Genomic DNA, 57,671 nt, shown 5'->3' with positions numbered 1-57,671 from the left:
GGCCGGAGGTGCCGCGCTCCTCCCTCCTCGACCGCCTCAACCGGATCGCGATGCGCGTGTACGGGCCGGGGGACCGGGCGCCCCAGGACGCCGCCGGCGCCCCGATCAGCCCCGCCGCCGAGCAGTGGTACCGCGAGGTCTGCGAGCACTTCCAGATCGAGCGGGACGAGCACGGCAACGAGTACCTCTTCCACCGGGACGACTCCGCCGAGCAGCCCCGGACCGGTTCCGAGCGCAACTGAGCACCCGCCCCGGCCGCAGCCGCCGGGCGCCGGCACGGGGCGCCGCCCGAACGGGCGGCGCCCCGTCGTCGTTCGCGAGCCCCGCAGCGGGCTCCGCACGGGCCGCCGCCGTGCGAGCCTCCCGCGCCCCACAACGGCGTCGTGACGGGGACCCTCCGGGGTGGGAGGATTGGGACACCACACGGGAGCGGGGGCGTCATGGGCGAGGTCGGTCGGCAGGTCCGGAGGGCGGCGGGCGCCGCCGAGGACGCGGGGGACTCGCGCGGGCTGCGGCTGGCCGCGCGCGTGGGCTACGCGGCCTCGGGGCTGCTGCACCTGATGATCGGCGTCATCGCCCTGCGCGTGGCCGGCGGCGGCTCCGGCTCCGCGGACCAGAGCGGCGCCGTCGCCCAGCTCGCCGCGAGCCCCGGCGGGGCGGTGCTGCTGTGGGTGTGCTTCCTCGGCTCGGTGGCGCTGGCGGTGTTCCTGCTCAGCGAGGCGCTCGTCGGCGCCCGCCGGCTCGACGGCAAGGAGCGCGCCCAGCACCTGCTCAAGCACCTCGGCCAGGCGGTGGTCTACGGGGCGATCGGGGCGACCTTCGGCGCCGCCGCGCTCGGCGGGGGCGGTGACTCCAGCGCCGCGAGCCAGTCCTGGAGCGCCCGGCTCATGGCCCACCCGGCCGGCACGGTGCTGCTCTACCTCGTCGGCGCCGGCATCGCCGTGGCCGGGATCTGGTTCGTCCACCGCGGGGTGACCCGCGGGTTCCTCAAGCACTTCGGCGAGCTGCCCCCGGGACGCGCCGGGGATGCCGTCACGTGGCTCGGCACGGTCGGGTATGCGGCCAAGGGCGTGGCCCTGGCCGTGCTCGGCGGCATCGTCGTGCTCGCCACCGCCCGTCACGATCCCGAGGACTCCAGCGGCCTCGACGGTGCCCTCAAGACCCTCGCCGCCCAGCCCTACGGCATGTGGCTGCTCGGGGCCGTGGCCGTGGGCCTGATCTGCTACGGCGTCTTCATGGGCGTGCGCGCCCGCTACCAGCGGATGTGACCGCGTCCCGACCCCACGGCGGGACGGGCCCGGCGACGCCCGCCGTGCCGGGCCACCTCGCCCCGGCGGGCGTCGGTCGCCCGGGGCGCCTCCCGCGCCCCGTAGGGTCGGGGGATGAGCACCGCACCGCAGGGCCGGACCGAGGGGCCCGGCAAGGGACCGTTCCTGACCGCCCTCCTGCTGGGCGGTCTCTACCCCGCGCTCTCCCGGCTGGTCGACAGTTCCGTGGTGGCCCTCGTCTGCTCGGTGGCCCTGGGCTTCGTGGTCTCCGGGCTGCTGCGCCAGCGGGCGCAGGCCCGCGACGCACCGACGTCGTCCCACGTGCCAGAAGGCCGTGAAGCGCCTTCGGACAAGGACTGCGACGAAGAACCGTGAACCAGGTCGGGCACCCGTCACGCCACCTTCTCCGCGTCGCGGTCTGCGCCGATCCGCGACGTATGGTGGGCGAAAGCAAACACCCGAGGACCGAGGAGAGGCCCGCCGTGCGCAGCAGCCTGCAGTTCCCCCTGACCGTCGTCTGCGCGGCCGCGCTGCTGACCGGCTGCGCGGGCGGTGCCGGGACGACCACCGCCCCGGAGAGCGCCGGGGCCTCGGCGACGGCGGCCGCCCCGTCGTCGTCGGGCGCGGATCCCGGCACCACGCCCTGGACGGCCGACCACGGGCTGGCCGAGGTCCCCCTCGAGGACGCCCCGCGGGAACCGACCCCGCTGGAGCGGTCCCTGCTGGTCGAGCCCGGGCCCCACGCCGAGGAGGGCACCGACGAGGAGGTCCTCGCCGCGGCCCGCGAGCGGGACCCGCGCACCGCCGAGGAGTGGAGCGCGGCGATCCTCGCCCAGATCCACGGCGACTACGCCGAGGACGTGCGCACGACCGTGCGCTTCGACCCGGGCACCGGCGAGCGCGGCGCGGAGCCCACCGCGACCGCCACCGGACCGGCCGGGGCGCGCAGCGTGGGCACCAACCACTTCGCGCTCGTGCTCGACGCCAGCGACTCCATGGCCCTGGACGCGGGCGGCGGCACGCGCATGGACGCGGCGCGCGCGGCACTGACCGGGTTCGTCGAGGAGCTGCCGGAGGGCAGCACGGTGAGCCTGCGCCTGTACGGGCACGCCGGTGACGCCACCGAGTCCGGCAAGCGGGAGTCGTGCACGACGACCGAGGTCGTCTACTCCGGGCCCGCGGACGCCGAGGAGCTCGAGGCGGCCCTCGACGAGGTCCGCCCGACCGGCTTCACCCCGCTGGCGCGCGGCATCGAGGCGGCCGCCGGGGACTTCCCCGAGGACGCCACGGACGGCATCGTCTACGTGGTCACCGACGGCGTGGAGACCTGCGGCGGGGACCCCGTGGCGGCCGCCGAGCGGCTGAGCGCCTCGGGGATCGAGCCGGTCGTCAACGTCCTGGGCTTCCAGACCGGCGACGCCGACCAGCAGGCGCTGGCGGCCATCGCCGAGGCCGGCCGCGGGCAGTACACCCGCGCGGGCTCGCGCGCGGAGCTCGAGGCCTACTGGCGGAAGCAGAACGCGGCGATGGCCCGGGCCTGGAACGAGTGGCGCGGCACCGAGCTGCGCGAGATCAACGAGGCCGGCAACGCCAACAAGCGCCTGGCCAACGAGGTCGGCAACCGCATCAAACGCACCTCCAACGAGGAGTCCAACCGCGGCAAGCGCCTGGCCAACATGCTCGGCCAGGACGTGGACGAGCAGGTCCGCCAGGAGGTCTGGGACTTCTTCGACGAGCGCGGCAGGACGATCTGGGACTGGGGCGACCGGACACACCTGGCCAACTGGAACGCGGCCGACGACCGGCTCCAGCAGGACTGGCAGGCCGTCTACGACCGCGGCGAGGCCAAGTGGAGCGAGTACTACGAGCGCCTCCAGTAGTCCCGGGCGCCGTGTGCGGGCGGGACGGGTGCGGTAGAACGGGGGCATGAGCTCCCCGGACCTGCCCCCCGACCTGACCGCCGGCCTCGACGTCGAGCGGGCCGTGCCCGTCGGCGGCGGCGACACCGCCGCGGCCTACCGCCTGGAGACCGCCCGGGGCCCGCTGTTCGCCAAGACCGTGGCGGGCGCCCCCGAGGGGATGATGGCCACCGAGGTCGCCGGCCTCGAGGCGCTGCGCGAGCACGCCCCGCCCTCCCTGGGCGTGCCCGAGGTCGTGCGCTGGAGCGCCGGGGGCATCGTGCTCGAGTGGATCGAGGAGGGCGGCAGGCGGGGGAGGGCCACCGAGGAGGAGCTCGGGCGCGGGCTCGCGCAGCTGCACCGCACCCGCGGCCCGCACTACGGGGCCCTGGACCCGGACCTGCCCGGCTGGATCGGGTCCTCGCGCCCGGACATGTCACCGGCCGGGGACTGGGCGCAGTTCCTGCTCGAGCGGCGCATCCGGCCGCTGCTGCACGACGCGCTCGCGGCCGGGCGGATCGACCCGGTGGCGGAGGACCTGCTGGCGGAGCTCGCCCCGCGGGCCCGGGAGCTGGCGGGCCCGGCCGAGCCGCCCACGCTGGTGCACGGCGACCTGTGGGCCGGCAACCGGCTCGTGGACGTCCACGGCCGCAACTGGCTGATCGACCCGTCGTCGTACTGGGGCCACCGCGAGATCGACCTGGCGATGATGCTGCTCTTCGGCGGCTTCGGCGAGGCCTGCTTCGCCGCCTACGCGGCGCAGCACCCGCCGGCGGTGGGCTGGCGGGAGCGGGTGCCGTGGTACCAGCTCCCGCCGCTGCTGCGCCACGCCTACCGCTTCGGCGGCGGCTACGGGGACGCCGCGGTAGAGGCGATGCGCCGCCTGCTGGACTGAGCCGGCCTCAGACCAGCTCGCCGAAGGCCTCCACCGCCCGGGTGGGGCCCGTGACGAGGATCTGGTCGTCCTCGTAGAGCACGGTGCCCGGCTCGGTCGCCTCCCAGCCCTGGCCGGGGCGGCGCACGGCGACGACGGCGACCCCGTGGGCGCGGCGGACGTCGAGCGCGTCGAGCGGGTGCTGCTGCACCGCCTCCGGCGCGGGGCAGCGGATCAGCGCGAACCCCTCGTCGATCGAGAGGAAGTCCAGCACCCGCCCCTGGATGAGGTGGGCGGCGCGCACCCCCATGTCGTGCTCGGGGCTGATCACGTGGTGGACCCCGAGCTGGTCGAGGATCTCGGCGTGCGGGGTGGTGATGGCCTTCGCCCAGATCTCCGGGTGGCCGAACTTCAGCAGCCGGGAGGCGACCAGGATGCTGGCCTGGACGTCGGAGCCGATGCCCACGACGACCTTGTCGAACTCGTCCACGCCCAGCTGGCGCAGGACCTGCTCCTGGGTGGCGTCGGCGCGCACCACGGAGGTGAGCCGGCCGTTGAGCTCCTGCACGACCTCCTCGGCCGTGTCGATGCCGAGGACCTCGGCCCCGTTGCGCATCAGCTCGAGGGCGAGCGCGGCGCCGAAGCGGCCCAGGCCGATCACGGCCACGGTGGCGGGCTCGCGGCGGCGGCGCGGGGAGCGGTGGGCGGCGGAGCCGCCGCGGGCGGGGAACATGCGGGGAGCCTCCGGGGAGTCTCGGGCGGCCGGGTGCGGCCGCGGAGCGAACGGGTCGGGGTGCTTCAGCCGATCAGGGGTCGTTCCTTCGGCAGCTCGTAGAGCGTGCGGCGGGTGCGGGCGGCCAGGGCCGTGGCCACCGTGATGGGCCCCAGCCGGCCCAGGAACATCAGGGCGACGAGCACGAGCTGCGCCGCGGGGGAGAGCTGGGCGGTGATGCCCGTGGACAGTCCCACCGTGGCGAAGGCCGAGACCACCTCGAAGAGGATCCGGTCCAGGCCCAGGTCCTCGTGCAGGAGCATCAGCACCGTCGTGGCCGTGACCACGGCGCCCAGGGCGAGCACGACCACGGTGGTGGCCTGGCGCTGGACCGACCGGGAGAGCCGCTTGCCCAGGACGGTGACGGCACCCTGCCCGGTGATCTCGGCCCAGGCGACGAAGCCCAGCACGGCGACCGTGGTGACCTTCAGCCCGCCGGCGGTGCCGGCGGGCCCGCCGCCGATGAGCATGAGCAGGTCCAGGCCCAGCCAGGAGACGGGGTGCATGGCGGTGACGTCGATGCTGTTGAAGCCGGCGGTGCGGGCGATCACGGACTGGAAGAGCCCGGCGAGCAGCTTCTCGTCCGTCCGCATCGGCCCGAGCGTGGCGGGGTTCGACCACTCGACCGCGCACAGGAAGACGGTGCCGGCCCCGAGCAGGACCGCGGTGGCCATGAGCACGACGCGGGTGTTCATGCTCCACCGCAGCGGCCGGCGCCACTCGCGGCGCAGCTGCTGGAGGACGGGGAAGCCGAGGCCGCCCAGTACGACCGCGACCATGAGCGGCAGGGTGATCCACGGGTCGGCGGCGAAGTCCGTGATCGACAGCGAGTACAGGGCGAAGCCGGCGTTGTTGAACGCCGAGACCGCGTGGAAGACCCCGTGCCACAGGGCGCGGCCGGGCTCGTAGCCGTAGCCGAGGCCGAAGCGCAGCCCCAGGGCGGCGGCCACGGCGGCCTCGATCACCACGGTCGTGGCGAGGATCCGCAGCAGCACCCCGCGCATGTCCCCGTAGCCGGGGCTCTTCGTCTCCGTGGCGCTGGTGATCCGGGCCGAGAGCCCCAGGCGCCGGGACAGCAGGATCCCCAGCACCGTGGCGAAGGACATCACGCCGAAGCCGCCGAGCTGGATCAGGGCCAGGATCACGGCCTGGCCGAACGGGGTCCAGTAGACGGGGGTGTCGACCACGACCAGCCCGGTCACGCAGATCGCGGAGGCCGCCGTGAAGAAGGCCTCCAGCGGCGTGGCCCCGCCGGGGCCGGTGCGGGCGGCGGGGAGCACGAGCAGGACCGTGCCCACGACCAGTGCGGCGGCGAAGGCGCCGACGAGCAGCTGGGCCGTGCGCTTGGGCGTGACCTCGCGCGGGTCGGTGGTGCGGCGGGGACGGGGGGTCCGGGGGCGGGGCCGGGCCCGGCGGGTGAGGCGGCGGACGCGGGCCCGCAGCAGTGCCTCTTCCAACGGCATGCGCACAACCTACACCCGCCGCGGCCTCCCGGCCCGCGACGCCGGCGGGCCTACACGTAGCTGTCGCCGGCGATGGTGCGCAGGGCCTGCTCCAGGGCGGTGGTGGGCCGCCCGATCAGCCGGGACAGGTCCCCGGTGACCAGGTCCAGGGCGCCGTCCTCGATGTTCGCGTCGAGGGCCACGAGGAAGCGCGCGGTGGCCTCGTCCACCCCCGACTCCTCGAGCGCCGCGAGGTGCTGCTCCGGGCTCAGCCGGCGGTGGACCACCTCGCGTCCCAGCACCCGGGTGAGGGTCGCGGCGAGCTCGTCGTGGTCCCACGCGTCGTCCCCGGAGAGCTCGTAGGTCTGCCACGCGTGCCCGTCCTGGGCGAGCACGGCGGCGAGGCCCTCGGCGTAGTCCTCGCGGGTGGCGCTGGTCACCCTCCCGTCGCCCGCGTTGGAGAGCACGAGCCCGGTCTCGGCCGCGTAGTGCACGGCGGGCTCGAAGTTCTCCGTGTACCAGCCGTTGCGCACGATCGTCCACGGCAGCCCGGAGCCGGTGACGAGCTCCTCGGTCGCCAGGTGCTCGTCGGCCAGCAGCAGCTTCCCCCGGTCGGCGCCGAGGGCGCTGGTGTAGACGAGGCGCCCGACCCCGGTGCGCACGGCGGCCTCGACCGCGTTGCGGTGCTGGTCCACCCGGCTGCCGACCTCGCTCGAGGAGATCAGCAGGACGGCGTCGGCGCCGTCGAACGCCGCGTCCAGGCTCGCCGGGTCGCCGTAGTCGATCCGGGCGGTGGTCAGCTCCAGCTCCCGCAGGGAGCGCAGCTTCTCCCGGCTGCGGCCGGCGGCCACGAGCTGCTCACGCGGGACGTCCAGGCGCAGCAGGGCGCTGAGCACGAGCCGGCCCAGCTGCCCGGTCGCGCCGGTGATGGCGATGGTCATGGCGGTCCTTCCCGAGCCGGCCCGCGCCTGCGCGCGGTGGTGCTCCTGTCCTACGGCAGGCGGGGCGGGTTGTCCAGCACCGGGGCCCGATCGCCTCCGGAGGAACCCGCCCCGGGTGTCGGGGGCGGCGCGTAGCCTGGGGACCATGAGCCTCGCGCAGAAGATCAACCGCGTCGTCGCCCCCTTCGAGGTGATCTCCGACTACCGTCCCGCCGGCGACCAGCCGAAGGCGATCGAGGAGCTGGCCACCCGCATCGAGGCCGGCGAGAAGGACGTCGTGCTCCTGGGCGCCACGGGCACCGGCAAGTCCGCCACCGCCGCGTGGCTGATCGAGCGCGTCCAGCGGCCCACCCTGGTGATGGTGCAGAACAAGACGCTCGCCGCGCAGCTCGCGAACGAGCTGCGCGAGCTGCTGCCCAACAACGCCGTCGAGTACTTCGTCTCCTACTACGACTACTACCAGCCCGAGGCCTACGTTCCGCAGACGGACACCTTCATCGAGAAGGACTCCTCGATCAACGAGGAGGTCGAGCGGCTGCGCCACTCCGCGACCAACGCGCTGCTGACCCGCCGCGACGTCGTCGTCGTCGCCACCGTCTCGTGCATCTACGGCCTGGGCACCCCCGAGGAGTACGTCGCCCAGATGGTCACCCTGCGCCGGGGGGAGGAGATGGACCGCGACGAGCTGCTGCGCAAGTTCGTGCACATGCAGTACGCCCGCAACGACGTCGACTTCCACCGCGGCACCTTCCGGGTGCGCGGGGACACGGTGGAGATCATCCCGATGTACGAGGAGCACGCGGTGCGGGTCGAGTTCTTCGGCGACGAGATCGAGTCGATCTACACCCTCCACCCGCTCACCGGGGAGATCATCCGGGAGGAGACCGAGATGTACGTCTTCCCCGCCTCCCACTACGTCGCCGGGGCCGACCGGATGGCCCGGGCCGTGAAGACCATCGAGGCGGAGCTCGCCGAGCGGCTCAAGGAGCTCGAGTCCCAGAACAAGCTCGTCGAGGCCCAGCGGTTGCGCATGCGCACCACCTACGACCTCGAGATGATGGAGCAGATGGGCTACTGCAACGGCATCGAGAACTACTCGCTGCACATCGACGGCCGCCCCCGCGGGTCCGCCCCGCACTGCCTGCTCGACTACTTCCCGGACGACTTCCTGCTCGTGGTCGACGAGTCCCACGTGACGATCCCCCAGATCGGCGGCATGTACGAGGGGGACATGTCCCGCAAGCGCACCCTCGTGGAGCACGGCTTCCGGCTGCCCTCGGCGATGGACAACCGGCCCCTGAAGTGGGACGAGTTCCTCGAGCGGATCGGCCAGACCGTCTACCTCTCCGCGACCCCGGGCAAGTACGAGCTCTCCCAGGCCGACGGCTACGTCGAGCAGATCATCCGCCCCACCGGGCTGGTGGACCCCGAGGTGATCGTCAAGCCCACGAAGGGCCAGATCGACGACCTCCTCGAGGAGATCAACCTGCGGGTCGAGCGCGACGAGCGCGTGCTCGTGACCACGCTGACCAAGCGGATGGCCGAGGACCTCACCGAGTACCTCATGGAGCACGGGGTCAAGGTCCAGTACCTGCACTCGGACGTCGACACCCTGCGCCGCGTCGAGCTGCTGCGCGAGCTGCGGATGGGCAGCTTCGACGTCCTCGTGGGCATCAACCTCCTGCGCGAGGGCCTGGACCTGCCCGAGGTCTCCCTCGTGGCGATTCTCGACGCCGACAAGGAGGGCTTCCTGCGCTCCACGACCTCCCTGATCCAGACCATCGGGCGCGCGGCCCGCAACGTCTCCGGGCAGGTGCACATGTACGCCGACCGGATCACCGACTCGATGGCCACGGCGATCGACGAGACGAACCGGCGCCGGGCGATCCAGGTCGCCTACAACGAGGAGCACGGCATCGACCCGCAGCCGCTGCGCAAGCGGATCGCCGACATCACGGACCAGCTGGCCCGGGAGGAGGAGGACACCCGGGAGCTGCTCGCCCAGCGCGCCGCGGCCGGGAAGAAGACCGCCGCCACCGGGGGCCGGGACGCCGCGGCCGCCGCCGAGGACAAGCTGCGCCACGACGGCCTGGCCGCGGCCCCCGCCGAGGACCTCACCGACCTCATCGCCCAGCTGACCCAGCAGATGCAGGCCGCCGCCGAGGAGCTGCAGTTCGAGCTCGCCGCCCGGATCCGCGACGAGCTCGGGGACCTGAAGAAGGAGCTGCGGCAGATGCAGCAGGCCGGCCACGCCTGAGCCCGCGCCCCGGGAGGCCCCGCCGGGGCGCGCCCGCGGTCGCGGGTCCTCCGGGCGGCTGCGCACGGGGCCCGCCGCGGGGTGGGGTAGAGTGCTCCCCGCGCAGGGGAGTATCCCTCAGCGCTGCGGTCGTCAGCACGCCGGGCAACGGAGCCGGGCCGGTCGCAGCGGTCGCACCCCGGCACGGGCCCCACCCGGCCGGGACCGGCGGAGAGACTTGCGGCCCATCGTGATGCCCCGGCCGGCCCCGCCCCACGGACGACGCCCGACCGCGGGCGCACCCGTCCCCAAGCGAAAGAACTCGCGTGCACACACAACTGCCTGCGTGGTTCGAGATCGGCTCCTTCGTCGTCCTCGGCTGCATCCTGCTCTTCGACCTGGTCCTGGTCGCCAAGCGCCCCCACGAGCCCTCCATGAAGGAGGCCGGCACCTGGGTGGGCGTCTACGTGGCGCTCGCCCTCGTCTTCGCCGGGCTCATGTTCGTCTTCGCCGGCGTCGAGCCCGGCACCCAGTTCGTCGCCGGCTGGATCACCGAGTACAGCCTGAGCATCGACAACCTCTTCGTGTTCATCGTGATCATGGCCCGCTTCTCCGTGCCCCGGAAGTACCAGCAGGAGGTGCTGATGGTGGGCATCATCATCGCGCTCGTCCTGCGCGGGGTGTTCATCCTGCTGGGCGCCACGATCATCGCCAACTTCTCCTGGGTCTTCTACCTCTTCGGCGCGTTCCTGCTGTGGACCGCCTGGCAGCAGGCCAGGGACGACGGCGAGGACGAGGCCGAGGAGAACGGCCTCATCCGCCGCCTGCGCACCGTGGTGCCCATGACCGAGCACTACGACGGCAACCGGCTGCGCACCACCGTGGACGGCAAGCGGGTGTTCACCCCCATGCTCGTGGTCTTCGTCACCATCGGCGTGACCGACCTGATGTTCGCCTTCGACTCGATCCCGGCGATCTTCGGCCTCACCCAGAGCCCGTTCATCGTCTTCACCGCGAACATCTTCGCCCTCATGGGCCTGCGCCAGCTCTACTTCCTGCTGGGCGGGCTCATGGAGCGGCTGATCTACCTCAAGCACGGCCTGTCCCTGATCCTCGCCTTCATCGGCGTGAAGCTGCTGCTGCACGCCATGCACGAGAACGAGGTGCCGTTCATCAACGGCGGCGAGCACATCGGCTGGGCGCCGGAGATCCCCACGTTCGTGTCCCTGGGCGTGATCGTGGCGATCATCGCCGTGGCCACGATCGCCTCGCTGCTCAGCCCCCGCGGCCGCTCCGCCCACGCCGCCGCCGAGCTGCAGCGGGCCATCGACAGCTACCGCTCCCTCGGTCAGGACGCCGCGACCGGGCAGATCCGCCAGGTCCAGGCCGAGCTGGTGCGCACCCACGGCACCGCCGAGACGGCGGCCCGCCGGGCCCCCGTCCAGCTGCCGGACGTGCACGAGCACACGGGCAAGACCCTGGACGAGCACCGCGCCGAGAGCGCGGCGCACCGGCCCGGGCAGCCGGCCGGGCACTGACCGTCGACCCGCCGGGACCGCTGAGGGCCCGCCCCGCCGCACGGCGGGGCGGGCCCCGCCCGTTCCCGGGGCCGACGACGGGGCCCGTATAGACTGGCCGCAGCGTAGGGGAGTATCCCTTCAGCGCTGCGGACGTCAGCACGCCGGGAGCCAACGGGCCCGGCCGGGCGCAGCGGCCGGTCCCGGTGAGCCACAGGCGCCGCGGGCGGCGGAGAGACTTACGGCTGTCCCGTCCCCGACCCCGAAAGCGAAACCATGGAAGTCTCGACCACCGTGTGGGTGCTGACGATCGTCGCGATCGTCGGCCTCCTGCTGTTCGACTACGTGTTCCACGTCCGCAAGGCCCACGAGCCGCAGCTGAAGGAGGCGGCGATCTGGTCGGCGATCTACGTCGGCCTCGCCCTCGTCTTCGGCCTGTTCGTCCTGTGGGAGTGGGGCGGACGCTACGCCGGCGAGTACTACGCGGGCTACATCACCGAGAAGGCCCTGTCGGTCGACAACCTCTTCGTGTTCCTGATCATCATGGCCTCCTTCAAGGTCCCGCGCGCGGACCAGCAGAAGGTCCTGCTCTTCGGCATCACCTTCGCCCTGGTCGCCCGCACCGCCCTGATCTTCGTGGGCGCCGGGCTGATCAACCAGTTCGCCTGGGTCTTCTACCTCTTCGGCCTGATCCTGCTGCTGACGGCCGGGTCGCTGATCAAGGGCGAGCTCTCCGAGGCCGACCACGACGAGGCCGACAACTTCGTGGTGCGCCTGGCCAAGCGCTTCATCCACACCACCGACTACTACGACGGCGACAAGCTGTTCACCGTCCACAACGGCAAGCGGGCGATGACCCCGATGCTGCTGGTGATGGTCGCCATCGGCGGCACCGACGTGCTCTTCGCCCTCGACTCGATCCCCGCGATCTTCGGGCTGACCCAGGAGACCTACCTGGTGTTCACGGCCGTGGCGTTCTCGCTGATGGGCCTGCGCCAGCTCTACTTCCTCATCGACGGGCTGCTGGACCGGCTCATCTACCTCTCGTGGGGCCTGGCGATCATCCTCGGCTTCATCGGCGTGAAGCTCATCCTGCACGCCCTGCACGAGAACACCCTGGGCTTCATCAACAACGGCGAGCACGTGGAGGTCGTCGAGGTCTCCATCGGGCTGTCCCTGACCGTGATCATCGGCGTGCTGGCCGTGACGATCCTGGCCTCCCTGTACAGCCCCAAGGGCCGCGCCCTGCGCACCATCAGCGGCCTGCAGCAGGTCGCCGAGCAGTACGTGACCCTGCCGCAGGACGCCCCGGAGGACCGCCGGCGGGCCCTGGCCACCCGGGCCGGCCGGCTCCAGGAGCAGATGGCGAAGGTCTCCCCGAAGCACCGGGAGGAGCTCATCGAGTCCGAGAAGCACTTCCACGACCTGCTGGACCGGGTCCGCGGCAAGCACCGCGAGTTCGAGGCCACCGGCGTGGCCCCCGAGCCCGACCCCGTCCCGGACCCCGAGGCGGAGTCCGTCGAGGGCGCCCGGGCGGACACCCAGCAGGCCGCCGGGACCACCACCCCGGACGGCCCCCGCGGCGGCAGCTCGGCGGTCTGACCCCGGCGGGGAGCACCCCGCCCCGCAGCGGCGCAGCCCCAGGTGCGCACCGAGCAGGTGCGCACCGGGGGCTGCGCCGTCGTCGGGTTCCCGAGCGCCCCGGTGCCCGGGCCGGTCAGCGGCCGGTCTCGGTCACCGGCCCCACGTTGTCGACGAGCACGGCCGGGAAGCCGTCCTCGTCGGAGGCCCGCAGGTCGATGCGGGCGTTGATCCCCCAGTCGTGGTGGCCCTCCGGGTCGTCGAAGACCTGCAGGACCGTCCAGTACCCGGGCATGCCCTCGGGGTGCTCGTCGATGCGCACCAGCCCGGGTCCGCGCGACTGCGGGTCGGTGTAGAGGTCCTCGTGCTCGTCGAAGTAGGCGTCCATCGCCTCCGCCCACCGGTCGCGGTCCCACCCGTGCTCGCCGTCGAGGGCGCCCAGGACCTTGTCCTTCTCGTCGGCGAACAGCTCCACCCGCTGGAACAGGGCGTTGCGCACCATCACCCGGAACGCCCGGGGGTTGGCGGTGATGGCGGGGGGCTGCTCGTCGATGAGCTCCTCGAGGGAGTCGGCGGTGGTGCCCATGGGCGACTCCTCGCCGGCGGCGAGCTTCTCCCACTCGTCGAGCAGCGAGTTGTCGGTCTGGCGCACGAGCTCCCCGAGCCACTCGATCAGGTCCGAGAGGTCCTCGCGCAGCAGCTCCAGGGGCACCGTCTGGCGCAGGGCCTTGTAGGCGTCGGAGAGGTAGCGCAGCAGGATCCCCTCGGAGCGGGCCAGCCCGTAGAACTGCACGTAGTCGCCGAAGGTCATCGCGCGCTCGTACATGTCCCGGACCACCGACTTCGGGGTCAGCTCGAACTGGGCGACCCACGGGGCCGAGGCGCGGTAGGTCTCGAAGGCCTGGCCCAGCAGCTCCTCGAGGGGCTTCGGGTAGGAGACCTCCTCGAGCTCCTTCATCCGCTCCTCGTAGTCCAGGCCCTCCGCCTTCATCGCCGCGACCGCCTCGCCGCGGGCCTTCTTCTCCTGCAGGTTCAGCACCTGCCGCGGCTTCTCGAGGGTCGCCTCGATCACGGAGACGACGTCCAGGGCGTAGGAGGGGTCCTCCGGGTCGAGCAGGGTCAGGGCCGCGAGCGCGAAGGGGGACAGCGGCTGGTTCAGGGCGAAGTTCTCCTGCAGCTCCACGGTCAGGCGCCAGGTGCGGCCCTCCTCGTCGGGCTCGGCCAGCCGCTCGACGACGCCGGCGGCGCGCAGCTCCTTGAGGATCCCGATGGCCTGCTTGACCAGGGCCCGCTGCCGCTGCGGGGTCTCGTGGTTGTGCGTCAGCAGGTGCCAGGCCGCCAGGACGGTGTCGCCGGGGCGCTGGAGGATGTTGAGCAGCATCGAGTGGGTGACCGTGAAGGAGGAGCTCAGCGGTTCGGGCTCGGCGGCCACGAGGGTCTCGAAGGTCGGCTTCCCCCAGGAGACGAAGCCCTGCGGGGGCTTCTTCCGCGGGACCTGGCGCAGCTTCTTCTGGTCGTCGCCGAACTTGGCGTGGGCCTTCTTCAGCGCCTTGGTGTTCTCGATGACGTGCTCGGGGGCCTGGACGACCACGGTGCCGGCGGTGTCGTAGCCGGCCCGCCCGGCGCGGCCGGCGATCTGGTGGAACTCGCGGGCGTTGAGCCGGCGGGTGCGCTCGCCGTCGAACTTGGACAGGGCGGTGATGAGCACGGTGCGGATGGGCACGTTGATGCCCACCCCGAGGGTGTCGGTGCCGCAGATGACCTTCAGCAGCCCGGTCTGGGCGAGCTGCTCGACGAGGCGGCGGTACTTGGGCAGCATCCCGGCGTGGTGGACGCCGATGCCGTGGCGGACCAGCCGGTTGAGGGTCTTCCCGAAGCCCGCGGCGAAGCGGAAGCCGCCGATCAGCTCCGCGATCCGCTCCTTCTCCTCCTTGGACAGGACGTTGACGGACATCAGGGACTGCGCCTGGTCCATGGCCTGCAGCTGCGAGAAGTGCACCACGTAGACCGGGGCCTGGTTCGTGCTCAGCAGCTCCTCGAGGGTCTCGTGGATGGGGTCCTCGGACCAGTAGTGGTGCAGGGGGATGGGCCGCTCGGCGGAGGAGACCGTGGCGGTCGGGCGGCCGGTGAGCTCGGTGAGGCCCTCCTCGAAGCGGCTGACGTCGCCCAGGGTGGCGCTCATCAGCAGGAACTGCGCCTGGGGCAGCTCGAGCAGCGGCACCTGCCACGCCCAGCCGCGCTGGGGGTCGGCGTAGAAGTGGAACTCGTCCATGACCACGGGCCCGAGATCGGCGTCGCGGCCCTCGCGCAGGGCCACGTTGGCGAGGATCTCGGCGGTGCAGCAGATGATGGGGGCCCCGGCGTTGACGGCGGAGTCGCCGGTGACCATCCCGACGTTCTCCGCGCCGAAGATCTCCACGAGCGCGAAGAACTTCTCGGAGACCAGGGCCTTGATGGGCGCGGTGTAGTAGGAGCGCTGCCCGGCGGCCAGGCCGGCGAAGTGCGCGGCGATCGCCACGGTGGACTTCCCGGAGCCGGTGGGGGTCGCCAGGATCACGTTGGCGCCGCCGGAGAACTCGAGGACGGCCTCGTCCTGGGCCGGGTAGAGCTCCATGTCCCGGGAGGCGATCCAGCCGAGGAAGCCCTCGTAGACCTCGTCGCCGGAGAGGGGGTTGGTGACGAAGTCGCCGCGGTCGTACGGGTGGCCGGGGGTGCCGAGCTCGGGGGAGAGGGCTTCGAGGAGTGTCATCGCCCCCAGCCTATCCGCCGCCGGTGCCCGCGGGACCGGGCCGCAGCTCCTCCTCCGCCGCCCACGGGCGCAGCATCCGCTCCGTGGGGACCCACCACAGCAGCGCGGCCCAGGTCAGCGCACCGGCGGCCGTCACCGCCGGCCCCGGCAGGGGCGCCCAGGCCCACGCGGCGCCGGCGAGCGCGGCGCCGGCAGCCAGCGCCACGGCCGGGGCCGGGCGCAGGAACCCGGTGAGCACGAGCAGCCCGACCGCGGTCAGCGCCAGGGCCGCGGGCGCCCCGGGCGGCAGGACGGGCGGCGGCACGGGGACGAGGGCGGCGGGGACCCACAGGGCCACGGCGGCGAGGACGACGACGCCGGCCCGCACCGGCTCGTCCGGGGCGCCCTCCGGCGGCAGCCGCAGCAGCAGGGCCGCCGCGGTGCGCTCGGCCGCCACGGCCCCGCCCAGCAGCACGAGCACGAGCGTGCCGTGGCCGTGGACCGCGGCGGCGGCGGCCGGCAGCAGCAGGGCCACCGCGGCCGCCGCGAGGACCCCGGCCCGGCGGGCGGCGCGCGACCGGGCCGCCGCCACGACGGCCGGGGGCACGGGGCCGGGCACCGGGCGGGAGTCGGCGGGCCCGCGGGCCCCCGGAGCAGCGGGAGCGCCGCCGGCCCCGCGGGCGCTCGCCGTGCCGGGCGGGCTCCCGGCCGGGGGCACCGTCCCAGGCGGCCGGGGGCCGGCGGCGAGGGCCCCGGCGCGGGCACGGACCCGGGACCACCGGTGCCGGCCCCGGCGCGCGGAGCGCACCAGCGAGACCGCGAGCACGGCGGCGGCGGCCGCGACGAGACCGGTCCACCCCGGGGCGGGCCCGCCCCCGGGGGCGGCCGCGAGCCCGAGCCCGGCGGCACCGGCCACCAGGGCCGCGGCGGCCCGCACGGGGGTCAGCAGCAGCGGGGCGAGCACGAGCAGCGGACCCAGCACGAACAGTCCCGCCTCCCACACGGCCCGGGGCAGGTCCGGGGTGCCGGCGAGGGCGCGCCCGAGCACCCGCAGCCCGCGCGAGGCCAGGCCGGTCCGGTAGCCGGGGGCGAGCCGCCCGAGTCCGTCGGCCCCGCCGGCGGGGAGGCCGCCCGCCCCGCCCGGGGCGCCGCCGTCCCGGGCGGCGACCAGGGCCTCCTGCAGGGCCCGGTGGTCGCGCACGGCGGCGGGGTCCGCGGCGGGCGGGCCGAGCACGGGGCCCTCGGCGCCGTCCGGGCCCCGGGCGCTGAGACGGGCCAGGAACCCCGCGGCCCCGGCGGCGGCGTCGAGGCGGCCCCACCACCAGTCGTCGGCCCGCCAGGCGGCGGCGAGGAAGCCCTGGAAGTTCAGCAGCCCCGTGCCGGCGAGCTTCGCCGCGGCGGGCACGCGCCCGGGGACGGGGCGGAGCAGCCGGTCCAGCTCCTCGTCGGTGGGCTCCGGGGCGTGCAGGGCCTGCTGCAGGCGCTCGCGCCCGGCGGCGCGCTCGAGGCCGGCGGCGGCGGGTCCCGGGGCGGGCGGCTGGTCGCCGCGGACCTCCCCGTAGGCGATGCGGGAGACGGCCCCCGGCACCCCGGCCGCGGCCAGGGCCGGGGGCAGGTCCCGGGCGGCCAGGGGCGCCGGCGGGGCGGGCAGGCGGCTCCACGGCGTGACCGCCCAGGCCTGCGCCCACGCGGGCCGGTCCGCGTCCGGCGGGGCGGGGCGCCAGGTGCGCAGGGCGGCGACGGCGGCGTCGAGCACGTCCCACCCCTCGGCGGGACCGCCCGGGCGCCACCACGCGGCCACGGCCTCGGTCACCGGGGCGCCGGGGGCGGCGGTGGCGGCCAGGACGTCGCGCAGCAGCCGGTCCTGGGCGTGGACGGCCCCGGCCAGGACCGCATAGGCGTCCGCGCGCACGGCCCCCAGGTCGAGCCCGGCGGGCACCGGCGGCGGGTCCTGAGGATCCAGGGCCACGTCCTCGAGCGCGCGCACCCAGGCGAGGACGGCCGCGGCGGCGTCGGCCAGGGCGGCCGGGCCCTCGAGCACGGCCCGGGCCGCGGGGTCGTCCAGGGGTCCGTGCGCGAGCTCCTCCGCCCGCCGCACCAGCGCCGTGCCCAGCGGCTCCAGCTCGGCGGGGGTGCGGGCGCGCACCGCCGAGCGCTCCGGCAGGCTCGAGCGCAGCTGCCACCGGGCCGGGCGGGTCAGGACCCGCACCAGCAGCCGCGCGTCCGTGCGGGCCCGGTGGCGCAGGTGCGCCCGGGCCCGCTCCTCGAGCGCGGCGGGGTCCCAGCGCTCCAGCAGCGGCGCCAGCTGGTGCAGACGGCTGCGGGCCACCCGCTGGCCGGCGAGCCAGTCGGCCAGGGCGAGGACCTCGTCCTGGCCGGTCTCGCGCCGCCGCAGCCGGGTCAGGGTCGCGGCGAGGGTGCGGGCGAGCCGCGGCAGGTCGAGGTCGCGGGCGGGCGGGGCCGGCCGGGCCGGCGGGTCCGGGTCGAGGTAGAGCAGGCAGCGGTCGGCGTGGCGCAGGGACCGGCGGGTGCGGGCGGCCTCGAGGGCCCGGTCGACGGGGACGTTGTCGAAGACCCCGCCGTCGATCACCCGGTAGGCCCCCAGCCGGGGGTCGCGGTGGGCGGAGAACGCGTGGGTGAGGTCGGGGCGGGGCAGCCGGCGCAGCGGGCCCGGCGTCGGCGCCGACCACACCGCGGCCGGCTCGAAGGCGCCCGGGAAGGACGCCGTCGCGCGGGCGGCGTAGGCCAGGCGGGACAGGGCCGCGGCGGGCGCGGCGGCATCGTCGGGCGCGGTCCCCGGGCGGGCCGGGACGGTGCTCCCGGGCGGGGGAGCGGGGGCCCCGGGGGTGGGGGTGGTGAAGCGGAAGCCGGCCCGGCCCTCGGCGGCCGCCCCGGGGGCGGCCGGGTCGCCGTCGAGGACCGTGGCCGAGAGCTCGACCGTGACGTGCTCGGCGACCAGGTCGGGGTGGCCGGGCCCCGTGTGCACCGCGTGCAGGACGGACTCCAGCTCCGGCCACAGGTGCTCGTCGCCGCGCAGCAGCGAGTCCACGGGCCCCCGGCCCAGGGGCCGCAGCAGCCGGGAGAGGCCCGCACCCCGCTCCCACAGCCCGGCGAGGGCGTCGAGGCCGGCCCCGGAGCGCTGGGCGACCGCGTGCACCACGGCGTTGAGCCCTCCGGCGCTGGCCCCGGCCAGGACGTCGAACTCCACCCGGTCGTAGCCGGCCTCCGCCAGCAGTCGCGCGTAGACACCCGCCCGCCGGGTCAGCGACGGGCACGGGTCAGGACCCGGGTGCAGCAGGAACGCGTGCACCTGCCCGTCCGGGTCGCGGTGCAGCCGCAGCCGCCGCAGGACGTCGAGCTCGGCGAGGGCCCCGCCGATCCACACGGCGAGGCTGACCCCGCCGCGCAGGGCCAGGGCCACGCGCAGGGTCCGGCCCGTCGCCGCCGGGCGGCCCGCGACGGCCTCCGCGAGGGACCGGCCCGCGGGCACGACGCTCAGCCGGGGCGCCGCGCTGCCGGGTCCTGCTCCGGGCCCCGGGGCCTCAGCCGGCAAGGGCGGTGAAGGCCCGGTGCGGTCCGGGCCGGTGCGTCAGCTCGTCGCGCAGCTCCCGCAGCCGCCGGCCCCGGGCGGTGCCCGGGTCCAGCAGCGCGGCGACGGCGGTGCGGATCTGCCCGGCGTCCGCGGCGTTGGGGTCCAGCACGAGGCCGAGCCCGGCGTCCTCCACGGCGGCCGCGCCGGCGAACTGGTCCGTGGACAGGGGCAGCAGCAGCAGCGGGACCCCCGCGGTGAGCGCCTCGGTGACGCTGTTGTTGCCGCCGTGGGAGACGGCCGCGACCGCCTGCCGCAGCAGGGTGACCTGCGGCAGGGCCGGGCGCACGAGCCAGCCGTCGGGGACCGGGCCGAGGGCCTCGGGCGGGGTCGCCCCGGCGGCCAGGGCCACCCGGACCTCCAGCCCGCGCAGGGCCTCGGCCACCCGGGCCAGCACGTCCCCGCGCACGGAGAGGAAGCTGCCGAGGCTCACGTAGACGACCGGCGCCCCGGAGGCCGCGAGCCAGGCCTCGACCTCGGGGTCGGGGGCCTCCGCGCGCACGGCGGAGCCCAGGAAGGTGTGCCGCGGCAGGTGCTGCGTGCGGTGGGCGTCGTGCAGCTGCCCGGGGTAGTTGAGCAGGAGGTCCTCGCCGGTCTCGGCGAAGGCGTCCCCGCTCTCGGGCGCACCCGGGGCCAGCTGCTGCAGGGCCTCGTTCCACTGCGCGGTGAACTCGTCGCGCACCGCGCAGCACAGCCGGTGCAGGGCAGCGAGCTCGGCGGGCGCCGGGCGCAGCAGGCCCGGCCAGGCGGGCGGGTGGCCGTAGACCTCGTCCGCCACGGTCAGCGCCGAGGGGTGGCCCAGCACGACGTCGGCGTGGCGCACGCCCGCGGCGGTCAGCGCCAGCCGGGCCCCGAAGGCCAGGTGGTCGACGAGCACCCGGTCCGGGGCGGTCCGCGCCACGACCGCCTGCACCCGGCGGGCGGTGCCCAGCGGGTCCCACAGCAGGTCGTTGCGCCGGGCCCGGGCCTGGAAGGACAGGGTCTCGACCGGGCCGCGGCGGGTCGCCGCGAAGAACCCGCGCAGCAGGTCGTCCTCGCCCGGCGGCTGCTCCTCGGCGCGGATGACCCCCGGGTTCGAGCCGCGCCCCAGGGGCAGCAGCTCGACCTCGTAGCCGAAGCCCCGGGCGATCCCGGCCGTGGCCGGGCCCGTGGCCACGACCACCCGCTCCCCGGCATCGCGCCAGGCGGTGGCCAGGGTCGCGAGCGGGTACAGGTGGGAGGCGTAGTCGGGGCTGATCACGAGCAGGGTCACGGGGCCCTCCTTCCGCGGGCCGCGGCGGCCCGGTCGTAGACGGTCGTCAGGACCGCGGCCATCTCCTCGACGCTGAAGCGCTCGCGGACCGTGGCCGCCGCGGCCGCGGCGGCGCGCCCGGCCGTCGGCGCCGCGGCGAGGTCCAGGACCCGGCCGGCGGCCATGGCCAGGGCGGCGGGGTCCGCGGTGTCGGCGAGCACCCCGGTCACCCCGTCCGCCACGTAGGTCGCCGGCCCGCCGGAGCGCGGGGCCACCACGGGCAGCCCGGCGGCCAGCGCCTCGACGAGGGCGACGCCGAACTCCTCCTTGAGGCTCGCGCACACGTAGGCCCCGCACCCCGCGGCCAGGCCGGGCCGGCCGCGGCGGACCGCGGCCAGCCACACGGCGACCGTCCCGTGCGGGCGGTGCCCGGCGAGCAGCAGCCCGCCCGCGGCCGCCCGGTCCCGGGGCAGCACGGCGTCGATGCGCGCCAGCTGCTCCCGCTCGTCGGCCGAGGGGTCGGCGAGGTCGCCGCCCACGAGCAGGAGGTTGCAGCGGGCGCGCAGGTGCTCGTCCCCGGCCCACGCCTCGACGAGCGCCGCCGAGCCCTTGACCCGGTGCAGCCGCCCGACCGCCACGAGCAGCGGCAGTCCCCGGCGCTGCGGCGGGAGCGTCCCGAGGACCGCGTCGAGCGCCGCGAGCTCGGGGCCGGTGCCGGCCGCGGCCGTCTCGTCCGCCGCCGCGAGGACCGCCAGGTCGATGCCCTCGGGCACGGTGGTGGACCGGGCGGTGTCCGCGGGGCCCAGCCCCAGCAGCTCGCGGGCGTCGCGGGCGAGGTCGGGGCGGGGGAGGAGCACGAGCCGGGCGGCCCCGGCGGCGAGGTCGGCGAGCAGGCGCACCCGGAACCAGAGGTGCTCGGCGTGGTCCGCGGCGCCGAAGTTCTCCCGGTCCAGGGTGGCGGCGGCCTCCCGCGCCGCGATCAGGGCGTGGGGGTCCGGGGCCGCCGTGAGCACGGTGGGCACGCCGAGCTCGGCGGCCGCGGCCGCGGCGGCCAGCGACCCGACGTCGGCCATGCGCAGGTGCACCACGTCCACGGGCCCGGCCGCCCGCAGCAGCCGCCGCAGCCCCCGCTCGGCGGCGACCCGCCGCGGCCAGGCCTCGGCCAGCGCCACGGGCGGGCCGGGGAGGGGCACGGCGGTGAGGACGTGACCGGACCCGTATCCGGCGGCGGGGCGCGGGGCGTCGTGGGTGCCGCGGGAGACGGTCAGCACCCGGGACACGCCGCGGCCGCCGGGGGTGCGGCGTGCCGTGAGGGCGTCGCCGAGCTGGGCGAGCAGCGTCGCGATCCCGCCGTTGTCGCCCCGGCCGGAGAAGGTCAGGTCCCGGTCGATCTCGGCGTGCAGGAACACCTGCAGGACCGTGAGCCCGTCGCCGGGTCCGGGCAGCGCGGGCGGGCCGGCCAGGACCGTGCGCGCCACGGCCGCCGTGGACCCCGTGCCGCGGGCGCAGCGGGCGGCGAGCGCCGGCAGCTCCGGCACCCCCGCGGGGTCGTCCTCGTGCCGGTCGGCGAGGGCGTCCAGGGCGGCGGCGCGCACGGCGTCGTCCTGCGCCGCGTCCCCGGCCAGGCCGAGCAGCAGCTCGGCGGGGGCCCGGCCGGGGACGAGGCCGGCGGTCTCGGTCAGGCGGGCCCGGGCGGCGGACGCCGCCGTCCGGTCCAGCTCCCGGGCGAGGGCGGCGAGCACGGCCTCCGGGGCGGCGGGGGCCCAGGCCTGGAGGGTGCGCTGGGCCAGCATGCCGGGGAAGCCGCCGGCCGCCACGAGCTCCGTCAGCGGGACGAGGGCGGGCTCGAGCGGGTGCCGCTCGGCCAGGCGCCACGCGGTGTGCTCGCGCACCCAGGGGCGGGGGTCGCCGAGCAGGCCGGCCAGGGCGGCGTCCGCCCTGGGGCCGGGGACGGCGGCCAGCCCGTGCACGGCGGCCAGCACGGCGAGCTGGTCCGGTTCCGCCGCGGCGAGCGCCGCGCTCAGCACGGGCAGGGCCTCCCGGGGGTGCCGGCGGGCGAGGGCGACGAGACGGTCGGTGCGGCGGATGCCGGCGAGGAGCGTCGGGGCCGTCCGGACGGCCGCGAGCGCGGACCTGCACCGCGAGCCTGCGTCGGCGTCCGGGGCGCAGGGCGCGGGGGAGGTCATGGGGTCACGCTAGCCGAGGTCGGCGGGGTGCCCGGGCGGGCGGGGCGGATTCCCAGCATCCTGTGAGCCGGTGGCGCGGCGGGCGTCGGCGCGGCGGCACAGCAGGGCGAACACGGCGCCGGAGAGGTTGTGCCACACCGAGAAGACCGCCCCGGGCAGGGCCGCGAGCGGGTTCAGGTACTGGGCGGCCAGCCCGGCGGCGAGCCCCGAGTTCTGCATCCCGACCTCCACGGCCAGGGTGCGCCGGACGGGCACGGACCGGCGGGTGAGCACGCCCACGAGGTGGCCGAGGGCCGTGCCGAGGACGTTGTGCAGGGCCACGGCGGCCAGCACGAGCAGTCCCGCCCCGGCGATCCGGTCGGCGCTGCCGGCGACCACGACCGCCACGATCACCGCGATCGCGGCGACCGAGACCCAGGGCAGGGCGGGCAGCGCCCGGGCGACGAGCCGGGGCAGCAGCAGCCGCACGGCCAGGCCGACGACGACGGGCAGCAGCACGATCCGGGTGATGGACCCGGCCATCGCGGCGCCGTCGACGGGCAGGTACTGCCCGGCCAGCCACAGCGTCAGCAGGGGGGTGAGCACCGGGGCCAGCAGCGTGGAGACCGTGGTCATCGCCACCGACAGCGCCACGTCCCCGCGGGCCAGGTAGGCGACCACGTTGGAGGCCGTGCCCCCGGGGGCGGCACCGACCAGGATCACGCCCGCCGCCAGCTCCGGCGGCAGCCGCAGGGCGAGGGCCACGGCCAGGGCGAGCAGCGGCATGAGGCCGTACTGGGCGGCCACGCCCAGGGCCACGGGCAGGGGGCGCCGGGCCACGAGGGCGAGGTCGGCCGGGCGCAGGGTCAGGCCCATGCCGAACATCACGAGCCCGAGCAGCGGGTTGACCCATCCCGAGAGCCCGGCGGCCCCGGGGGCGAGGAAGCCCGCCAGCCCGCCGGCGAGCACGAGCGCCGGGAAGAGCAGGACCGCGGCGTGGGCGCCCCGCTCGGGCGCCGCCGCCGCGGTCGCGGATCCCCGTCCGGTCACCACCCGCGGGCGCGCCACTCGTCCAGGTGCGGGCGCTCGGCGCCCAGCGTCGTGGGCCGGCCGTGCCCGGGGTGGACCACGGTGTCGTCGTCGAAGCGGTCGAAGATCCGCTCGGTCACGTCGGTGATCAGCTGCCGGAAGTCCTCGGGGCTGTTCGTCTTCCCGACCCCGCCCGGGAACAGGGAGTCGCCGGAGAAGATGTGGGCCGGGCCCTCGGGGTCCCGGTAGACCAGGGCGATGGACCCGGGGGTGTGGCCCCGCAGCCCGATCACCTCGAGGTCGAAGCCGTCGAGCTCGGCGGTGTCGCCGTCCTCGAAGGTGACGTCCATGGGCACGGCGATGTCGGCCTCGTCCTCGGCGCCGCAGGCGGTCATCGCCTCGGACCGGGAGCGGACCTCCTCGAGGGCGCGCACGTGGTCCCAGTGCGAGTGGGTCGTGACGATGAGCTGGAGGTTGCCGTAGGACGCCGAGCAGTCGCCGCAGCCGGCGCCGACCAGACCGGCGATGGCGCGGGCGTCGTCGGCGGCGTCGATGAGGACCTGGGTGCCCTCCTTCTTGGAGGTGAGCAGGTAGACGTTGTTGTCCATCTCCCCGACCGAGATCCTGCGGACGGTGACCTCCGCGAGGTCGATGACCTCCGTCTTGGTTGCGATCATGCGCCCCAGGCTACTCAGGGTCCTCCCAGCGAGCCAGTCGGGCGGTCCCGCCCCGCCGCGGCGCGCCGGGAGGGGGCCGTGCGGGCCGCGGTGGGATCCCTCACACCGGGCCCCGGAGGGCCCCCGCGGCCTTGTGCCCGCCGGACCCGGACCGTAAAGTTGCGTGCAGCAACGAAACATCCGGGCACCCGGACCCACCCCGCCGCGTCGGCGCCGACGCGGGCCCCGCAGTGCGGGGACGTGCGGTCCGGGTGCCCGTCGTCGTCCCCGCCGCCGTCCCGAGGAGGAACCCCGTGCCCGTCTCGCACGAGACCGCCGTCGAGCTGGTGCGCGACCTGCTGGAGCTGCAGCGCGTGATGCGCCGCGTCACCAAGGTCGAGCCCGGCCGCCGCCGGCTGAGCCCGACCTCGGTCGGGCTGCTGTCCTACCTGACCGGCACGGGACCCCGGCGCGCGACCGTCATGGCCGCCGAGACCGGCCTTGGCCCCTCCGGGCTGAGCCGGCAGCTGGCCGGGCTCGAGGAGGCCGGGCTCGTCGAGCGCACCCCCGACCCCGAGGACGGGCGCGCCGCCCTGGTCGCCATCACGGACCACGGCCGCGACGAGGTGCGCGCCGCCGTCGAGCTCGACGCCCAGCGCCTGGCCGAGCGCCTGGCCGGCTGGGACGAGGACCGCGCCCGGTCCAGCCGCGGCGCCATCAACGAGATCACCACCGTGTTCCTCGACTCCCTCGGCGTCGAGCGCACCACCTCCTGCCGCGGCGGCCACGAGCCGCCCGGCGGGGCGGGCCCCGCCGGGGCCCCCGAGGACCGACCGCAGCACGACGAGCACGAGGAGCAGACCGCACGATGACGTCCCAGCACCCGACCACCGCCCCGGGCGGGGGCACCGGCGCCTCGCACCGGGACGTCCTGCGCGCCCTGACGGCGATCCTGTCCGTGTTCTTCATGGCGATGGTCACCCTCACGATCATCGGCACGGCCCTGCCCGTGATCATGGCCGACCTCGACGGCGACCAGACCTCCCTGGCCTGGACGGTCACCGGCACCCTGCTCGCCAACGCCGCGACCACGCCGATCTGGGGCAAGTTCGCCGACCTGTTCGACAAGAAGCGCCTGCTGCAGCTGGCCATCGTGATCTTCGTGCTCGGCTCCGGCATGGCCGGGCTGGCCCCGAACGTCGAGTTCCTCGTCCTGGCCCGCGTGGTCCAGGGCGTGGCCATGGGCGGGATCATGGCCCTGGCCATGACGATCATGGGCACGATCATCCCGCCGCGCGAGCGCGGCCGCTACGCCGGGTACATGGGCGCCGTGATGGCCGTGGCCACCTCCGCGGGCCCGCTGCTGGGCGGGCTGATCGTGGACCTCTTCGGCTGGCGCTGGGTCTTCCTCATCCCCGCGCCCCTGGCCGTGCTGGCCGCCGTGCTCGTCCAGCGCACCCTGCAGCTGCCCCCGCAGCAGAAGCGCCGCCCGCGCATCGACTGGCCGGGCATCGTCCTGCTGCTGGTGGCCTCGACCTCCCTGCTGCTGTGGGTCTCCCTGGCCGGCAAGCCCGGCATGTTCGCCTGGGCCTCGGCGACCTCGGCCGCCCTCGTGGGCACCGGCCTGGCCGCCACCGTGGCCTTCGTGCTCGTCGAGCGCCGGGCGGCCGAGCCGGTCGTGCCCATCCGCGTGGTCACCGAGCGCACCACCGCGCTCGCGATCGTCGCCGCCGTGGCCACCGGCGGGGCGATGTTCGCCTCGACCACCTACCTGGGCCAGTACTTCCAGCTCGGCCAGGGCTACACGCCCACCATGGCCGGGGTGCTCATGCTCCCGCAGGTCCTCGGCTCGCTCGTGGGCGCGACCGTGGCCGGGCAGCTGATCACCCGCTACGGGCGCTGGAAGATCGTGCTCGTGGTGGCCGCGGTGCTGATGTCCGCCGGGCTGTTCCTGGCCGCGACCATCGGCCACGACACCCCCGTGGCGCTCGTCGGCGCCTACATCCTGCTCATCGGCACCGGCATCGGCGCGCTGAACCAGAACCTCGTGCTGGCCGTGCAGAACACCGTGGGGCTGAAGGACATGGGCGCGGCGTCGTCCTCGGTCGCGTTCTTCCGCACGATGGGCGGGGCCGTGGCCGTCTCCGCGTTCGGGGCGCTGCTGAGCTCCCACCTCTCCGGCGCCCTCGCGGCCGAGGCCCGCGCCGGCAGCGCCGCCGCCGCCTCGGCCGACGCCTCGGAGATGGACCTCGCCGCCCTGCCCCCGTCGGTCGCGCGCGTCGTGCAGGAGGCCTACGGCTCGGGCACCGCGCTGATCTTCCTCGTGGCCGCCGTCGCGTCCCTGTTCACGCTGGCCGCCGTGCTGCTCATCAAGGAGGTGCCCCTGCGGCGCACGGTCGACATCGTGGAGGTCGACCCGCACACCGGCCAGGTGCGCGTGGTCACCCGCAGCCTCGACGCCCGGGAGGTGCGCCGGCGCCGGTCCGCGGCGGCCGGGGACGGCACCCGGGCCGGCCACGGCGGCGCCCCGGCCGGCGGACCCGACGGGCGCCCCGCCCGGGAGCGCGAGGACACCTCGACCGGGCCCCTGGACCGCCTGTGAAGCCGCCCACCCGGCAGGCCCGGATGTCCGGGCCCGGTACTACAGTGGACCGCGTGTCCGAACCCATCCCCGCGTCCACCCTGGTCCTGAACGACTCGTCGCCCGAGGAGCGCCCCGCCGCCGGCGAGCTGCCCGCCGTGCCGTCCCCGGCGGCGGCCCCGCGCGCCGGCGGCCGGTCCGACCTGACCGAGATCGTCGTGCAGGGCGCCCGCGAGCACAACCTGCACGACGTCTCGCTGACCGTCCCGCGCGACGCCATGGTCGTGTTCACGGGCCTGTCCGGGTCCGGGAAGTCCTCCCTGGCCTTCGACACCATCTTCGCCGAGGGCCAGCGCCGCTACGTCGAGTCCCTGTCCTCCTACGCCCGGATGTTCCTGGGCCGGGTGGACAAGCCCGACGTCGACTTCATCGAGGGCCTGTCCCCGGCGGTGTCCATCGACCAGAAGTCGACCTCCCGCAACCCCCGCTCGACCGTCGGGACGATCACCGAGATCTACGACTACATGCGCCTGCTGTGGGCGCGCATCGGCCGGCCCCACTGCCCCGAGTGCGGGGAGCCCATCGAGCGCCAGACCCCGCAGCAGATCGTCGACCAGCTGCTGGAGATGCCGGAGCGCACCCGCTTCCAGGTCCTCGCCCCGGTCGTGCGCGAGCGCAAGGGCGAGTTCGCCGACCTCTTCCAGGAGCTCTCCGCCAAGGGCTTCTCCCGGGCCACCGTGGACGGGGAGACCGTCCAGCTCGCCGACCCGCCGAAGCTGAAGAAGCAGTACAAGCACACCATCGAGGTCGTCGTGGACCGCCTCGTGGTCAAGGACGGCATCCGCCAGCGCCTGACCGACTCGGTCGAGACCGCACTGGGCCTCGCCGAGGGCCGCGTCGTCGTCGAGCTCGTCCCGCGCACGGACGAGGAGATCGCCCACCCGCTCGAGCTGCGCCGGCCCTTCTCCGAGAACCTGGCCTGCCCCAACGAGCACCCCCTGCAGGCCGACGAGATCGAGCCCCGCTCCTTCTCCTTCAACGCCCCCTTCGGCGCGTGCCCCGAGTGCGACGGCATCGGCTCCCGGCTGGAGGTCGACGAGCAGCTCGTGGTGCCCGACCCGGACCTGAGCCTCGTCGAGGGCGCGATCGCCCCGTGGTCGCTGGGCAAGGCCACCAGCGACTACTGGAACCGGCTGCTGGCCGGGCTCGGCGAGGAGCTCGGCTTCGACCTCGTCACCCCGTGGCACAGGCTGCCGGCCAAGGCGCGCCGGGCGATCCTCGACGGCAAGGACTACGAGGTCACCGTCGCCTACCGCAACCGCTTCGGCCGCGAGCGCCGCTACACCCAGGGCTTCGAGGGCGTGGTGGGCTACATCAAGCGCAAGCACGCCGAGACCGAGTCGGACTCCGCCAAGGACCGCTACGAGCAGTACATGCGCCAGGTGCCCTGCCCCGCCTGCGACGGCGCCCGGCTGAACCCGACCATGCTCGCCGTGACCGTGGGCGGGAAGAACATCGCCGAGACCACGCGGATGCCCATGCGCGAGGCCCAGGAGTTCTTCCGCGACCTGCGCCTGAGCGCCCGCGACGCGCAGATCGGCGACCAGGTGCTGCGGGAGATCCAGGCGCGCCTGACCTTCCTCGTGGACGTGGGCCTGGACTACCTCAACCTGGAGCGCGCCGCCGCGACGCTCTCCGGCGGCGAGGCCCAGCGCATCCGCCTGGCCACCCAGATCGGCGCCGGGCTGGTCGGGGTGCTCTACGTCCTCGACGAGCCCTCCATCGGCCTGCACCAGCGGGACAACCGCCGGCTGATCGAGACCCTGACCAAGCTGCGGGACATGGGCAACACCCTCATCGTCGTCGAGCACGACGAGGACACGATCCGCGAGGCCGACTGGGTCGTCGACGTCGGCCCCGGCGCCGGCGAGCACGGCGGGCGGATCGTGCACTCGGGCACCTACGAGCAGCTGCTGGCCAACGAGGCCTCGCTGACCGCCGACTACCTCTCGGGGCGGCGCTCCATCGCCGTGCCGGCCGCGCGCCGGCCGGTGGACCGCAAGCGGATGCTCAAGGTCGTGGGCGCGCGCGAGAACAACCTGCGCAACCTCGACGTCTCCTTCCCCCTGGGCGTGCTCACCGCCGTCACGGGGGTCTCCGGGTCGGGGAAGTCCACGCTGGTCAACGACATCCTCTACACCGCCCTGGCCAACAAGCTCAACGGCGCGAAGCAGGTGCCCGGCCGGCACAAGCGCATCGACGGCGTGGACCAGCTCGACAAGGTCGTGCACGTGGACCAGAGCCCCATCGGGCGCACCCCGCGGTCCAACCCCGCGACCTACACCGGGGTCTTCGACCACGTTCGCAAGCTCTTCGCGGAGACCCCCGAGGCGAAGGTGCGCGGCTACCAGCCCGGCCGCTTCTCCTTCAACGTCAAGGGCGGGCGCTGCGAGGCGTGCACCGGCGACGGCACGATCAAGATCGAGATGAACTTCCTGCCCGACGTCTACGTCCCCTGCGAGGTGTGCAAGGGCGCCCGGTACAACCGGGAGACGCTCGAGGTCCACTACAAGGGCCGCACGATCGCCGAGGTCCTGGACATGCCGATCGAGGAGGCCGCGGAGTTCTTCAAGGCCTTCGGCCCGATCGCCCGCCACCTCAACACGCTCGTGGACGTCGGCCTGGGCTACGTGCGGCTGGGCCAGCCGGCCACGACCCTCTCCGGCGGCGAGGCCCAGCGCGTGAAGCTGGCCGCGGAGCTGCAGAAGCGCTCCAACGGCCGGTCGATCTACGTGCTGGACGAGCCGACCACGGGCCTGCACTTCGAGGACATCCGCAAGCTGCTGCTCGTGCTGCAGGGCCTCGTGGACAAGGGCAACACCGTGATGACCATCGAGCACAACCTGGACGTCATCAAGTCCGCCGACTGGATCGTCGACCTCGGTCCCGACGGCGGCTCGGGCGGCGGACAGGTCGTGGCCGAGGGCACCCCGGAGCAGGTCGCCGCCCACCCGGACAGCCACACCGGCCGCTTCCTGGCCGAGATCCTGGGCACGGCCCCCGTCGGGAGCGCCCGGTGAGCGCCCCGGTGGTCCTGTGGGACCTCGACGGCACGCTGCTGGATCCCGCCGGGGCGATCACCGGCGGGATCGCCCGGGCCCTGGCCGAGCACGGCCACGCCGTGCCCGAGGACCTGCGCCGGTTCGTGGGCCCGCCCGTGGGCGTGTCCCTGCGCGCCTTCACCGACGTCCCGGAGGAGCGGATCCCCGAGGTCGTGGCCACCTACCGGGCCCGGTACCGCACGGAGGGCATCGAGCAGACCCGGGTCTACCCCGGGGTGAGCGAGCTGCTCGGGAGCCTCCACGGTGCCGGGGTCCGCATGGCCGTGGCCACCCAGAAGCCCGAGCCCACGGCCGAGCTGCTCGTGGCCCGCTTCGGCCTCGACCGCTGGGTCGAGACGGTCTCCGGGGCCGCCGACGACGCCGCGGCCGTCCCGCGCGAGGGCCTGGCCCACGACAAGCCCGCGATCATCGGCGAGGCCCTGCGCCGGCTCGGCGTGCACGCCCCGGACCCGGCCCGCACGGTGATGGTCGGGGACCGCCGCTACGACGCCGAGGGCGCCGCCGCCCACGGCCTCGACTGCCTCGGCGTGGCCTGGGGCTTCGCCGACGAGGACGAGCTCGGCAGCTGTTTCGCCGCCGTGGCCCGCGACGCCGCCCAGCTGGCGGGGCTGCTCGCCGGCTACACGAGCCCGGCCCCCGCGGGCCGCTGAGGGAGGACCGGACCGTGGCCGATCCGGCGACCTACCGACCCGCCCGCCAGGACATCCCCACCGACCCGGGGGTCTACCGCTTCCGCGACGAGCACGGGCGCGTGATCTACGTGGGCAAGGCGAAGAACCTGCGCAACCGGCTCAGCTCCTACTTCGCGCCCCTGCACGCCCTCAGCCCCAAGACCCGCGCCATGGTCACCACCGCCGCGGGCGTGGAGTGGACCGTGGTCGGCAGCGAGCTGGAGTCCCTGCAGCTCGAGTACACCTGGATCAAGCAGTTCCGGCCCCGGTTCAACATCGCCTACCGCGACGACAAGTCCTACCCCTATCTCGCCGTGACGATGGGGGAGAAGGTCCCCCGGGCCCAGGTGGTGCGCGGGGAGAAGAAGAAGGGCCACCGCTACTTCGGCCCCTACTCCCAGGCCTGGGCGATCCGCGAGACCCTCGACGCCCTGCTGCGCGTGTTCCCGGTGCGCACCTGCTCGAAGGGCGTCTACCGGCGCGCGGAGCAGTCCGGGCGCCCGTGCCTGCTCGGCTACATCGACAAGTGCTCCGCCCCGTGCGTGGGCCGGATCTCCGCCGAGGACCACTACGCCCTGGCCGAGGACCTGTGCCGGTTCATGGCCGGGCAGGCCACGCCGTTCCTCAAGGAGCTGCAGCGGCAGATGCAGGAGGCCGCCGCGGCCATGGACTTCGAGACCGCCGCCGCGCGCCGGGACGACATCGCCGCGCTCGAGAAGGCGTTCGAGCGCAACGCCGTGGTGCTCTCCGACTCCACGGACGCCGACTTCTTCGCCCTGGCCGAGGACGAGCTCGAGGCCGCCGTGCAGGTCTTCCACGTGCGCGGCGGGCGCATCCGCGGCCAGCGCGGGTGGGTGACCGAGAAGGTCGAGGAGGCCGACGGCGGGCGGCTGCTCGAGCAGCTGCTCGAGCAGGTCTACGGCGAGACCGCCGCCGAGGCCGCCGAGTCCACCGCCCTCGCGGCCGCCGCCGCGCCCCCGGAGCGCGGCTCCAAGCACCGGCCGGCCGCCGAGCTGGCCTACCGCGAGGACGCGATCCCGCGCACCGTGCTGCTCTCCGAGCCCGCCGACAACGCGGACCGGCTCGAGGAGTGGCTCTCGGGGCTGCGCGGCTCCCGTGTCCACCTGGCCGTGCCCCAGCGGGGGGAGAAGGCCCACCTGATGGAGACCGTCCGGGAGAACGCCCGGCAGGCGCTGAAGCTGCACAAGTCCCGGCGGGCGGGGGACCTCACCACCCGCTCGGCCTCCCTGCAGGAGCTGCAGGAGGCCCTCGGCATCCCCGTGCCCCTGATGCGCATCGAGTGCTACGACATCTCCCACGTCCAGGGCACCAACGTCGTCGCCTCGATGGTCGTCTTCGAGGACGGGCTGCCCCGCAAGGCCGAGTACCGGAAGTTCTCCGTCACCGGCGAGGCCGCCCGCGACGACACCGCCTCCATGTACGACGTCATCTCCCGCCGGTTCCGCCGCCACCTGGCGGAGCAGGCCGAGCGGGAGGCCGGCGGCCCCCGCACCGGCGCGGTCGACGCCGCGGCGGAGGTCCCCGAGCGGGCCCGGTTCGCCTATCCGCCCAGCCTCGTCGTCGTCGACGGCGGGCCGCCGCAGGTGGCCGCCGCCGCCCGCGCCCTGGCCGACCTCGGCGTCGACGACGTCCACGTCGTGGGCCTGGCCAAGCGCCTCGAGGAGGTGTGGGTGCCCGGCGACGACTTCCCGGTGATCCTGCCGCGCGCGAGCCAGGGGCTGTACCTGCTCCAGCGGATCCGGGACGAGGCCCACCGCTTCGCGATCACCTTCCACCGCCGGAAGCGCTCCGCGGCGATGACCGTCTCCGCGCTCGACGGCCTGCCGGGGGTGGGCCCCGCCAAGCAGAAGGCGCTGCTGAAGCACTTCGGCTCAGTGCGCAGGCTGCGGGCGGCGCGCGTGGAGGAGATCGAGGAGGTCCCCGGCTTCGGGCGCACCCTCGCCGAGAAGGTCGCCGCCGCCCTCCGGGACCAGGGCCGGGACACCGCCCCCGCGGTCAACACGACCACCGGCGAGGTGCTCTCCTGAGCGGGGTCCCGGCCCGATAGGCTGGCCGGGGAGCGCCGGCGGCCGCGGGCGGGAACGGACGAGACGGGCCCGGGACGGCTTCCCGGGGAACGGAGAGGCGATGATCGAGGCAACGACCGGCCCGGACGGCGGCACCGACGCGGTGCCGGCGGCCGCCCCGCCGGCCGGCTCCGAGCTGCTCGTGGTCACGGGCATGTCCGGGGCCGGCCGCAGCACCGCCGCCAACGCCCTGGAGGACCTCGGCTGGTACGTGGTGGACAACCTGCCCCCGCAGATGCTGCACACCCTCGCCGACCTCGTCGCCCGCACCCCGCAGGCGCTGCCGCGGCTGGCGGTGGTCATCGACGTGCGGGGCAAGGCCCTGTTCAACGACATGAAGGAGACCCTCGCCGCGCTCGAGGCCTCCGACGTCGACTTCTCCGTGCTCTTCCTCGACGCCTCCGACGAGGTGCTCGTCTCCCGCTACGAGCACCAGCGCCGCCCCCACCCCCTGCAGGCCGGCGGGCGGATCCTCGACGGCATCCGCGCCGAGCGCGCCCTGCTCAAGGACCTGCGCGAGTCCGCCGACGTCGTGCTCGACACCTCCGGCTTCAACGTCCACGCCCTCTCGCGGGCCGTCGCCGACCTGTTCGCCACCGACGGGCCCGTGGTGCTGCGCCTGACCGTGCTCAGCTTCGGCTTCAAGTACGGGGTGCCCGCCGACGCCAACTTCGTCGCGGACGTGCGCTTCATCCCCAACCCGCACTGGGTCCCGGCGCTGCGCCCGCGCACCGGGCAGGACGCCGAGGTGCGCGACTACGTGTTCCGCGAGGAGGGCCCGCAACAGTTCGTCGAGCGCTTCGTCGCGATGCTCGAGCCCGTGTTCGCGGGGTACCGTACCGAGAACAAGCACTACGCCACCGTCGCGATCGGCTGCACGGGCGGGAAGCACCGCTCGGTGGCCGTCAGCGAGGAGGTGGCCCGCAGGCTCGCCAAGCTGCCGCTCGTGACGGTCAACATCCAGCACCGGGACATGGGCCGGGAGTGACCGGCGGACCCCCACCCGCATTGGACCCTCGATGACCGCTTCCCCCACCGGCGCGTTCCCCCGGCTGCCCCTCGGCAGCGGCGCCGACGCCGACCCGCACCACTCGCCCGACGCCGCCGCCCGCCGCCCCGGGGGCGGGCGCCCCTCCGTGGTGGCCCTCGGCGGCGGGCACGGGCTCTCGGCGAACCTCGCGGCGCTGCGCCGCATCACCCCGGCGGTCACCGCCGTGGTCACCGTCGCCGACGACGGCGGGTCCTCCGGCCGGCTGCGCGACGAGCTCGGGGTCCTGCCCCCGGGGGACCTGCGGATGGCCCTGGCCGCCCTGTGCGACGACTCCGAGTGGGGCCGGACCTGGCGCGACGTCATGCAGCACCGCTTCTCCTCCACCGCCGAGCGGCCCACGGGCCTGGACCACCACGCCCTGGGCAACCTGCTCATCGTCGGGCTGTGGGAGCTGCTGGGGGACCCGGTGGCCGGGCTCGAATGGGCAGGGGCCCTGCTCGGGGCCCGCGGGCGGGTCCTGCCCATGTCCACCGTGCCGCTGGTCATCGAGGGTGACGTCCCGGAGCCCGCCCCCGGCGGGGGCCCCACCCCGACCCTGCGCACGATCACCGGGCAGGCCCACCTGGCCAAGCAGGCGGACGTGTGCAACGTCCGGCTCGTGCCCGCCGACGCCCCCGCCTGCCCCGAGGCCGTCGGGGCCGTGGGCGCGGCCGACTGGGTCGTGCTCGGGCCCGGCTCCTGGCACACCTCCGTGCTGCCCCACCTGCTGCTGCCCGGGCTGCGGGAGGCGATCTGCACGGCCCCCGGCCGGCGGTGCGTGACCCTCAACCTCTCCCCGGACACCGAGACCCGCGGCAAGACCGCCGCCGACCACCTGCGGGTGCTCCAGGCCTACTGCCCCGAGCTGACCCTCGACGTGGTCCTCGCCGACCCGTCGGCGACCGAGGACCGCGGCGACCTCGAGCGGGTCGCCGCCGGCCTGGGCGCGGCGGTCCACTACGCCGACGTCCGGGCGAGCCCCGGCACCGGCGTGCACAACTCCCTCAAGCTCGCGGCCGCCTACCAGGAGATCCTCGAGCGCCACCGCTGAGCACCACCGCCGGGCACCGGCCCGCCGGCACCGCCCGGCACCCCCACCCCACCCCACACCGGAAAGGAACCGCGTGGCCCTGACGTCATCGGTCAAGGAAGAACTGTCCCGCCTCGAGGTCAAGAAGTCCTCGGAGCGGCGGGCCGAGCTCTCGGCGCTGCTGCGCTTCGCCGGGGGGCTGCACATCGTCGCCGGCCGGATCGAGGTCGAGGCGGAGGTCGACTCCGGGGCCACGGCCCGGCGGGTGCGCCGCACCATCGCCGAGGTCTTCGGCCACGACAGCGAGCTCGTGGTGGTCTCCGGCGGCGGCCTGCGCCGCGGCAGCTCCTACGTGGTGCGCGTGGGCCGCGACGGCGAGGCCCTCGCCCGCCAGACCGGTCTGCTCGACGGCCGCGGCCGGCCCGTGCGCGGTCTGCCGCCGGCGGTCGTCAACGGGGCGGTGGCCGACGCCGCGGCCGTGCTGCGCGGGGCGTTCCTCGCCCACGGCTCGCTCACCGAGCCCGGGCGCTCGGCCGCCATGGAGTTCACCTGCCCGGGCCCGGAGGCCGCGCTCGCCCTCGTGGGCGCCGCCCGCCGGCTCGGGGTCCTGGCCAAGGCGCGGGAGGTGCGCGGGGCCGACCGCGTGGTCGTGCGCGACGGCGACGCGATCGCGGCGCTGCTGACCCGGATGGGCGCCCACCGCACGCTGCTGCAGTGGGAGGACCGCCGGATGCGCAAGGAGGTCCGGGCCACGGCCAACCGCCTCGCCAACTTCGACGACGCCAACCTGCGCCGCTCCGCCCAGGCGGCGGTGGCCGCCGGGGCCCGCGTCGAGCGAGCCCTCGAGATCCTGGGCGACGAGGTCCCCGAGCACCTGCGGCAGGCCGGGGAGCTGAGGCTGTCCAACAAGCAGGCCAGCCTCGACGAGCTGGGCCGGCTGGCCGACCCGCCGCTGACCAAGGACGCCGTCGCCGGACGGATCCGGCGGCTGCTCGCGATGGCCGACCGCCGGGCCGAGGAGCTCGGCGTGCCGGGCACGGACGCGGCGGCCGAGACCGCCGCCGAGCGGGTCGAGCCGGCCCCCGCCGCGGCCGGTGAGCCCGCCGCCGGCCAGCCCGCCGGCGGTCGCTGAGCACGGCGGGACCGCCCCGGGCGGGCCCGCCTGCGCTTCCGTGGGTTCGCTGCCGGACTCGCCCGCGAATGTGGGTTTGTGTGGTTTCAGGGCTGAGGAGCCGAAAAAACTTTCACGACCCCAAGACAACCCATCGAATACCACGTAGACTGGAGCACAACAGCACCGAACTCCACACCGACCACAGCACAGGAGAACGCAGTGACCATTCGAGTGGGCATCAACGGCTTCGGACGCATCGGCCGCAACTTCCTCCGGGCGGTGCGCGAGCACGGCCAGAACGTCGAGGTCGTGGCCGTCAACGACCTCACGGACCCCAAGACCCTGGTCCACCTCTTCCGCTACGACTCCGTCCTCGGCCGCTACCCCGGCGAGGTCACCCTCGAGGACGACGTCATGACCGTGGACGGGCAGCAGGTCCGCTTCCTGGCCGAGCCCGACCCCGCCAAGCTGCCGTGGGGCGAGCTCGGCGTGGACGTGGTGGTGGAGTCCACCGGGCGCTTCACCAACGGCACCAAGGCGAAGGCGCACCTGGACGGCGGGGCGAAGAAGGTCGTCCTCTCCGCCCCGGGCAAGGAGATCGACGGCACCTTCGTGCCGGGCGTGAACCTGGACGCCTACGACGCCGCGTCGATGGACATCGTCTCGGCCGCCTCCTGCACCACCAACTGCCTCGCGCCCATGGCGAAGGTCCTCAACGACGCGTTCGGCATCGAGCGCGGCCTGATGACCACCATCCACGCCTACACCGCGGACCAGAACCTCCAGGACGGCCCGCACAAGGACCTCCGCCGCGCCCGCGCCGCCGCCCTGAACATGGTCCCCACCACCACCGGGGCCGCCGCCGCCGTGGGGCTCGTCCTCCCGGAGCTCAAGGGCAAGCTCGACGGCTTCGCGGTGCGCGTGCCCGTCCCGACCGGCTCGCTCGTGGACCTGACCTTCGAGGCGTCCGAGGACGTCACCGTCGAGGAGGTCAACGCCGCCATGAAGGCCGCCGCCGAGGGTCCCATGAAGGGCATCGTCAAGTACACCGAGGACCCGATCGTCTCCTCGGACATCCAGGGCGACGACATCTCCACGATCTTCGACGCGCCGCTGACCAAGGTCATCGACGGCCAGGTCAAGGTCATCGCGTGGTACGACAACGAGTGGGGCTACACGGTGCGCCTCGTCAACGTCGTCTCCCACGTCGCGTCGCAGCTCTGAGGCCCGGCACCCCGGTAGGGTGAGCGTCATGGCACATGCACTTGACGAACTGATCGCCGACGGCGTCGCCGGGCGCCGCGTCCTGGTCCGCTCGGACCTCAACGTCCCCCTGGACGGCGTCACGGTGACCGACGACGGCCGCGTCCGCGCGTCCCTGCCGGTCATCGAGAAGCTCGCCCGCGCGGGGGCCCGCGTGATCGTGATGGCCCACCTCGGCCGGCCCAAGGGCCAGGTGGACCCGAAGTACTCGATCGCCCCCGCCGGGCAGCGCCTGGCCGACCTGGCCGACGTCCCGGTGCGGATCGCCACCGACGTCGTCGGCCAGGACGCCCGGGACAAGGCCGAGGCCCTGGCCGACGGCGAGGTGCTGGTGCTCGAGAACGTGCGCTTCGACCCGCGCGAGACCTCGAAGGACGACGCCGAGCGCGGCGCCCTCGCCGACGAGCTGGCCGCCCTGACCGGCGAGAACGGCGCCTACGTGGACGACGCCTTCGGGGCGGTGCACCGCAAGCACGCCTCCGTCTACGACATCGCCCACCGGCTGCCCGCCTACCAGGGCGACCTCGTCCGGCGCGAGCTCGAGGTCCTCACCAAGGTCGTCCAGGACCCGGAGCGGCCCTTCGTCGTCGTGATGGGCGGGTCGAAGGTCTCGGACAAGCTCGCCGTGATCGACAACCTCATCGGCCGCGCCGACGCCCTGCTCATCGGCGGCGGCATGGTCTTCACCTTCCTCGCCGCCCAGGGCCACCGCGTCGGCGGGTCCCTGCTCGAGGAGGACCAGCTCGAGACCGTGAAGGGCTACCTCGAGCGGGCGGCCGACGCCGGCACCGAGATCGTCCTGCCCGTCGACGTCGTCTACGCGGAGCGCTTCGCGGCCGACGCCCCGCACGAGACCCGCCCCGTCGAGGACATCGTCGGCGGGCGGATCGGCGCCTCCGGCCTCGGCCTGGACATCGGGCCCGCCTCCGCGGCGCTGTTCGCCGACCGGATCAGGGCGGCCCGCACGGTGTTCTGGAACGGGCCCATGGGCGTGTTCGAGATGGACGCCTTCGCCGCCGGGACCCGCGCGGTCGCCGAGGCCATCGTCGCCTCGGAGGCCATGAGCGTGATCGGCGGCGGCGACTCCGCCTCCGCCGTGCGCAATCTCGGCTTCACCGACGAGCAGTTCGGCCACATCTCCACCGGCGGCGGCGCGTCGCTGGAGTTCATCGAGGGCAAGGAGCTGCCCGGCGTCGTCGCCCTCGGCGCCTGAGCACCACCACCACGGCGGAAGGGCATCCCGGGGCGCGCGCCCGGGGTGCCCTTCCCGCACCCCGCACGAGCAGCGGCGAGAGCGCCGCGGACAGGACAGCAGATGACCTCGCAGACCAACGGGAGCTTCGACCGCACGCCGCTGATCGCCGGCAACTGGAAGATGAACATGGACCACGTCCAGGGCATCGCCCTGCTGCAGAAGCTGGCGTGGACCCTCGACGACGCCAAGCACGACCACGACCGCGTCGAGGTCGCAGTGTTCCCGCCGTTCACCGACCTGCGCTCCGTGCAGTCCCTCGTGGAGGCCGACGGGCTGCGGGTGCGCTACGGCGCCCAGGACCTCTCCGACCAGGACTCCGGGGCCTACACCGGGGACGTCTCCGGGCAGTTCCTCGCCCGGCTCGGGTGCGGCTACGTGCTCGTGGGCCACTCCGAGCGGCGCACCATCCACGGCGAGACGGACGCCCTGTGCGCCGCCAAGATCGCCGCGGCCCACCGCCACGGCCTCGTGCCGGTGCTGTGCGTGGGCGAGGGCCTGGAGGTCCGCCAGGCCGGCGAGCACGTGGGCCACACCCTCGAGCAGCTGCGCGGGGCCGTCGCCGGGCTCGACGCCGAGCGCGTGGCGGAGCTCGTGGTCGCCTACGAGCCCGTGTGGGCCATCGGCACCGGCGAGGTCGCCGGCCCCGAGGACGCCCAGGAGATGGCCGCCGCGATCCGCGCCGAGCTGGCCGAGCTCCACGACGCCGGCACCGCCGCGCGCACCCGCATCCTCTACGGCGGCTCGGCGAAGGCGGCCAACGCTGCGGCGCTGCTGAAGGGCAAGGACGTGGACGGCCTGCTGGTCGGCGGGGCCAGCCTCGACGCCGAGGAGTTTGCTAGCATTGCCAGGTTCGAGCAGCATCTCGTGACCGACTGATCACGACCCCCTGACCGACGGCGCCCGCCCCGGGCGCCCGCTCGGCACCGACCCCCGGGAAGGGCCTCCGTGGAAATCCTGCAGACCGTGCTCCTGGTGATCATCGTGGTCACCAGCCTCCTGGCCGTCCTGCTCGTCCTGCTGAACAAGGGCAAGGGCGGCGGCCTGTCCGACATGTTCGGCGGCGGCATGACGCAGTCGCTCAACACCTCCGGCGTGGCGCAGAAGAACCTCGTGCGGCTGACCACGATCGTGGCGGTCGCGTGGGCGCTGGCCGTGGCGGCCTACGCGCTGACGATGCGCTTCACCACGCCGGGCGCCTGACGCGGCACCCGTGCACGGGCCCCCGGGACGCCGTCCCGGGGGCCCGTGCACGTCCGGCACCGCGGCGGGCGGGCGCCGCTCAGGCCCCGGCGGCGTCCCGGGCGAGGAGCAGGAGGGTCTCCTGCGCGCCCCGGACCCCGGCCCCGGGGGTGCGCCCGACCGGCGCCCCGGCGCGCACCGCGGCGACGGCCTGCGCCTTCTCCGCCCCCGCCACGAGCAGCCACACCCGCTCGGCCGCGTTGATCAGCGGCAGCGTCATGCTCACCCGCTGCGGCGGCGGCTTGGGCGAGTCCCGCACCCCGAGCACCGTGGCCCGCTCCTCGTGCACGTGCGGGAGGCCCGGGAACAGGGAGGCCACGTGCCCGTCCGGGCCCAGGCCCAGCAGGGAGAGGTCGAAGCGGGGGAGGGGCCCGTCGCGGCCCTCGCGCGCTGCGGCCGCCGCCAGCTCCCGCAGGTAGTCCTCGGCGGCCTCCTCCGGGGACGCGAAGTCGTCGGCGGAACCCATGCAGTGCACCCGGTCCGGGTCCAGGGCGAGCGCCCCGCCCACGGCCCCGGCGGCCTGGACGCAGTTGCGCTCCGCGCCGGCCCCCTCGGTGAAGCGCTCGTCGGACCACCAGACGTCGACCCGGGACCAGTCCACGGCCGAGCGGCCCGGGGAGGCGGCCACGGCGGCGAGCACCGCGGTGCCCATGCCCCCGCCGGTCAGCACGACGCAGGCCTCCCCGCGCTCCTCCTGGGCCGCGGCCAGCACGTCGAGCACCCGCCCGGCGGTCGCCTCGGCCAGGGTCGGGGCGTCGGGGTGGACGACGGTCTCGGGCTCGCTCACGGTGTTCCTCCTCGGGTCTCGGTCTCGGGGGCGGCGGGGGCGTCCGTCCCGGCGTCGCCGGGGGCGGCCGCGGGCACGGCCGCCGGCTGCTCGCGGCCCCCGCCGTGGGCGGCCAGGAAGGCCGCCGCGCCGGGGGAGAGCTCCCCGGAGGAGTCCACCACGCGCGCCACGCGCACGTCGCGCAGGCCCGTGGTGAGCACCTCGCCGTAGACCTCGTCCGGGTCGAGCCGGCGCAGCTCCTCGGCCAGGCACGCGTTGAGGTCCCGCACCGGCATCGCGACCTGCTGGTCCGGCTGGCCCGGCTGGCGCAGCACGGCGACGCTGCGGCCCGGGCGCTCGAGGGCGATCTCGCCGTCGTCGCGCACCAGCACCACCCGGTGCAGCCGCCGGTTGCCGGGGGAGTCGAGGAACGAGACCTCGGCGTCCAGGCGGGTGCCCAGCCACGCGCCGAGGAGCACGACGCTGGGGGAGCGCCCGGAGCCCTCGACGACGACCTCGCGCACGGGGGCCGGGCCCGCCTGGTCCAGGACCGCCGCGAGCTGGATCCGCCAGTTGGTGATCCGGGTCCAGGCCAGGTCGGTGTCGCCGGGCACGTAGCGGGAGCCGAGGTCGTGCAGGGCCGCCCAGGCGTCCTCGTGGCGGGCGGCGTCCGTGATCCGCCGGTGGGCGATGCCCGCGATCGAGGACGTCGTCGGGGACGTGTCGGGGACCCGGTGGGCCCACCACACCACGATCGGGGCGTCGGGCAGCAGCAGCGCCGAGAACAGCGTCTCGGTGGGCTCGGCGAGCGCGCCGTAGCCGTGCAGGACGATCACCTCCGAGGCCCCGGCGTCCCCGCCCATGCGCAGCTGCGCGTCGAGGCGGGTGTCCTCCGAGGAGGCGTGGGCCACGTGCACGATGATCCGGCACGGGTGCTCGTGGCTGGCGAAGTTCGCCGCCTCCAGGGCCGCCTCGGAGTGGCCCGCCTGGGCGAGCACCACCAGCGTCAGCACGCGCCCGAGGGTCACCACCCCGTGCTGGTCGCGCAGCTGGTGCAGCTTCTTGTCGATGGCGGAGGTGGTGGTGTTCTCCATCGATACGATCACGGTCGCCTCCAGACGCGTCCGTCGCGGGCCAGGAGCGCGTCCGCCCCGGCGGGCCCCCACGAGCCGGGGGCGTAGGACTCCGGCACGATCCCCTGCTCCTGCCAGCACTGCTCGAAGGGGTCGAGGATCCGCCAGGACAGCTCGACCTCCTCGTGGTCCGGGAACAGGGGCGGCTCCCCGAGGAGCACGTCGAGGATCAGCCGCTCGTAGGCCTCGGGGCTGGACTCGGTGAACGAGTGCCCGTAGCCGAAGTCCATGGTCACGTCGCGGATCTCGGACTGGGTGCCGGGGACCTTGGAGCCCAGCCGGATCGTCACGCCCTCGTCGGGCTGGATCCGGACCACGATCACGTTGCGCCCGAGGTCCTCGTGCCCGTTGTCGCCGAAGAGCAGGTTGGGGGAGCGCTTGAGCTGCACCGCGACCTCGGTCACCCGCCGGCCCAGGCGCTTGCCGGCCCGCAGGTAGAACGGCACCCCGGCCCAGCGCCGGTTGTTGATGTCCAGGCGCAGCGCGGCGTAGGTCTCGGTGCGGGAGTCGGCCGGGATGTCCTGCTCCTCGTGGAAGCCGCGCACCTGCTGGCCGCCCTGCAGCCCGGCCGCGTACTGGCCGAGCGCGGAGTACGCGGCGAGGTCCTCGGGGACGACGACGGAGGCCAGCACCTTCGCCTTCTCGGCGCGCATGTGGTGGGCCTCGAAGGACAGCGGCTCCTCCATCGCGGTGAGCGCCAGCAGCTGCAGCAGGTGGTTCTGGATCACGTCGCGGGCCGCGCCCACGCCGTCGTAGTAGCCGGCCCGGGAGCCGATGCCGATGTCCTCGGCCATGGTGATCTGCACGTGGTCCACGAACCGGTTGTTCCACAGCGGCTCGAACATCTGGTTGGCGAAGCGCAGCGCCAGGATGTTCTGCACCGTCTCCTTGCCCAGGTAGTGGTCGATGCGGAACACGCAGTCGGCGGGGAAGACCCGCTCGACGATGGCGTTGAGCTCGGCGGCGGACTCGAGGTCGTGGCCGAAGGGCTTCTCGATCACCACCCGCCGCCAGCCGGAGGCGTTCTCGTGGTCGGCGAGGCCGTGGTCGGCCAGCTGCTGGCACACGGTCTCGAAGGCCTTGGGCGGGATCGAGAGGTAGAAGGCGTGGTTGCCGCGGGTCCCGTAGTGGACGTCGAGCTCCTTGAGCGTCGCCTTCAGGGACTCGTAGGCGCGGTCGTCGTCGAACTCCCCGCGCACGAACCGGATCCCGGTCGCGAACTGGCGCCAGACGTCCTCCCGGAACGGGGTGCGGGCGTGGGCCTCGACGGACTCGCGCACCACGGCGCGGAAGTCGTCGTGGGCCCACTCCCGCCGGCCGAAGCCGACGACGGCGAACGAGGGCGGGAGCAGGCCGCGGTTGGCGAGGTCGTACATCGCCGGCAGCAGCTTCTTCTTCGCGAGGTCGCCGGTGACGCCGAACAGCACGAGCGCCGACGGCGCGGCGACGCGCACGAGCCGCCGGTCCCTCCGGTCCCGCAGGGGATTGCGGGCGAACTTGTCTGGCAACGGATCTCCTTTCCGTCCCGGCGCGTCCCGGGGGACCGGGGCCGGGGGGCCTGCACGCGGGAACGGTCGGCGCGGGCGAGCCCGCGCCGACCGTGGCGTCCCCCCAGTCTAGGGGAGCGCGGGGCGCTCCTCCCAGCCGGGCGGGCTCAGCCCGCCAGGGCCTCCACGGCGCGCACCAGCTGGCGCACGCCCTCGGCCCGGTCGGTCAGGCGCAGGCGCAGGACCGGGCGGCCGTGGTCGGCGAGCACCTGGGCGTCGCCGTCGGCCTGCGCGGAGATCAGCTCGCCGAAGCTGAACGGGCTGTCGGGGATCTCCAGGTCGGTGTCCGAGGCGGCGGTGACCTGAAGGTACACGCCCTCGGCGGGCCCGCCCTTGTGGTACTGACCGGTGGAGTGCAGGAACCGGGGGCCCCACCCGAAGGTCGTGGGCCGGCCCGTGGCGCGGGCCAGCAGCGGGCGCACCTGCTCCAGCTCGGCCCACGAGAGCCGGTCGAAGTAGGCCTGCACCGCCACGTAGCCGGAGCCGGGAAGGGCCTCCAGCAGGTGGCGCAGGGCCTGCTCGACGGTCGTGGCCCCGCGCAGCAGCTGCGCGTCGCCGCGGATCTCCACCGCACCGTCGACCGCCTCCGGCGCCGTGGGCTCCGGCTTCGCCTCGAGCAGGGCGCGCGTGGCGGTCTTGGCGGACTCGACGTCGGGCTGGTCGTAGGGGTTGATCCCGAGCAGCCGGCCGGCGACCGCGGTGGCGACCTCCCACAGCAGCAGCTGCGCGCCCAGGGACCCGCCCACGCGCACGGCGTCGCCCTCCGGGGCGTCCTCGGCGTCGGCGGCGACGAGGTCGACCACGAGCACGTCCGGGGCCCCCGCCTCCGGGGCCCCGCCCGCGCCGACGACGACGGGCAGCAGCCCGGTGCCCTCCTTGCCGGTGGACTCGGCGATCAGCTGCTCGGCCCAGTCGGCGAAGCCGGCGATGCCCGAGCCGAGGTCGCGCAGCACGAGCTTGTTGCGCAGCGGCTCGGTCCCGCCCAGGGCGGCGCCCAGGTGCAGGCCGGGGTTGTCCTCGGCGTCCTCGCGCAGGACCTCCGCCGCCTCGTCGGCGTCGTCGAGCAGGGCGGCGACGTCCACGCCGGCCAGGCCCGCGGGGACCAGCCCGAACGCGGTCAGCGCCGAGAAGCGCCCGCCCACGGTCGGGTCGGCGGTGAAGACGCGGCGGTAGCCGGCCTCCCGGGCCGAGGCCTCCATGGGTGAGCCGGGGTCGGTGACGACGACGATCCGGGAGGCGGCGTCGATGCCCGCCTGCTCGAAGGCCCGGGCGAAGGCGCGCCGGGCCGAGTCGGTCTCCACGGTCGAGCCGGACTTGGAGGAGACCACGATCGCGGTCCGCTCCAGCCGGTCGGCCAGGGCGGCGGCGACCATCTCCGGGTCGGTGGAGTCGAGCACGAACAGCTCCACGCCCGCGGTCCGGGTGATCACCTCGGGGGCCAGCGAGGACCCGCCCATGCCCGCGAGCACGAAGCGGTCCACGCCCTCGGCGGCGAGCTCCTCGCGCAGGGCGGTGATCTCGGGCACCAGCGGGCGCGAGACCTCGGCGGCCTCCACCCACCCGAGGCGCTTGGCGGACTCCTCCTCCGCGGCGGCCCCCCACAGGGTGGGGTCCTGGGCGAAGAGCTTGCCCGCGAAGCCGTCGGCGACGAGGGCGGGCACGTGGCGGTCGACGGCCTCGCGGGCCGCGCCGGAGGTCTGGACGGTCAGGGAACTCATGGGCTCTCCTCGGGGTCGGTGCGGCCCCGTCCCGGGCCGGGACGGGGCCGGGTGCCGGCGCGCCGCCGGCCGGTGCGGGTCAGCGGGCGTTGTCGAGGGCGGTGCGCACGGTCTGGAGCAGCTCCGCCCAGGAGTCCTCGAACTTGGACAGGCCCTCGGTCTCGAGCTGGGCGACGACCTCGTCGTAGGAGATGCCCACGCCGGCGATCTCGTCGAGCACGGCGTTGGACTGGGCGTAGGTGCCGGTGATGGTGTCCCCGGTGACCTCGGCGTGGTCGTAGGCGGCCTCGAGGGTCTTCTCCGGCATGGTGTTCACCGTGTGCGGGGCGACCAGGCCGGTGACGTAGAGGGTGTCGGGCAGGGACGGGTCCTTCACCCCGGTGGAGGCCCACAGCGGGCGCTGGGGGTTGGCCCCGGCGGCGGCCAGGCGCCGCCAGCGCTCGGTGTCGAGGGACTCCTGGAAGACCTGGTAGGCCAGGCGGGCGTTGGCCAGCCCGGCCTTGCCCTTGAGCGCGGCGGCCTCGTCGGTGCCGATCGCCTCCAGGCGCTTGTCGATCTCGGTGTCCACGCGGGAGACGAAGAAGGAGGCCACGGAGTGGATCCCGGACAGGTCCTTGCCGTTCTCCAGGGCCTGCTCCAGGCCCAGCAGGTAGGCGTTGACGACCGCCCGGTAGCGCTCGAGGGAGAAGATGAGGGTGACGTTGACGGAGATGCCCTCGGCGATGGTGGCGGTGATCGAGGGCAGCCCGGCCTCGGTGGCGGGGATCTTGATCAGGGCGTTGGGCCGGTCGATCGTGGCCGAGAGGCGGGCGGCCATGGCCGCGGTGGCCTCGGCGTCCTGGGCCAGGCGGGGGTCGACCTCGATCGAGACCCGCCCGTCCACGCCCTGGGTGGCCTCGGCGATCGGGGCGAAGAGGTCGCAGGCCTCACGCACGTCGTCGGTGGTGATGGTCAGCACGGCCTCGTCGACGTCGGTGCCGGCGGCGGCCAGCTCCTGGACCTGCTCCTCGTAGGCGTCGTGGGCGGCCAGGGCGGCGGCGAAGATCGTGGGGTTGGTCGTGACGCCGACCACGTTCTTCTCCTCGATCAGGGCCTGCAGCCCGCCCGAGCGCAGCCGCTGGCGGGAGAGGTCGTCGAGCCAGATGGAGACGCCGGCGTCGGAGAGCTTCTGGGTGGGGGTGGTCATGGGTGCCTCGGTTCCTCGGGATTCTTCGGGTGCTGGGGGCGGGTGCTGCGGGCGGACGTCCCCGCCGGGCCGGTGCGGCCGTGGTCCCGGGGCGCCGCGCGGACGCCCCGGGACCGGTGCGGGCCTCAGCGGCCGGCGGCGGCGATGGACTCCTGGGCGGCGGCGGCCACGGCCTCGGCGGTGATGCCGAACTCGCGGTAGAGCCTCTGGTAGTCGGCCGACTCCCCGAAGTGCTCCAGGGACACCGCCCGCCCGGCGTCGCCGAGGAGGTCGCGCCAGGACATGGCGATCCCGGCCTCCACCGACACCCGGGCCTTGACCGCGGCCGGGAGCACGGAGTCGCGGTAGGCGGGGTCCTGGGCGTCGAACCACTCCCGGCAGGGCATGGACACGACCCGGGCGGCGATCCCCTGCTCCGCCAGCTGGTTGCGGGCTTCCACGGCCAGGGCGACCTCGGAGCCGGTGCCGATGAGCACCACGTCCGGGTCCCTGCCCTCGGGAGCGTCGGCGAGGACGTAGCCGCCGCGGGCCACCCCTTCGGCCGAGGCGAACTTCTCGCCCTCGGCGTCGGGGTGCAGGTCGGCCCGGGCGAAGGTGGGCACGTTCTGGCGGGTCAGGGCGATCCCGGCCGGGCCGTGCCGGTTCTCCAGCATCGTCCGCCACGCGATCGCGGTCTCGTTGGCGTCGGCGGGCCGGACCACGTCCAGGCCCGGGATCGCCCGCAGGGCCGAGAGCTGCTCGACGGGCTGGTGGGTGGGACCGTCCTCGCCCAGGCCGATGGAGTCGTGGGTCCACACGTAGATCGAGGGGACCTTCATCAGCGCGCCCAGGCGCACGGCCGGGCGCTGGTAGTCGGAGAAGATCAGGAACGTCCCGGAGAACGCCCTCGTCTGGGAGGACATGGTGATGCCGTTGACGATCGCGGCCGCGGCGTGCTCGCGGATCCCGAAGTGCAGCACCCGCCCGTAGGGGTTGCCGGTCCACTTGTCCGTGGAGCGGGCCTCGGGGATGAACGAGGCCGCGGTCTCGATGGTGGTGTTGTTCGACCCGGCCAGGTCCGCCGACCCGCCCCACAGCTCCGGGAACGTGTCGGCGATCGCGTTGAGCACCTTCCCCGACGCGGCCCGGGTGGCCACGTCCTTGCCGGCCTCGAAGGTCGGGAACGCGTCGGCGTAGTCCTCGGGCAGCTCCTCGGCGCGGATCCGGTCGTAGAGGCCAGCACGGTCGGGGTGGGCCTGACGCCACTGCTGGAAGTCCTGCTCCCACGCCTCGCGCACCTCCTTCATCCGGTCGGCGATCCCGCGGGTGTGGGTCAGGACCTCGTCCTCCACCACGAAGGACGCCTGCGGGTCGAAGCCGAGGACCTCCTTGGTCGCCGCGACCTCCTCCGCACCCAGCTTGGACCCGTGGATGCCCCCGGTGTTCTGCTTGCTCGGGGCCGGCCAGCCGATGATCGTGCGCAGGGCGATCAGCGAGGGCTTGGCCGTCTCGGCCTTCGCCGCCCTGATCGCCGCGTAGAGCTCCTCGACGTCCTCGACGTAGTCCCCGGACTTCGTCCAGTCCACCCTCGCCACGTCCCACCCGTAGGCGGCGTAGCGGGCCAGGACGTCCTCGGTGAAGGCCACGTCGGTGTCGTCCTCGATGGAGATGTGGTTGTCGTCGTAGATCACCACGAGGTTGCCCAGCTCCTGCACCCCGGCCAGCGAGGACGCCTCGGAGGTCACCCCCTCCTGCAGGTCCCCGTCGGAGGCGATCACGTAGACCGTGTGATCGAACACGGAGGTGCCGGGGGCCGCCTCGGGGTCGAACAGGCCCCGGGTGTAGCGCTGGGCGTAGGCGAAGCCCACCGCCGAGGCCAGGCCCTGGCCCAGCGGGCCCGTGGTGATCTCCACCCCGGTGGTGTGCCGGTACTCCGGGTGGCCCGGGGTCTTCGAGCCCCAGGTCCGCAGGGACTTGATGTCCTCCAGCTCCATGCCGTAGCCCGCCAGGAACAGCTGCAGGTACAGCGTCAGGGAGGTGTGCCCGGGGGAGAGGATGAACCGGTCCCGGCCCGTCCACCGGTCATCGGCCGGGTCGTGGCGCATGACCTTCTGGAACAGCAGGTACGCCGCCGGGGCCAAGGACATCGCCGTGCCCGGATGCCCGTTGCCCACCTTCTCCACGGCATCCGCGGCCAGCACGCGGACGGTGTCCACCGCGCGCTGGTCCCGCTCGGTCCAGATCAGCTTCTCAGGAAGGTCGGTCACGTGCATCAGGCCCTTTCTGCTGGGATCGGCTGCCGTGCGCAGCACCTGCCGGCGCGGGCCGGCGGTCCGTGGACCAGCTTAGGTCACGGCCTCGGGGCGCCGGCGCGGATTGCGGCCGGTTGCCCCCGCGCCGCCGCCGGCCCCGGGGCGGGAGGCGCCGGCCGGGGCCCGGGTCGCCCCCGGCACGCGCTATGCTGTATGGGACCTTTCCCGCACGCCCGTGGCCGGCCACCGCGCCGCCCTCCGCGCCGCACCGCGCGCCGGCCCCCGCCGTGCCGACCCGCCCGCCCGGGAGCACCTGCACGGCGCCGGGGGGAACCACCGCAACCGGGAGCAATGATTCTGTGAACTTCCTCGAGACGTCGGGACCCGCGGGGCGAACGACCCCGGGCGCCGGGACCACGGGCACCGCCCCGGGCCCGCGGTACGAGGGGCGGATGACGGTCTCCCGGAAGCTGCGGGCCTACGTGGCTCTGATGAAGCCGCGGATCATCGAGCTGCTGCTGGTGGCCACGGTCCCCACCATGATCTTCGCCGAGCAGGGCATGCCCGACTTCCTGCTCGTGCTCAACACCCTCGTGGGCGGCACCCTCGCCGCCGGCGCGGCCGGGGCGTTCAACTGCTACATCGACCGCGAGGAGGACCGCGTGATGAAGCGGACCGCCCGGCGGCCGCTGGTCACCGGGGAGGTCACCGACCGCGAGGCGCTGGTCTTCGCATGGGTGCTCTCCGCGGTCTCCGTGGTGTGGCTGGCCGTGGGGGTCAACGCGCTCGCCGCCTTGCTGGGCGCGGTGGCGATCTTCCTCTACGCGGTCTTCTACTCGATCGTCCTCAAGCGGCGCACCGCCCAGAACATCGTCTGGGGCGGGGTCGCCGGGTGCATGCCCGTGCTCATCGGCTGGGCGGCGGTCACGGGCGGGCTCGACTGGCCCGCGCTGATCCTGTTCCTGTTCATCTTCCTGTGGACCCCGCCGCACTACTGGCCGCTGTCCATGAAGTACGCCGAGGACTACTCCCGGGCCGGCGTGCCGATGCTCGGCGCGGTCTCGAGCGCCCGCACGGTCGGCAGCCAGGTGGTGCTCTACGCGTGGGCCACGGTGATCTGCTCGCTGCTGCTCGTTCCCGTGGGCGGGGCCGGCTGGGTCTACGCCGTCACGGCCCTCGCCGCCGGCGTCTGGTTCACCGGGCACAGCCACAAGCTGCACGCCCTGGCCGTGGCCGGGCGGCCCACCGACAAGCAGGCCATGTACGTCTTCCACGGCTCGATCGCCTACATCACCGTGGTCTTCCTGGCGCTCGCCCTGGACCCGTTCGTCGGCGGCCCCGTCCTCTGAGCACACCCGCCGCCCCGGGGGCGGCGCGGACCGGGACCCGCCACGTCCGGTCCTAGGATGGATCCATGCTGACCATGACCTTCCGGGGCCTCGTCGCGTACCCCGTGACCCCCTTCGCCCCCGGCGGAGACCTGGACCTCGGCTCCCTCGAGCGCTACGTGGGCCGGCTCGTGCGCGCCGGGGTGGACGAGGTCGTCGTCCTCGGCACCGCGGGAAGCTTCGCCTACCTCAGCCTCCACGAGCGCACCGAGGTGGTGCGCGTGGCCGTCTCCGCCGCCCGGCACTCCGGTGTGCCGGTCGGCGCGGGCATCTCCGCGATGACCACCCGGGAGGTCCTCGAGACCGCCCATGCCGCCGAGAACGCCGGGGCGGACGGGCTCGTGCTCAACCCGCTGTCCTACATCCCGCTCGTGGCCCAGGAGATCGCCGACCAGGTCGAGACGGTCTCCGCCTCCGTGGCCCTGCCGCTGTGCCTGTACAACAACCCCACCACAACCGGGTTCGACTACCCGGTCGAGCTCGCCGCCGAGCTGTCCTGGCTGGAGAACGTCACGGCGTTCAAGGACACCGCGACCGGCCCCGCGGCCCTGGCCGAGCGGCGCCGCCGCTTCGCCCGGCTCGCCGAGCCGGGCACGGTCCACGGGGTCAGCGGGGAGCGGCTGCTGCACGAGGCCGCCCCCGACGCCCAGGCCTGGCACTCGGGCATCGCGGCCGTGCTGCCGCGCCAGTACGCGGCGTTCCGGGCGGCCGTGCTGGCCGGGGACGAGGAGGCCGCGCGCACGTGGCAGGCGGCCCTGGCCCCGCTGCTGGAGATCCTGCGCCAGGAGCGCCCCCTGAGCTCGCTCTACGCCCTCGCGGAGGTCTGCGGGGTCAGCACCGCCCCGCCGCGGCGGCCCCTGCTGCCGGTGCCCTCCGCGGGCCGGCAGCGCCTGGCCGAGGCCGTCGAGGTGCTCCTGGACGAGGCGCCCGAGGAGCGGTTCTGAGCACCCCGCCGGGCGCACGGCCACAGGACCCGCCGGGGAACCGTGGCCGGGCCCGACGGTGCCGCCCTCAGCCGTGCGAGGCGCCGGCGGTCCGGGCGGCGCCGAGCACCGGCGCGGGGACGGCCGTGACGGCGAAGCCCTTCTCCACGACCCGGGCCACGGCCCACACGAGCACGGCCGAGCCGACGAGGTGCAGGGTCACGGCCACGACCGGGACGCCGTTGAAGTACTGGTAGTAGCCGATCAGCGCCTGGAGCACCAGGGCCGCGAGCACCACGTTGAGCCCGGAGGCCACGGTCACGGGCCAGCGGTGCCGCCGGGCCAGGACCAGCCCGGCGACGGTCGCGGCGACGAGCAGGTACACGGGCACGGCGTGGGCCCGGGTGATCAGGTAGGCGTCGAAGGCGTGCCGGGCGCTGGAGTCGTCCCCGGCGTGCGGGCCGGTGCCCGTCACGAGGGTGCCCAGGTAGAGCACGAGCAGGGTCAGCAGGCCGATCGCGCCCAGCAGCCGGCGCAGCGCGGACCGGTGCGCGTGGACCTGCCCCGGACGCTCGGCCTCGCCCACGGCGGGCAGGGAGTACCGGCGGGTGCGGTTGACCAGCACGGTGGCCAGGGCGATCATCGCCGACGAGATCAGGTAGTGCACGCCCACGATCCAGGGGTTCAGGCCGGTGAGCACGGTGATCCCACCGACCACCGCCTGCAGGGGGATGCCCAGGCCCAGCACCAGCGCCAGCCGGAAGAGGTCGCGGTGGCGCTCCCGCAGCCGCCACACGGCCAGGAACGTCAGCACGGCGATCGCCGCCAGCAGGAACGTCAGCAGCCGGTTGCCGAACTCGATGATCCCGTGCACGCCCATCTCGGCGGTGTTCGTCCACGACTCGTCGGTGCAGCGCGGCCACGTGGGGCAGCCCAGGCCCGAGCCCGTCAGGCGCACGAGCCCGCCGGTGAGGATGAGCAGGGCGTTGGCCAGCAGGGAGGCCAGCGCCAGCGCCCGCACCCACGGGGTGATCCGGCGGGGCGACAGCACCCCTCCGAGGGCTCGGGGGCCGGTGGCGGTGGGGGCGGCGGTCATGGTCTCACTTCCGGGCGGATCGGCGGGTGGGCTGGAGGCCAGTTTATCCGGGCTCCCGGCGCCCGGGTGCCGCCGGTGCGCGGCTCAGCTCCAGCGGAACCAGCGCACGGCGCCCGCCCACGCCCCCGCGGCCCACACGGCCAGCACGAGCAGCGGCAGCGGGTGCGGGGCGCCGGTGAGGAACGTCTCGCGCAGGGCCTGGCCCAGGGCGCCCGAGGGGAGCAGGCCCACGAGCCAGGCGGGGCCCTCCGGGAGCGTACCGGCCGGGAACAGGGTGCCGCCGACCGCCGCGAGCAGCACCCACACGAGGTTGGTCACGGCCAGCGTGGCCTCGGCGCGCACGGTGCCGGCGAGCAGCAGTCCGAGCCCGGTGAACGCCGCGGCGCCCAGCAGCAGCACCGGCACCGAGACGAGCACGGCGAGCACCCCGGGCCGCCACCCGAGCGCGGCGCCCACGGTGGCCACGAGCACGTACTGCACCGCGAGCACGGCCAGCACGGCCAGCAGCTTCCCGGCGATCAGCCCGCCGCGGCCCAGCGGTGTGGTGGAGAGCAGTCGCAGCACCCCGTAGCGGCGGTCGAAGCCGGTCTGGATGCCCTGGCCGGAGAAGGCGTTGGAGAGCACGCACAGCGCGAGCACGCCCGGCACGGCCACGTCCACGCGCTCGGCCCCGGGCGGGACCACGGCGTCGAGCATGCCGGTCAGGCTCAGCCCGACGAGGCCCATCAGGGGCAGCACGACCAGCAGCAGCAGCTGCTCGCCGTTGCGCAGCATCGCGACGGTCTCGAAGCGGGCCTGGGCTGCCACGCGGCGCAGCAGCGGGGCGGGGGCGGAGGCGGTCGTCGTCATCGGATCTCCCGTCCGGAGATCTCGAGGAACACGTCCTCGAGGGTGCGGGGCTGGAGGGACAGGGCCTCGGGCATCGTCCCGGTGGTGCCGATCCACCGGGTCACGGCCTCGAGCAGGGGCGGGGTGAGCGGACCGGAGAGCGTCACGGTCCGCTCGGCGCGGCCCACGCGCACGGCGGCGAACTCGGGGGCCTCCCACGGGAACGGGCGGGCCTCGAGCTGGGCGGGGGCCAGGACGAGCTCCAGGACGGAGGGGGCGTCCGCGCCGGGGGCGACGAGCTCGGCCACGGAGCCCTCGGCCATGACCCGGCCGTGGTCGACGATGCAGACCCGGTCGGCCAGTCGCTGGGCGTCGTCGAGCAGGTGGGTCGTGAGGATGATGCAGCGGCCCTCGCGGCGCAGCTGGTCGATCAGGTCGAAGACGATGTGGCGCGACTGCGGGTCCAGCCCGGCGGAGGGCTCGTCGAGGAAGACGACCTCCGGGTCCCCGGCCAGGGCGGCCGCGAGCGCCAGGCGCTGGCGCTGCCCGCCGGAGAGCCGCCGCACCACGGTGCGGTCGAAGGCCGCGATGCCCAGCCGCTCGACCAGCTCGTCCATGTCGCGGGGGCTGCGGTGGAGGGCGCAGACGTGGCGCAGCAGCTCGAGGGGGCGCACGGCCTGCGGCAGGCCGCCGTCCTGGAGCATCACGCCCACGCGGGCGCGCAGCGCGGGGGAGGCCCGCCACGGGTCCTGGCCGAGCAGTCGCACGGTCCCGGCGTCGGGTCGCTGCAGGCCCTGGGCGCACTCGAGGGTCGTGGTCTTGCCCGCGCCGTTGGGTCCCAGCAGGGCCGTGACCTCGCCGTGGCGGGCGGTGAGGGAGAGCCCGTCCACGGCGCGCACCGCGTCGCCCGCGGCCGTGCCGCTCCCGCGGCGGCGGGCGGGGAAGTGCTTGACGAGCCGCTCGATCGACAGGGCGGGGGCGGCCGGGGGCGCGGGGGAGTTCTGGACGGGCACCGGACCAGTGTAGTGGCGGCGCGCCGGGCCCGGCCCTTGGCCCCGGCGCTCCCACCCGTTATTATGAGTAGGTCGGAATTTCCGCCCCGGAGCCGCTTAGGTGCGGCTTACTGGCGGGGCCGGAAGAAATTACGACATGATCTGGTTGTGTATTGAGCACCCTGTGGTGCCGCACCGTCGCCGGCCGCCCGCGGCCCCGCGACCACCCCCGAGCAAGGAAGACACGGTTCGACCATGACCCACTCCACGGACGTCCGGAGCCCCGGCCGCTCCGGGCCCCGCGCGGAGGAGGAGAACACCCGCTCGCGCGTGCTCGGCGCCGTGCTGGAGCACGGGCCGGTCTCGGCCGCCGACCTCGGGGAGATGCTCGACCTGACCCCTGCCGCCGTCCGCCGGCACCTGGACGCGCTCGAGCAGCAGCACTACATCGAGGTCACCATGGTCCGCCGCCGCACCGGCGGCGCCGGCCGGCCCGCCCGCCGCTACGTCGTCGCCCCCGAGGGCCACGCGAAGCTGGGCGACGACTACCTCGAGATCGCCACCGACGCCCTCGAGACGATCCGCCGCGTCGCCGGCCCCGACGCCGTGCGCGCCTTCATCCAGGAGCGCGTGGACCGGCTCGAGGCCGCCTACCGGCCCCGCGTGGAGGCCGCCGGGGACGAGGTCGCCGAGCGCCTGCCCGTGCTCGTGCAGCTGCTGAGCGAGGACGGCTTCGCCGCCTCCACCAACGAGGTGGCCGTGGGGCAGGGGGAGCGGCGCACCATCGTCTCCGCCCAGCTGTGCCAGGGCCACTGCCCGGTCCGCGAGCTCGCCGCCCGCTACCCGCAGTTCTGCGAGCTCGAGACCGACCTGATCGCCCGGCTGCTCGGCACCGACGTGCGCCGGCTCTCCACCCAGGCCGCCGGCGCGCACGTGTGCACGACCCACGTGCCCCTCGCCCGGCCCGCTCCCCGGCCCGCCGCCGGGGCGGCGCCCCCGACACCCGCAGACCAGACCACGGACCACACCAGCAAGGAAGGCCGTCATGACTGAACAGATCGCCCGCGGCAACGACACCGTCATCACCGACATCCTGGAGAAGAACCCGGAGCTCGAGGGCATCGGCACCTACGAGTACGGCTGGGCCGACACCGACACCGCCGGCGCCACCGCCCGCCGCGGCATCAACGAGGACGTCGTCAAGGACATCTCCGCGAAGAAGAGCGAACCGGAGTGGATGACGAAGCTGCGCCTGAAGGCCCTGAAGTTCTTCGAGCGCAAGCCCATGCCCACCTGGGGCGCCGACCTGTCCGGGATCGACTTCGACAACATCAAGTACTTCGTGCGCTCCACCGAGAAGCAGGCCCAGACCTGGGAGGACCTGCCGGAGGACATCCGCAACACCTACGAGAAGCTCGGCATCCCCGAGGCCGAGCGCGGCCGCCTCGTCGCCGGCGTCGCCGCCCAGTACGAGTCCGAGGTCGTCTACCACCAGATCCGCGAGGACCTCGAGGCCCAGGGCGTGATCTTCATGGACACCGACACCGCCCTCAAGGAGCACCCGGAGTTCTTCGAGGAGTACTTCGGCACGGTCATCCCCGTGGGCGACAACAAGTTCGCCGCGCTGAACACCGCCGTGTGGTCCGGCGGCTCCTTCGTCTACGTCCCCAAGGGCGTGCACGTCGAGATCCCGCTGCAGGCCTACTTCCGGATCAACACCGAGAACATGGGCCAGTTCGAGCGGACGCTGATCATCGCCGACGAGGACTCCTACGTCCACTACATCGAGGGCTGCACCGCGCCGATCTACAAGACCGACTCGCTGCACTCCGCCGTCGTCGAGATCATCGTCAAGAAGAACGCCCGCGTGCGCTACACGACCATCCAGAACTGGTCGAACAACGTGTACAACCTCGTCACCAAGCGCGCGATCGCCCACGAGGGCGCCACCATGGAGTGGATCGACGGCAACATCGGCTCGAAGGTCACCCAGAAGTACCCGGCCGTCTACATGACCGGCGAGCACGCCCGCGGCGAGACCCTCTCGATCGCCTTCGCCGGCGAGGGCCAGCACCAGGACACCGGGTCGAAGATGGTGCACATCGCGCCGAACACGTCGTCGTCGATCGTCTCGAAGTCCGTGGCCCGCAACGGCGGGCGCTCTGCGTACCGCGGTCTCGTGCAGGTGCGCGAGGGCGCGAAGAACGCGAAGTCCAACGTGGTCTGCGACGCCCTGCTGGTGGACACGATCTCCCGCTCCGACACCTACCCCTACGTCGACATCCGCGAGGACGACGTGTCGATGGGCCACGAGGCGACCGTCTCGCGCGTGTCCGAGGAGCAGCTGTTCTACCTCATGCAGCGCGGCCTGGCCGAGGACGAGGCGATGGCGATGATCGTGCGCGGCTTCGTCGAGCCGATCGCCCGCGAGCTGCCCATGGAGTACGCGCTGGAACTGAACCGCCTCATCGAACTGCAGATGGAAGGATCCGTTGGCTGACATGTCGAAGCTGAACGAAACGATGCGCGACGCGGCCGAGGCCGCGACCTCCGCGGCGACCGCGGTCGCCGAGAAGGCCGCCGGCCTCGCCGGGACCGTGACCGAGAAGGCCAAGGACGCCGTGGGCGAGAGCGTGGGCGGGGTGCCCACCGGCGACCGCCGCGTGGCCATCCCCGGGATGGACCAGGAGGGCGAGAAGCTCGCCGACCAGGACGAGCGCACGGGCCAGACCCAGCGCGAGGCCCCCGCCGCCTCGCGCGGCGAGCGCTTCGCGTCCTACGACGTCGCCGACTTCGCGCCGCTGACCGGCAAGGAGGAGGACTTCCGGTTCACCCCGCTCAAGCGCCTGCGCGGGCTGCACACCGACGAGCTGACCGGGCCCGCCCCGGCCGTGCGCGTCGAGGCCCCCGCGCCCGTGCGCACGGAGACCGTCGGCCGCGACGACGCCCGGATCGGCTCCGCGGGCATCCCCGAGGACCGGCTGGCCGCCAACGCCTGGAGCAGCTTCCGCGAGGCCACGGTCGTGACCGTGCCCCGCGAGGCCGAGCTGGAGAGCCCCGTGCTCGTCGACGTCGAGGGGGCCGGGGACGGCGCCGCCGCCCAGCACCTCGTCATCGAGGCGGAGGCGTTCTCCCGGGCGCTCGTGGTCCTGCGCCACCACGGCTCCGCCGTGCTCTCGCAGAACGTCGAGTTCCGGGTGGGCGAGTCCGCGAACCTCACCGTCGTGACCCTCCAGGAGTGGGACGACGACGCCGTGCACGCCTCCGCGCAGCACGCCCGCCTGGGCCGCGGCGCCCACTTCAAGCACGTGCTCGTCTCCCTCGGCGGCGACCTCGTGCGCGTGACCCCCTCCACCCGCTTCGACGCCCCCGGCGCCTCGGTGGAGATGTACGGGCTGACCTTCGTGGACGCCGGCCAGCACCTCGAGTCCCGCCTGCTCGTGGACCACGCGCAGCCGCACTGCACCTCGCGGGTGACCTACAAGTCCGCGCTGCAGGGCGAGAACGCCCACGGGGTGTGGGTCGGCGACGTCCTCATCCGCGCCGCCGCGGAGGGCACCGACACCTACGAGCTCAACCGCAACCTCATCCTCGGCGACGGGCCCCGCATGGACTCGGTGCCCAACCTCGAGATCGAGACCGGCCTGATCGCCGGCGCCGGCCACGCCTCCACCACGGGGCAGCTGGACGACGAGCACCTGTACTACCTCATGTCCCGGGGCATCCCCGAGGACGAGGCGCGCCGGCTCGTGGTCCGCGGCTTCCTCTTCGAGATCCTCCAGCAGATCGGCGTGGAGGACATCGAGGAGCGGCTGCGCGGGGCCGTCGAGGACGAGCTCGCCGCCGCCGACCACTGACCCCTCCCACCCCAGACTTTTTTCGACCACAGGAGAACCATCCATGGCAACTCTCGAGATCAAGGACCTGCACGCGTCCGTCGTGCTCGACGACGAGACCACCAAGCCGATCCTCAAGGGCGTGAACCTGACCATCAAGTCCGGTGAGGTCCACGCGATCATGGGCCCCAACGGCTCCGGCAAGTCCACCCTGGCCTCCACCATCGCCGGGCACCCCAAGTTCGTCGTCGACTCCGGCCAGGTCCTCCTGGACGGCGAGGACGTCCTGGAGATGTCCGTGGACGAGCGGGCCCGCGCCGGGCTCTTCCTCGCCATGCAGTACCCGGTGGAGATCCCCGGCGTGACGACCTCCAACTTCCTGCGCACCGCCAAGACCGCGATCGACGGCGAGGCCCCCTCGCTGCGCAACTGGACCAAGGACGTCAAGGCGGCCATGGAGCAGCTGAAGATCGCCCCCGAGATGATCCAGCGCAACGTCAACGAGGGCTTCTCCGGCGGCGAGAAGAAGCGCCACGAGATCCTCCAGCTCGAGCTTCTCAAGCCGAAGATCGCGCTGCTGGACGAGACCGACTCCGGCCTCGACGTCGACGCCCTCAAGGTCGTCTCCGAGGGCGTCAACCGCGCCCTCGAGACCAACGGCACGGGCATCATGCTCATCACCCACTACACCCGCATCCTGCGCTACAT

At 74.5% G+C, this 57,671-nt stretch carries 43 protein-coding genes and 1 pseudogene (2 of these 44 running past the window's edge); 26 read left to right on the top strand and 18 right to left on the bottom strand.

The features are described 5' to 3' along the window. The 5 genes from LQU92_RS02075 to LQU92_RS02055 all read left to right on the top strand — a co-directional run. A protein-coding gene (locus LQU92_RS02075) for a hypothetical protein (RefSeq protein ID WP_083529576.1) crosses the window boundary here: on the top strand, positions 1-242 show its 3' portion. 28 nt of this gene lie to the left of the window's left edge; only the last 242 of its 270 coding nucleotides appear in the window; the start codon falls outside the window, past its left edge; it ends in the stop codon at positions 240-242. 198 nt (positions 243-440) lie between these two features. Continuing rightward, positions 441-1,268, top strand: a complete 828-nt coding sequence (locus LQU92_RS02070) for a DUF1206 domain-containing protein (protein ID WP_101852466.1) — start codon at positions 441-443, stop codon at positions 1,266-1,268. Between the two features lie 114 nt (positions 1,269-1,382). Beyond that, a complete protein-coding gene (locus LQU92_RS02065; protein WP_230660344.1) occupies positions 1,383-1,643 on the top strand; it encodes a hypothetical protein in 261 nt (86 codons plus the stop codon). 107 nt (positions 1,644-1,750) lie between these two features. Then, a complete protein-coding gene (locus LQU92_RS02060; RefSeq protein WP_230660341.1) occupies positions 1,751-3,148 on the top strand; it encodes a VWA domain-containing protein in 1,398 nt (465 codons plus the stop codon). Positions 3,149-3,194: 46 nt separating this feature from the next. After that, positions 3,195-4,061, top strand: coding sequence for a fructosamine kinase family protein (locus LQU92_RS02055; protein ID WP_230660338.1), 867 nt, complete (start codon positions 3,195-3,197; stop codon positions 4,059-4,061). Positions 4,062-4,068: 7 nt separating this feature from the next. Here LQU92_RS02055 and LQU92_RS02050 read toward each other — a convergent pair whose 3' ends face one another. The 3 genes from LQU92_RS02050 to LQU92_RS02040 form a co-directional block, all read right to left on the bottom strand. Then, entirely contained in the window at positions 4,069-4,773 is a 705-nt protein-coding gene (locus tag LQU92_RS02050) for a TrkA family potassium uptake protein (protein ID WP_058858652.1), read from the bottom strand. Positions 4,774-4,838: 65 nt separating this feature from the next. Next, positions 4,839-6,275, bottom strand: coding sequence for a TrkH family potassium uptake protein (locus tag LQU92_RS02045; protein WP_230660335.1), 1,437 nt, complete (start codon positions 6,273-6,275; stop codon positions 4,839-4,841). Between the two features lie 50 nt (positions 6,276-6,325). Then, on the bottom strand, positions 6,326-7,195 hold the full coding sequence (locus LQU92_RS02040) for an SDR family oxidoreductase (RefSeq protein WP_230660332.1): 870 nt from the start codon (positions 7,193-7,195) through the stop codon (positions 6,326-6,328). A 145-nt stretch (positions 7,196-7,340) separates the two neighbouring features. Between LQU92_RS02040 and uvrB the strand changes: the two genes are divergently transcribed. From uvrB to LQU92_RS02025, 3 genes and pseudogenes are all read left to right on the top strand, one after another. Next, positions 7,341-9,452, top strand: a complete 2,112-nt coding sequence (gene uvrB / locus LQU92_RS02035; protein ID WP_101852459.1) for an excinuclease ABC subunit UvrB — start codon at positions 7,341-7,343, stop codon at positions 9,450-9,452. 305 nt (positions 9,453-9,757) lie between these two features. After that, positions 9,758-10,759, top strand: a pseudogene (locus LQU92_RS02030) (TerC family protein); the annotation flags it as partial. Between the two features lie 465 nt (positions 10,760-11,224). Then, a complete protein-coding gene (locus tag LQU92_RS02025) occupies positions 11,225-12,550 on the top strand; it encodes a TerC family protein (protein ID WP_230660330.1) in 1,326 nt (441 codons plus the stop codon). A gap of 115 nt (positions 12,551-12,665) precedes the next feature. Here the strand turns inward: LQU92_RS02025 and LQU92_RS02020 are convergent, their stop codons facing one another. The 6 genes from LQU92_RS02020 to LQU92_RS01995 are packed head-to-tail and all read right to left on the bottom strand — an operon-like array spanning position 12,666 to position 23,948. Further along, on the bottom strand, positions 12,666-15,278 hold the full coding sequence (locus tag LQU92_RS02020; RefSeq protein WP_230660327.1) for an RNA helicase: 2,613 nt from the start codon (positions 15,276-15,278) through the stop codon (positions 12,666-12,668). A gap of 10 nt (positions 15,279-15,288) precedes the next feature. Next, positions 15,289-18,747, bottom strand: a complete 3,459-nt coding sequence (locus LQU92_RS02015) for a DUF3376 domain-containing protein (protein ID WP_230660324.1) — start codon at positions 18,745-18,747, stop codon at positions 15,289-15,291. A 52-nt stretch (positions 18,748-18,799) separates the two neighbouring features. Next, entirely contained in the window at positions 18,800-20,098 is a 1,299-nt protein-coding gene (locus tag LQU92_RS02010; protein ID WP_230660322.1) for a glycosyltransferase, read from the bottom strand. After that, a complete protein-coding gene (locus LQU92_RS02005) occupies positions 20,095-22,263 on the bottom strand; it encodes a glycosyltransferase (RefSeq protein ID WP_230660319.1) in 2,169 nt (722 codons plus the stop codon). The genes LQU92_RS02010 and LQU92_RS02005 overlap by 4 nt, the downstream gene beginning before the upstream one ends. Positions 22,264-22,272: 9 nt before the next feature. After that, the gene (locus LQU92_RS02000; protein WP_230660316.1) at positions 22,273-23,292 is read right to left on the bottom strand and encodes a bile acid:sodium symporter family protein; all 1,020 of its coding nucleotides are present in this window, start codon (positions 23,290-23,292) and stop codon (positions 22,273-22,275) included. Beyond that, on the bottom strand, positions 23,289-23,948 hold the full coding sequence (locus LQU92_RS01995; RefSeq protein ID WP_230660313.1) for an MBL fold metallo-hydrolase: 660 nt from the start codon (positions 23,946-23,948) through the stop codon (positions 23,289-23,291). The genes LQU92_RS02000 and LQU92_RS01995 overlap by 4 nt, the downstream gene beginning before the upstream one ends. Before the next feature lie 293 nt (positions 23,949-24,241). Between LQU92_RS01995 and LQU92_RS01990 the strand changes: the two genes are divergently transcribed. From LQU92_RS01990 to secG, 12 genes are all read left to right on the top strand, one after another. Beyond that, positions 24,242-24,799 (top strand): MarR family winged helix-turn-helix transcriptional regulator, encoded by a 558-nt coding sequence (locus LQU92_RS01990; protein ID WP_101852451.1) that lies wholly within the window; start codon positions 24,242-24,244, stop codon positions 24,797-24,799. Next, positions 24,796-26,529: an MDR family MFS transporter gene (locus LQU92_RS01985; RefSeq protein WP_101852450.1), complete on the top strand. Its 1,734-nt coding sequence runs from the start codon at positions 24,796-24,798 to the stop codon at positions 26,527-26,529. Before LQU92_RS01990 ends, LQU92_RS01985 begins: the two co-directional genes overlap by 4 nt. 137 nt (positions 26,530-26,666) lie before the next feature. Continuing rightward, complete coding sequence (gene uvrA / locus LQU92_RS01980) at positions 26,667-29,588, top strand: excinuclease ABC subunit UvrA (protein ID WP_101853162.1); 2,922 nt, start codon at positions 26,667-26,669, stop codon at positions 29,586-29,588. Next, complete coding sequence (locus LQU92_RS01975) at positions 29,585-30,280, top strand: HAD hydrolase-like protein (RefSeq protein WP_230660310.1); 696 nt, start codon at positions 29,585-29,587, stop codon at positions 30,278-30,280. The genes uvrA and LQU92_RS01975 overlap by 4 nt, the downstream gene beginning before the upstream one ends. Positions 30,281-30,294: 14 nt before the next feature. Continuing rightward, positions 30,295-32,349 (top strand): excinuclease ABC subunit UvrC, encoded by a 2,055-nt coding sequence (gene uvrC, locus LQU92_RS01970; RefSeq protein WP_230660307.1) that lies wholly within the window; start codon positions 30,295-30,297, stop codon positions 32,347-32,349. Between the two features lie 100 nt (positions 32,350-32,449). Continuing rightward, entirely contained in the window at positions 32,450-33,376 is a 927-nt protein-coding gene (rapZ, locus tag LQU92_RS01965; protein ID WP_058858664.1) for an RNase adapter RapZ, read from the top strand. A gap of 31 nt (positions 33,377-33,407) precedes the next feature. Then, positions 33,408-34,469: a uridine diphosphate-N-acetylglucosamine-binding protein YvcK gene (gene yvcK, locus LQU92_RS01960; RefSeq protein WP_101852448.1), complete on the top strand. Its 1,062-nt coding sequence runs from the start codon at positions 33,408-33,410 to the stop codon at positions 34,467-34,469. Between the two features lie 73 nt (positions 34,470-34,542). Next, the gene (whiA, locus tag LQU92_RS01955; RefSeq protein ID WP_230660304.1) at positions 34,543-35,580 is read left to right on the top strand and encodes a DNA-binding protein WhiA; all 1,038 of its coding nucleotides are present in this window, start codon (positions 34,543-34,545) and stop codon (positions 35,578-35,580) included. A 201-nt stretch (positions 35,581-35,781) separates the two neighbouring features. After that, the gene (gene gap, locus LQU92_RS01950) at positions 35,782-36,786 is read left to right on the top strand and encodes a type I glyceraldehyde-3-phosphate dehydrogenase (protein ID WP_230660301.1); all 1,005 of its coding nucleotides are present in this window, start codon (positions 35,782-35,784) and stop codon (positions 36,784-36,786) included. Between the two features lie 28 nt (positions 36,787-36,814). After that, positions 36,815-38,038 carry a phosphoglycerate kinase gene (pgk, locus tag LQU92_RS01945; protein ID WP_230660299.1) on the top strand — a complete coding sequence of 408 codons (1,224 nt, stop codon included), beginning with the start codon at positions 36,815-36,817 and terminating at the stop codon, positions 38,036-38,038. Positions 38,039-38,140: 102 nt separating this feature from the next. Next, a complete protein-coding gene (gene tpiA / locus LQU92_RS01940) occupies positions 38,141-38,956 on the top strand; it encodes a triose-phosphate isomerase (RefSeq protein WP_230660297.1) in 816 nt (271 codons plus the stop codon). Between the two features lie 69 nt (positions 38,957-39,025). Continuing rightward, positions 39,026-39,280, top strand: coding sequence for a preprotein translocase subunit SecG (gene secG / locus LQU92_RS01935; protein ID WP_058858669.1), 255 nt, complete (start codon positions 39,026-39,028; stop codon positions 39,278-39,280). 79 nt (positions 39,281-39,359) lie between these two features. On the opposite strand, the gene pgl is transcribed toward secG, so the two are convergent. From pgl to tkt, 6 genes are all read right to left on the bottom strand, one after another. After that, positions 39,360-40,106, bottom strand: coding sequence for a 6-phosphogluconolactonase (gene pgl / locus LQU92_RS01930; protein WP_230660294.1), 747 nt, complete (start codon positions 40,104-40,106; stop codon positions 39,360-39,362). Beyond that, positions 40,103-41,191, bottom strand: a complete 1,089-nt coding sequence (locus tag LQU92_RS01925) for a glucose-6-phosphate dehydrogenase assembly protein OpcA (RefSeq protein WP_230660290.1) — start codon at positions 41,189-41,191, stop codon at positions 40,103-40,105. The genes pgl and LQU92_RS01925 overlap by 4 nt, the downstream gene beginning before the upstream one ends. Then, positions 41,188-42,699 (bottom strand): glucose-6-phosphate dehydrogenase, encoded by a 1,512-nt coding sequence (gene zwf / locus LQU92_RS01920; RefSeq protein ID WP_230660665.1) that lies wholly within the window; start codon positions 42,697-42,699, stop codon positions 41,188-41,190. The genes LQU92_RS01925 and zwf overlap by 4 nt, the downstream gene beginning before the upstream one ends. Before the next feature lie 173 nt (positions 42,700-42,872). Next, positions 42,873-44,483: a glucose-6-phosphate isomerase gene (locus LQU92_RS01915; RefSeq protein ID WP_230660288.1), complete on the bottom strand. Its 1,611-nt coding sequence runs from the start codon at positions 44,481-44,483 to the stop codon at positions 42,873-42,875. 79 nt (positions 44,484-44,562) lie between these two features. Beyond that, positions 44,563-45,669, bottom strand: a complete 1,107-nt coding sequence (gene tal, locus LQU92_RS01910) for a transaldolase (RefSeq protein WP_230660286.1) — start codon at positions 45,667-45,669, stop codon at positions 44,563-44,565. 125 nt (positions 45,670-45,794) lie between these two features. Continuing rightward, a complete protein-coding gene (tkt, locus tag LQU92_RS01905; RefSeq protein ID WP_230660283.1) occupies positions 45,795-47,921 on the bottom strand; it encodes a transketolase in 2,127 nt (708 codons plus the stop codon). 431 nt (positions 47,922-48,352) lie between these two features. Here tkt and LQU92_RS01900 point away from each other — a divergent pair, with 431 nt between their 5' ends. After that, on the top strand, positions 48,353-49,249 hold the full coding sequence (locus tag LQU92_RS01900) for a heme o synthase (protein WP_230660280.1): 897 nt from the start codon (positions 48,353-48,355) through the stop codon (positions 49,247-49,249). 65 nt (positions 49,250-49,314) lie between these two features. After that, positions 49,315-50,232 (top strand): dihydrodipicolinate synthase family protein, encoded by a 918-nt coding sequence (locus LQU92_RS01895; protein ID WP_230660277.1) that lies wholly within the window; start codon positions 49,315-49,317, stop codon positions 50,230-50,232. 67 nt (positions 50,233-50,299) lie between these two features. Here LQU92_RS01895 and LQU92_RS01890 read toward each other — a convergent pair whose 3' ends face one another. The 3 genes from LQU92_RS01890 to LQU92_RS01880 form a co-directional block, all read right to left on the bottom strand. Then, a complete protein-coding gene (locus tag LQU92_RS01890) occupies positions 50,300-51,307 on the bottom strand; it encodes a heme A synthase (protein WP_230660274.1) in 1,008 nt (335 codons plus the stop codon). Between the two features lie 84 nt (positions 51,308-51,391). After that, positions 51,392-52,156, bottom strand: coding sequence for an ABC transporter permease (locus LQU92_RS01885; protein ID WP_230660271.1), 765 nt, complete (start codon positions 52,154-52,156; stop codon positions 51,392-51,394). Continuing rightward, the gene (locus tag LQU92_RS01880; RefSeq protein ID WP_374229611.1) at positions 52,153-53,148 is read right to left on the bottom strand and encodes an ABC transporter ATP-binding protein; all 996 of its coding nucleotides are present in this window, start codon (positions 53,146-53,148) and stop codon (positions 52,153-52,155) included. Before LQU92_RS01880 ends, LQU92_RS01885 begins: the two co-directional genes overlap by 4 nt. A gap of 234 nt (positions 53,149-53,382) precedes the next feature. On the opposite strand from LQU92_RS01880, the gene LQU92_RS01875 reads away from it, so the two are divergent. The 4 genes in view from LQU92_RS01875 to sufC are tightly spaced (at most 43 nt apart) and all read left to right on the top strand, a layout consistent with a single transcriptional unit that may run on beyond the window. Continuing rightward, the gene (locus LQU92_RS01875; protein ID WP_101852436.1) at positions 53,383-54,180 is read left to right on the top strand and encodes a metalloregulator ArsR/SmtB family transcription factor; all 798 of its coding nucleotides are present in this window, start codon (positions 53,383-53,385) and stop codon (positions 54,178-54,180) included. Continuing rightward, a complete protein-coding gene (gene sufB / locus LQU92_RS01870; protein ID WP_058858678.1) occupies positions 54,173-55,627 on the top strand; it encodes a Fe-S cluster assembly protein SufB in 1,455 nt (484 codons plus the stop codon). Before LQU92_RS01875 ends, sufB begins: the two co-directional genes overlap by 8 nt. 1 nt (position 55,628) lies before the next feature. Next, on the top strand, positions 55,629-56,984 hold the full coding sequence (gene sufD, locus LQU92_RS01865; protein WP_374229610.1) for a Fe-S cluster assembly protein SufD: 1,356 nt from the start codon (positions 55,629-55,631) through the stop codon (positions 56,982-56,984). Positions 56,985-57,027: 43 nt separating this feature from the next. Next, positions 57,028-57,671: the 5' portion of a Fe-S cluster assembly ATPase SufC gene (gene sufC / locus LQU92_RS01860; RefSeq protein WP_230660268.1), read on the top strand. 118 nt of this gene lie beyond the right edge of the window; 644 of the gene's 762 nt are visible here — the first part of the coding sequence; the start codon lies at positions 57,028-57,030; its stop codon lies beyond the right edge, outside the window.

Origin of the sequence: Kocuria sp. LUK, from assembly GCF_021012935.1 — a bacterium.
GTDB classification, from domain to species: domain Bacteria; phylum Actinomycetota; class Actinomycetes; order Actinomycetales; family Micrococcaceae; genus Kocuria; species Kocuria flava.
This window is presented reverse-complemented; position numbering and strand designations above follow the sequence as displayed.

Bases quoted from the DNA above. Each gene is read 5' to 3' on its own strand.
- LQU92_RS01915 (WP_230660288.1), bottom strand. From the start codon at position 44,483: ATGAGTTCCCTGACCGTCCAGACCTCCGGCGCGGCCCGCGAGGCCGTC.
- tal (WP_230660286.1), bottom strand. From the start codon at position 45,669: ATGACCACCCCCACCCAGAAGCTCTCCGACGCCGGCGTCTCCATCTGG.
- LQU92_RS01895 (WP_230660277.1), top strand. From the start codon at position 49,315: ATGCTGACCATGACCTTCCGGGGCCTCGTCGCGTACCCCGTGACCCCC.
- LQU92_RS02070 (WP_101852466.1), top strand. From the start codon at position 441: ATGGGCGAGGTCGGTCGGCAGGTCCGGAGGGCGGCGGGCGCCGCCGAG.
- uvrB (WP_101852459.1), top strand. From the start codon at position 7,341: ATGAGCCTCGCGCAGAAGATCAACCGCGTCGTCGCCCCCTTCGAGGTG.
- LQU92_RS01900 (WP_230660280.1), top strand. From the start codon at position 48,353: ATGACGGTCTCCCGGAAGCTGCGGGCCTACGTGGCTCTGATGAAGCCG.
- yvcK (WP_101852448.1), top strand. From the start codon at position 33,408: ATGACCGCTTCCCCCACCGGCGCGTTCCCCCGGCTGCCCCTCGGCAGC.
- LQU92_RS02050 (WP_058858652.1), bottom strand. From the start codon at position 4,773: ATGTTCCCCGCCCGCGGCGGCTCCGCCGCCCACCGCTCCCCGCGCCGC.
- LQU92_RS02065 (WP_230660344.1), top strand. From the start codon at position 1,383: ATGAGCACCGCACCGCAGGGCCGGACCGAGGGGCCCGGCAAGGGACCG.
- LQU92_RS02045 (WP_230660335.1), bottom strand. From the start codon at position 6,275: ATGCCGTTGGAAGAGGCACTGCTGCGGGCCCGCGTCCGCCGCCTCACC.
- LQU92_RS02020 (WP_230660327.1), bottom strand. From the start codon at position 15,278: ATGACACTCCTCGAAGCCCTCTCCCCCGAGCTCGGCACCCCCGGCCAC.
- LQU92_RS02055 (WP_230660338.1), top strand. From the start codon at position 3,195: ATGAGCTCCCCGGACCTGCCCCCCGACCTGACCGCCGGCCTCGACGTC.
- LQU92_RS02025 (WP_230660330.1), top strand. From the start codon at position 11,225: ATGGAAGTCTCGACCACCGTGTGGGTGCTGACGATCGTCGCGATCGTC.
- tkt (WP_230660283.1), bottom strand. From the start codon at position 47,921: ATGCACGTGACCGACCTTCCTGAGAAGCTGATCTGGACCGAGCGGGAC.
- rapZ (WP_058858664.1), top strand. From the start codon at position 32,450: ATGATCGAGGCAACGACCGGCCCGGACGGCGGCACCGACGCGGTGCCG.
- LQU92_RS01985 (WP_101852450.1), top strand. From the start codon at position 24,796: ATGACGTCCCAGCACCCGACCACCGCCCCGGGCGGGGGCACCGGCGCC.
- sufD (WP_374229610.1), top strand. From the start codon at position 55,629: ATGTCGAAGCTGAACGAAACGATGCGCGACGCGGCCGAGGCCGCGACC.
- tpiA (WP_230660297.1), top strand. From the start codon at position 38,141: ATGACCTCGCAGACCAACGGGAGCTTCGACCGCACGCCGCTGATCGCC.
- LQU92_RS02040 (WP_230660332.1), bottom strand. From the start codon at position 7,195: ATGACCATCGCCATCACCGGCGCGACCGGGCAGCTGGGCCGGCTCGTG.
- LQU92_RS01885 (WP_230660271.1), bottom strand. From the start codon at position 52,156: ATGACGACGACCGCCTCCGCCCCCGCCCCGCTGCTGCGCCGCGTGGCA.
- LQU92_RS02005 (WP_230660319.1), bottom strand. From the start codon at position 22,263: ATGACCTCCCCCGCGCCCTGCGCCCCGGACGCCGACGCAGGCTCGCGG.
- LQU92_RS01995 (WP_230660313.1), bottom strand. From the start codon at position 23,948: ATGATCGCAACCAAGACGGAGGTCATCGACCTCGCGGAGGTCACCGTC.
- sufB (WP_058858678.1), top strand. From the start codon at position 54,173: ATGACTGAACAGATCGCCCGCGGCAACGACACCGTCATCACCGACATC.
- pgk (WP_230660299.1), top strand. From the start codon at position 36,815: ATGGCACATGCACTTGACGAACTGATCGCCGACGGCGTCGCCGGGCGC.
- LQU92_RS01875 (WP_101852436.1), top strand. From the start codon at position 53,383: ATGACCCACTCCACGGACGTCCGGAGCCCCGGCCGCTCCGGGCCCCGC.
- LQU92_RS01890 (WP_230660274.1), bottom strand. From the start codon at position 51,307: ATGACCGCCGCCCCCACCGCCACCGGCCCCCGAGCCCTCGGAGGGGTG.